This window comes from Rhodococcus sp. UNC23MFCrub1.1 (genome assembly GCF_000686025.1).
Taxonomy (GTDB): Bacteria; Actinomycetota; Actinomycetes; order Mycobacteriales; family Mycobacteriaceae; genus Rhodococcoides.
The window spans coordinates 1-57,538 of the sequence record NZ_JMLQ01000005.1; the positions used below are offsets into that span (position 1 = coordinate 1).

Below are 57,538 nucleotides of genomic sequence, written 5' to 3' on the forward strand. Positions count from 1 at the left end.
GGGCCAGATCGGTCAGATCGCCTACTCCGCGTCCAAGGGCGGCGTGCACGGCATGACCGTCCCCGCGGCGCGTGACCTCGCGCAGGTGGGCATCCGCGTCAACACCATCGCCCCCGGCATCGTCGACACCCCGATGCTCGCCGGCGTCACCCCGGAATACCGCGCCGGCCTCGAGGCGGGCGTCCCGTTCCCGTCCCGACTCGCTCAGCCCACCGAGTACGCGCAGCTCGCACAGATGATCGTCGAGCACGACTACCTCAACGGCGAGACCATCCGCATGGACGGCGCACTCCGGATGGCACCGCGGTAACTGGTCGAGAAAAAGTTTTTCGTCACCACCCATCCACACCGGGTACTGGGACGAATCACATCTCGAGACGCTCGTCGTCGCTGCCAACCCCCGACTGGTAGCGATGGCGAGCGTTTCACTTCGTTACAGAGGAAATCCCGCCGAGCTCGTCCGCAGTCGGAATCTCCCGCGCGGCCGCCCCGTCCATCCAGACCCGCAGCGCGCGGGTGGCCTGCACGTCGTCCTCGTTGTACTCGAGCAACCGCGTGCGTTGCGACGCGTCGACGTCTCCGTCGTATCCCACCGCGCGGCGGTACCAGGCCATCGACGCCTCGCCGCCCGCCTCGTCGTCCCGCCAGTGGAAGCCCGCGACCGGTGCGACCTTCTTGAGGCCCTTGCCCGACGGACACACGAAGTTCTGGGACACCGCGATGTAGATGTCGACCCAGTCCGGCCCGTCGATGAACTCCCGCACCTCGGCCTCGGTGGGGACACCGGGCATGCCGGCGAACCGCCGCGCGGATCCCAGCAGCCATTTGTCCTCGGCGGCGCGCGAGTAGCAGTAGGCCGCGAACGTCAGGCCCTCCGCGTGCGCGTCCGCACGCACGCCCTGCATCCAGGACCAGAACTCGCCGAACGAGCGCGCCTCGTCCATCGTGGGAACCGGTTCCCACGTCACGAAGGCGCGGTACTGCGGCTCGGCACCGTCCCGCCGGTCGAGGAGCGTTCCCCACATGTAGGCGCCGTGCTCCTGGTAGCTCTCCATGTCGACGTCCACCTCGACGTCCGCCCGCTGGACCGTCACGGTGTCACGGCGCCGGACGAGCGGCAGGTCGGCGATCCATGCACGGGCGATGACGACCGTCTCGTCGAAGTCGCCGTGCGGCCACTCGTCGGGCACGCCGCCCGTCCAGTCCGCCAGGTCGTCGATGGTGACGATGCCCGCGGACCGCAGGGCGTCCGCTCGCGACCCCGCCGCCACCAGCGAGACGTCCCGCGTGCGCCGCAGGGTCTCCCCGCACTCGGACCACCACGGACAGGACCGACATTCCGACACCTTCGACGGCGACGTGACGACCGAGCCCGACGCGATGGCCAGTCGGTCACCGAAGCGCGTGTCGTACTCCGCCTCGACCGCCGTCAGATCGTGCACGAGCATCACCTCGGCACCGAAGCCGATGACACCGGCTCGCGCCGACACACCGGCCTGACCGATGCGGCCCAGGAGCCGATGCACGTGCACGGCCGCCAACTGGTCCCGTAACTGCGGTCGCACCTTGCGCGTGGGATCGAGAGCGGGGGCCCACGACGTGAACGGCGTGGTCACCGCGCCGCTTCCCGGATCGGTGACCTTGTGGTTGACCACCAGTACCGGGATGTACCCGCCGTCCGGATCGCGCACCAGCATGTCGCACCGGCCACGCCGACCGGCGTCCTCGTCGTCGGCGAAGGTCGCGTTCCAGATGCGCTCGACACCGGACTCGCACGCCGCGCGGGTGGCGCGGACCTGCATCGAGCGGGACATCGACGGGGAGACCACCACCCACGACTGCGGATCCGCGGCGACCAGGGTGTCCCGGATCTCGGCTCGGTACGCGGCGGCCGCCTCCCGGCGCATCTGCACCCCCGCGTCCTCCGCGGTGTCGACGAGCAGAGAGCGGTAGGCGGTGTCGAGATACACGCGGTGGCGGCACCGGGTGAGCGACGACGCGTCGATCAGCACGGAGGGGCCGGACGCCGGAGCGGGGGGCGGCACGACGTGGGACATTCTCGCAGCGTAGATCCACGGGCCGACACCTCACGCGGATGCAGCGCACCCGGAGCGGACCGATAGGCTGGCGGCAGGCATTCAGGCGCTCGTCGGTCATCCGGTCGGAGCGTTCTGGCGACGTAGTCGGACACGATAGGGGCACGTACACCATGGCTCTGCGCAAGAAGCGTTCTCGCCGTGCGACCCGGAAGGCCGAGGCCAAGGCCCTGCGCCACAAGGCGGGCCTCGAGGCGAAGTACACCGCCCGGAACGAGCGCAAGCATCTGAAGAAGCTGGCGAAGAACGACGCCAAGGCACTGACCAGCCAACAGAAGGTGGATCAGGCGCACATCAGGACCCTGGCCGCACGGGAGAAGGCCGCGCGCGAAGGCAAGATCAACGCGGCGAAGGTGCGCAAGTACGTCGGCATCGGTCGCGTCCTGGCCCCCGTCCTCGTGCCGATCGCGTACCGCGCGGCGACCCTCCTGCGGGGTCAGCTCGACCAGTACCGGGCCGGCCGCATCGGCGTCGACGTGAAGGAGCTCGGCCAGTACACCGGACACGGCGCGAAGCTCAGCGCTCGCATCGTCGGTGCCGAGCGTTCCGTCGCCGAGGTCGCCGCGTCGCACCAGGACGCCGAGACGGGCGCCTTCGCCGATGCGATCCGGTCGCGCCTGACCGAGCTCACCACCGCGGTGCACGCCGCCGAGCAGATGCCGCCGTCGCGCCGCAAGCTGGCTCACGGCGCCATCTCCGACGAGCTCGACGGCATCGAGGCCGACATCCTCGCGCGCCTCGGCGTGCGCTGATCCCTGCCTGAGTCGACGATGGGGACCGAGCGCACGCGCGTGTGGCGTGGTGGTGCCGTGGGAGCACTCACGGCCACGCTCGCCGTCGCCGCGCACGGTGTCGGCGGTGGTGGCGTGCCCACCTCGTCCGCTCTCTCCCTGCTGCTCGCCGTCGCGATCGGTGCGGGCGTGCTCGCCGCCGGTGTCGGAACCGCCCGGACCGGCCCCCTCCCGGTCCTCCTGTGGCTCGTGGGCGGACAGGTCGTCGCGCACGAGGCACTGGCCGCCGTCGCGGAACACGCCCACCCGCTCGACGCGTCGATGCTCGCGGCGCACGCCGTCGCCGTCGGTGTCGGCGCAGTCCTGGTCGCCTCGTCGGAGCGGCTGTTCGCCGCGATCACGTCGGTGCTGCGCGCACCGCAGCTCACGTTCTCGCCGCCGCGTCGCCCCCGACCCGTCACCGCCACCGCGCCGCTCGATCGGCCCGTTCCCGTACCCGTTCTGTCCGCCGTCTCCAGGAGAGGACCACCGCAGGTGCTCGTGCAGCCACTCACACCGCGGTACTCCCTCACCTGAACGGAAGACATCTGTCATGACCAGCTTCTCCACGCGTGCCCTGGGCACGAGTGTCCTCACCGCCGCCGCCCTCCTCGCCTCCGCAGGACTGGCGTCCGCCCACGTCGTCGTGTCCGCTCCGGACGCGGCACAGGGTGGATACGGCGTTCTCACCTTCCGGGTGCCGACCGAGTCGGAGGCGGCGTCCACCACCTCCGTCACCGTCCAGCTGCCCGGCCTCACCTCGGCCCGCACGCAGCCCATGCCCGGCTGGACGGCCGTCGTCGAACGCTCGGCGGACGAACTGGCCACCTCGGTCACCTGGACGGCGGATCCCGGCAACCCCGGTGTCGGGCCCGGACAGTTCGAGCAGTTCCAGCTCTCGGCCGGCCCCCTGCCGGAGGAGGAGAGCGTGTCCTTCCCGGCCCGCCAGACCTACAGTGACGGCGAGGTCGTGAACTGGGACCAGCCGACACCGGAGGACGGTACCGAGCCGGAACTGCCGGCTCCCACACTGGAACTCGCGGCGAGCAGCGGCGATCATCACAGCAGCCCCACGGTGTCGTCAGCGTCCTCGACCACCGAGGCCGCCGCGTCGTCGTCCGACACCACGGCCCGGTGGCTCGGCGGGATCGGCCTGGTTCTCGGAGCACTCGGTGCCGCACTCGGGATCGGCGCCACGGTGCGGAGTCGACGCTCGTGAGCCGGTTCCTCGCTCTGCTGCTCGCCCTCGCCGCGGCGCTGCTGCTCGGCACCTCGACGGCGTCCGCGCACTCGGTGGTGGTGTCCAGCTCCCCCGAGAACGAGAGTTCCGTCGATCAGGGTCCGGCGGAGGCGACGGTGACGTTCAACGAGGCCGTGCAGTCGCAGTTCGCCTCGCTGACCGTCGTCGGTCCCGACGGCAACCTCTGGTCCGACGGTGACCCGCGGGTGTCGGGTTCCACCGTCGCGGTGGACCTCCGAGAGCTCGGGCCGACGGGCACGTACACCATCGCGTTCCGCGTCACGTCCGCCGACGGCCACCCCGTGAGCGGTACGCGGACATTCGAGCTGACGACGGCCGGCACCGGGACCCCCGGTCCCGCGGCCGACGCCGGCGCGTCCTCGACCGAGTCGGGGGGCGGTGTGCCGCTCTGGCCGTTCCTGATCGCCGCCGCGGTGGTGTTCCTCGGCGGTCTCGCGTTCGCTCTGCGGAAGAAGAACTGAGTCGTGGCCGGAACGACGACGGCGCGGTGGTCACCGCTCGCCGTCGTTCCGGCTGCACTGCTCGGAGTGATCGCCGCCCTCGTACTGGCGCCCTCCGACCTTCCGCTCGACTCCCTCGTGCGGACCGGTGCCGACGTCGCCGGTGCCGTGGTGCTCGGGTTCGGTCTGCTGATCCTGTGGGCCCGCGATTCCCGGCACGTCGACGACCACCTCGCGTGGCGCGGCGCCCTCGTCGCGGCCGCGTGCTGGGCAGTCTCCGAGGTCACGCTGCTGGTGCTGGGGGCGGCGCGGTCCGATGCCGTCAGCGCCACCGCGGTGTCGCTCGGCACGTTCACCGACTACGTCCAGAACATCGCGAACGGCCGGATCGGCTCCGCGGTCGTGGTCGTCGCGCTCGCGATGGCCGTGCTGGCGGCCACTGCCCTCCGCACCGATCTGGAAGTCTCCGGCATCGTCGTCGTCGTACCCACCGCCGTCGCCCTCATCGCTCGCCCGATGACCGGCCACATGGCGCAGCAAGCCGTCGGCGCGCTGCTCGTCGCCGTGCACGTCGTGGCGGCATCGGTGTGGCTCGGGCTGCTGGTCGCGATGGCGGTGACCCTGCGGTCACGGACCGCCTGGGCGGATCTGCTCCCGCGCTACTCGGCGGCCGCGCTGTGGTGTGTGGTCGCCGTCGCCGTCACCGGTGTCGTCAACGCCGCCGTGCGGCTCACCTCGGTGACCGCCCTGGTCGACACCGACTACGGGCGGCTGATCCTGCTCAAGTCGGTCCTGCTGGTCGGCCTGGTGATCGGCGGGTGGTGGCGACGGCGCACGTGGGTGAGCGTCATCGGTGCCCACACCACGCACGCCACGGTCTCGACGCGGCGTGCCGTCGTCGAGACCGCGGCGATGGCCGTGGCGTTCGGCGTGGCCGCCGCACTGGCGGCCACGGCCTGATCACGCGGGCAGCGGGTCCGCGCTGGGCAACAACCGGACGAGCACGTCCGACATGGTGATGACACCGACCACCGCACCGCCGTCGCGCACCACCGCGAGATGGTTGCGGGTCTCCCGCATCTCCGCGAGCGCGACGTACACGGGCGCGGCGGCGTCGAGCTCGAAGGCCGGTCGCACGAAGTCGTCCACCGAGCGGGAGTCCTCCGCCTGCAACGTGTCCCGCACGTGGACCAGACCGATCACGTCGGCGCCGTCCCGCACGAGGATGCGCAGATGGCCCGTGCGCAGCGACGCCGCCCGCACGTCGGCGACCGTCGCCGTCGTCGCCACCGCGGTGGGCTCGGAATCGATGCGCACGAGGTCCGCCACCGTGAGCTTCTGCAGTTCCAGCGCACTCGAGAGCTGATCCGAGTAGCCCTTGTCCAGCGATCCGACACTCACCGAGTGCGCGACCAGCTGCTCGAGATCGTCCGGGTTCTGGCCCGACATCACCTGATCGGCCGGCTCCACACCGGCCCGGCGCAGCAGTGCATTCGCCATCCCGTTGAGCGACACCAGGATCGGGCGGGTGAAGAACATGAAGACACGCATCGGGATCGCGAGCATCGTCGCCGACTTCTCGGGATGCGCGATGGCCCACGACTTCGGCGCCATCTCGCCGACGACCAGGTGCAGGAAGGTCACGATGATCAGGGCCAGGACGAAGCCGAGCACGTCGGATGCCCAGTAGGGCAGACCGAGTGACTCGAACAGCGGCCGGAGCCAGTAGTGCACGGCGGGCTTGGTGAACGCACCGAGTGCCAACGTGCACAACGTGATACCCAGCTGCGAGCCGGCGAGCAGCACCGTGAGCTCGGTGGAACTGCGGAGCGCGGCGCGCGCCGACCGCGAATCGGCCGCCGCGTCCTCGAGCCGGTGCCGCTTGGCGGCGAGGAGCGCGAACTCGACGGCGACGAAGAAGGCGCTGAGCGCGATCAGGCCGACGGTGACGACGAGGAACACCAGGGGGTTGCTCACAGCGCACTCTCCGTCTCGACCGCGGTCGAATCATTCGAGGCCGTGTCTGATTCAGGCCGGCCTCCGGCCTTCCCGCCACGCTCGACGACCTCGAGCGTGACCGACGACGGCACGTGGTTGTCGATCTCCTGAATCCTCATGACGAGGAACCGTCGGGGCGGTTCGGCGTCGGTCGCGAGGTCACCGGGGTCGATGGGCAGCTCCAGTTCGATGACGTCGCCGACCTCGGGAAGCGATCCGTGGACGCTTATGGCCAGTCCGGCGATGGTCTCGATGTCACCCTCCGGAAGTTCGCGGTCCAGAGCACGTTCCACCTCGTCGAGGTGGACGTCGCCGGCCACCGTCCACACACCGTCGTCGCCGGGCACGGGTTCCGCGCCGTCGGCGTCGTCGTGCTCGTCGGTGATCTCGCCGACGAGCTCCTCGGCCAGGTCCTCGATGGTGACGACACCGGTGAAGGAGCCGTATTCGTCGATGACGCAGGCGAGTTGGTTCTTCGACGCGCGAAGCTCCCCCATGGCGTCGGGGAGCATCTGGGTCTCGGGGAGCACCAGTGCGTCGCGGGACAGCACGGCGACCGGTGTGTCGCCGGGCAGGTCGGTGGCGAGCACGTCGCGCAGGTGCACGACGCCCTCGATCGAGTCGTCGGCATGGAGCACCGGATACCGCGAGTGCTCGACGCTCATGAGGGCGCGCACCTCGGCGATGGTGGAGTCGGAGCGCACCGTCGCCACCTTCGCGCGGGGGATCATCGCGTGACCCGTGGTCTGGGTGGGGAAGTCGAGGATGCGGTCGAGCAGTGTGGACAGCTCCTCGGGCAGGTCACCGGTGCCCCGGCTCTCGGCCACGATGTGTTCGAGGTCGCGCGGGGTCGCCGAGTGCTCGACGTCGTGGACCGGCTCGATCTTCAGCGCCTTCAGCAGCGCGTTGGACGAGGCGTCGAAGATACGGATGAGCCAGCCGAACAGCTTGAGGTAGATCGTCGTCGACAGCGAGAGCCATCGCGCGACGGGTTCGGGGCGGGCGATGGCGAAGTTCTTGGGGAACAGCTCGCCGAAGAGCATCTGCACGAACGTCGACACCACCAGCGCCGTCACCGCACCGACGGCGAGTCCGACACCGCTCGGAATGCCGACGCCGCCGAGCAGAGTCCCGAGGGACTGTCCGATGAGCGGCTCGGCGAAGTTACCGACGAGCAGGCCGGTGACGGTGATGCCCAACTGAGCGCCCGACAGCATGAAGGACGTGCGCTTCGTGACGGCCAGGGTGCGCGCGGCGACGGTGTCACCCGCCTTCGAGCGCGCTTCGAGCCTCGACCGGTCCACGGTCATGTAGGCGAATTCCTGGGCCACGAAATAGCCTGTGCCGGCGGTGATTCCGACGACGACGACGATACCGAGGAGAAGCGTCAACAACTCGCTCATGTGCCGGTCACCGCCCTGGTCGCATCGGTCGATACGAGGGGGGCCATGACCGGCCCGGGTTTGTCGCTGTCCATTCGTCCTCTAGTCGCTGCGGGTGTTTCGCCCGATTCTACGGGATGCGCGCCGCTACCGTCCCGGCACGTACTTCAGCGCCCGGATGAAGATCGGCAACGTCTTCGCCCAGAGCTTCGGAGGCAGCCGTCGTCCGCCGAGGTTGATCAGGCGCGTCGTGGAGACGGTCTGCGACTCGGTGTACTTCAGGACGCCGTCCGGTCCGTGTCGACGACCGACGCCCGAGACACCCATGCCGCCCATCGGCGCACCGGTGCTTCCCCAGGTCGGCGCGTACCCCTCGTCCACGTTCACGGTGCCGGCGTGCAGTCGCGCGGCGATGGCCTCGCCCTGCGCCTTCGTCTTCGCCCACACGCTGGCGTTCAGTCCGTACTCGGTGGCGTTGGCCCGCTCGACAGCCTCGTCGACACTGGCGACGGGGTAGATGGAGACGAGGGGACCGAACGTCTCGGCTCCCCAGCACTCCATGTCGTCGGTCACGCCGGTGAGCACGGTGGGCTCGTAGAACAGCGGGCCGATGTCGGGGCGTGCCTTGCCGCCGGCGACCACGGTCGCACCCTTCACCTTCGCATCGTCCACGTGGTTCGAGATGGCCTTGACCTGGTCCTCCGAGATGAGGCTGCCCATCTCGACCCCGAACTCGTACGTGGCGGCCAGCGTCATGCGGCGCACCCGCTCACCGAACGCGGCGGTGAACTTGTCGGCGATCGACTTCTCGACGTAGATGCGCTCGATGGAGATGCAGAGCTGACCGGAGTTGGAGAAGCAGGCACGGACGGCCGCGTCGACCACCTCGGGGATCTTGGCGCCGGCGGCGACGATCATGGCGTTCTTGCCGCCGAGCTCGGCGGAGAACCCGATGAGTCGCCGACCGGTCTGCTCGGCGAGAAGCTGGCCGGTGGCGGTGGAACCCGTGAACATCAGGTAGTCGGAGGTGTCGACGATGGCGGTGCCCACCACCGATCCGGGGCCGGGAACCACGGCGAAGAGGTCACGGGGCAGACCGGCCTGGTAGAGCAGTTCGACACATGCGAGCGCGCAGTACGGCGTCTGGCTGTCCGGCTTCAGCACGATGCCGTTGCCGGCCATCAGAGCCGGGATGGCATCGGACACCGCGAGGGTCATCGGGTAGTTCCACGGCGAGATGATGCCGACGATGCCTTTGGGCTGGTAGTTGACCTGCGTCTTGGTCAGCACGGGAAGCATGCCCTTGACGCGCTTGCTCTTCAGCAGTTCGCCGGAGACCCGCGCGTAGTGCCGCGCCGTCATCGCGATGTCGAGGACCTCCTCCTGGGCGGCGGACCGGGACTTCCCGGTCTCTGCCTGCGCCAGGTCGATGAGCGACGCCCGGTGCTTCAACACGAGGTCGCGATACTTGTGGAGGATCTTCGCTCGATCTGCGATGGACGTCGTCGCCCACCGCTTCTGGGCTGCGCGGACCTTGTCGTTCGCCGCCAGCACGTCGTCGCGGGTGCCGACGGGGATGGTCGCCATCTCGCGGCCGGTGAACACCTCGATGACGGGCTTGGTCTCCCGGCCCGGTGCGACCGAGGCGAGGGCGACGAGTCGTGTGAACGTGTCTGCGGTCGGCGCTGACATGCGTATCTCCCAGTGGCGGATGAGTGTGACGACGGTTGACGGATACACCGTCGGTATCGACACGGTACGCCAGGAGTGCGTTCGGACACAGCCCCCGACCGGACGCCTCGGCGGATCGGGCCAAGATTGTGCTTGACCCTCACGCAACGGGAGGCAGGACAGTGACCGGTGTGAACGATGCACTGACCGTGGGACAGGTCGCCGCGCTGGCAGACGTCAGCGTGCGCACCCTGCACCACTACGACGCGGTGGGGCTGGTGGTGCCCGGCGGCAGGTCTCCTGCGGGATACCGCACCTACTCCTCGCAGGACGTGGAGCGCCTGTACTCCGTGCTGACCTATCGCGAACTCGGGTTCCCGCTGACCGAGATCAAGGAGATACTCGACGATCCCGCCGCGGACGCGCTTGAGCATCTCCGACGGCAGCGCACCCTGCTCGACCGGCGCATCGCTCACCTGACAGCCATGGCTAACGCCGTGGACACCGTGATCGAGAGGAAGACGATGGGTACGAACCTGACCCCGGCCGAGCAGCGTGAGATATGGGGCGACGACTGGGCCGGCGAGAAGTACGAGGACGAGGCCCGCGAGCGCTGGGGAACCACCGACGCGTGGGCCCAGAGCACGGAGCGCACCGCCGCGATGTCGGCCGACGACTGGCGTGCGATCAAGGCCGACACCGAACAACTCGAGGCTGATCTCGCGGCAGCGATGCTCCGCGGCGTGGAGCCCGGTTCGGACGAGGCCGACGTCCTCGCGGAACGCCACCGAGCGTCGATCGACCGTTTCTACGACTGCGATCACGCGATGCATGTCTGCGTGGCCGGGATGTACACCGCCGACGAGCGGTTCCGCGCGCACTACGACGGGCGGGCCGCCGGGCTGGCGGAGTGGATCGTCGCCGTCGTCGGAGCGAACGCCCGCGAGAACGGGGCCTGACACACGGACGGAGCACGAGGCCGAGAGGCCACGTGCTCCGTCGTCAGTTCTGTCGGGCGGCTCTAGACGAGGCCCGCGATCCGGCCCACGACACCGAGGACGATCAGCACCACGACGACGCCGACCGCGACCAGGAACACGATCGCGGGTGTCCGAGTGCGCTGGGGCGGTTCATGATTGGGACCCGCGGCCGACGTGGAGTCCGGCGGCGTGTCACCCGGCACGATGCTGCCACCGGGTTCGAGTCCTGCAGTCTCTGCGGGATCGGGGTTCTGGCCGGACATGGGGTGGTCCTCTCGGGTGGCGTCGCGCGCAGTCTCGTCACCGGTGTGACCGTCGTTGCCGTCGTGACTTGTACTCATGACGTGCGGGTTCCCCCGACCTGCACCGTCCAATCGACCTCGAGGGACCGAACCGCCGACGCACCAACCGCCGCCCCGGCGGGTGTCCCCGACAGCGTGACCCGACGTGCCGTAGGACTGCCGCTAGCCTGTGACGCCATGAGCACCTTCATCGCGACCGCCGATCTCGCCGACACCATCGGGCCGGACATCCGGAGCTGCGACACGCAGTTCCGTCAGCTCGGGGCCGTGCGGGAGTTCTGCGGACCCATCACCACCATTCGCTGCTTTCAGGACAACTTGCTGGTCAAGCAGACATTGTCGGAGCCCGGCAACGGCGGAGTCCTGGTGGTCGACGGCGACGCGAGTGTCCACACCGCCCTCGTCGGCGACATCATCGCCGGGCGCGGTGTGGACAACGGGTGGGCGGGCGTCATCGTCAACGGTGCCGTGCGCGACTCGGCCATCCTGGCGACTCTCGCCATCGGGGTGAAGGCGCTGGGAACCAACCCGCGCAAGAGCACGCAGACAGGGTCGGGTGAGAAGAACGTCACAGTCGAGTTCGGCGGAGTCACCTTCATCCCCGGCGAGTTCGTCTACAGCGACGACGACGGTGTCGTCGTCGCGGCGCAACCCCTCCCGCCTCAGGGCTGACCGGCAGCTCAGGCCTGAGCGACGCGGGCGGACACCCCGCCGACGGTGACGGTGTCGCCCGCACGGAGCTGACGTCCTCGGCGCAGTTCGGTCTCACCGTTGACTTCGACGAGACCGTCCGCGATGACGGCCTTCGCCTCGGACCCCGACTCGATGAGGTCGGCCAGCTTGAGGAACTGCCCCAGCCTGATCACCTCGTCGCGGATCTCGACCGTTCGATCGCTGCAGTGATCCCGGCCGTCCTCCGGCCTTCCCGCATGACCCCGGCCGGCCTCCGGCCTTCCCGCGTGATCCCGGCCGGCCTCCGGCCTTCCCGCAGTCACAGGAAGGTCACCCCCTGGGCGAGCGGCAGCTCCGAGCTGTAGTTGACCGTGTTGGTGGTGCGTCGCATGTAGGACTTCCAGGCGTCACTGCCCGATTCGCGCCCGCCACCGGTCTCCTTCTCGCCGCCGAACGCGCCGCCGATCTCCGCGCCCGACGGGCCGATGTTCACGTTCGCGATGCCGCAGTCCGACCCTGCCGCCGACAGGAAGCGTTCCGCCTCGCGCAGGTCCGTCGTGAAGATCGACGACGACAGCCCCTGCGGTACGTCGTTGTGGAGGGCGATGGCCTCGTCCAGGTCGCTGTAGGTCATGACGTACAGAATGGGCGCGAACGTCTCACGGCGCACCACGTCGGTCTGCGCGGGCATCCGCACGATGGCCGGCTGGACGTAGACACCGTCCTCGGCGCCCGCCACTCGCACCCGCTCACCACCCGCGACGACGGTGCCGCCGTCCTTCCGCGCGAGCTCCAACGCGTCGGCGTACCCGTCGTGCGCGGCCTCGTCGATCAGCGGTCCGACCAGCGTCGACGAGTCGAGCGGCGACCCGACGGGCAACGACGAGTACGCGGTACCCAGTCGGTCGACGAGGGTGTCGGCGACGGACTCGTGCACGATGACGCGGCGCAGGGACGTGCACCGTTGACCGGCCGTGCCGGCCGCGGAGAACACCAGGCCGCGGACGGTGAGGTCGAGATCGGCGCTCGGACAGACGATCGCGGCGTTGTTGCCGCCGAGTTCGAGGAGCACGCGGCCGAACCGTGCCGCGACGCGGGGGCCCACCTCGCGACCCATGCGGGTCGATCCGGTGGCGGAGACCAGGGCGATGCGCGGATCGTCGACGAGGGTCTCACCGACGGCACGGTCACCGACGACGAGTTGCGCCACCGCCGGCGACACCCCGGCACGGCGTGCGGCTTCCTCGAACAGCGCCTGCACGGCCACCGCGGTGACGGGCGTCTTCTCCGACGGCTTCCACACCACCGTGTCGCCGGCGACGAGGGCGAGCACGGTGTTCCACGACCACACCGCGACCGGGAAGTTGAAGGCCGTGATCACGGCGACGACTCCGAGTGGGTGCCACTGCTCCATCATCCGGTGGCCGGGCCGCTCGGTGGCGATGGTGTTGCCGTAGAGCTGGCGGGACAGTCCGACGCCGAAGTCGCAGATGTCGATCATCTCCTGGACCTCGCCGAGGCCCTCGCTGACGATCTTGCCGGCCTCGATGGACACCAGCTCACCGAGTGCGTCCTTGTGTTCGCGGAGCAGTTCACCCAGCTCCCGCACCAGACCGCCGCGTACCGGCGCGGGAACGAGAGACCACGACCGGTAGGCGTCCGCGGCTGCGGCGATCACCGAGTCCACGTCGCTCGTGAGCGGCACGTGGCCCAGCACCGCACCGGTGATCGGGCTGGTCGCGGCCAGGCCGGAGTCGTGGTCGAGCGGCGCGGCCCCGACTGCGGCGAGCAGCTCGGACGTACGGGCGGACAGGTCGACGGTCGATGTCATGGATTCATTGTCTCCGATGGTCGTGACAGGATTTATTCCGGCCCAGATGTTGTTTGACAGTATTTTATCGCGTACTTTCGCGTTCATGACGCAGGTACTGCCATCGCGGCCCACCACCCCCGTTCCCGCCGGTGCGCCGGAGTCGGTCCACGACGTGCTGTCGCGCCACATCCTGGCCGACGGCTTCGACATGGTTCTCGACCTCGAGCGGTCGCACGGCTCCACACTCGTCGATGCGCGGACCGGTGCGTCCTATCTCGACATGTTCACGTTCTTCGCCTCGAACGCGCTCGGGATGAACCATCCGTCTCTCGCCCGCGATGACGAGTTCCGGGCGGATCTGCTGACGGCCGCGCTGCACAAGCCGAGCAACTCCGACCTCTACTCCGAGCCGATGGCCCGCTTCGTCGCGACCTTCGCGCGCGTGCTCGGCATCCCCGAACTACCCCACCTCTTCTTCGTCGAGGGCGGTGCGCTCGCCGTCGAGAACGCCCTGAAGGTGGCCTTCGACTGGAAGAGCAGGTTGAACGAGTCCCGCGGTCTCGACCCGGCACTGGGCGGACGGATCCTGCACCTCGAGCACGCCTTCCACGGCCGGTCGGGCTACACCATGTCGCTCACCAACACGGATCCGATCAAGGTCGCGCGTTTCCCGAAGTTCGACTGGCCCCGCATCCCGTCGCCGTACCTGCGCGAGGGCGCGGACATGGACGCTCTCGAGGCGCGCTCACTGGCCGCTGCGCGGGCCGCGTTCGAGTCGTTCCCCGACGACATCGCCGCCGCCATCGTCGAGCCGATCCAGGGCGAGGGCGGCGACCATCACTTCCGACCGTCGTTCCTCCTCGGGCTGCAGGCTCTGTGCCACGAGTTCGACGCATTGTTCGTCGTCGACGAGGTCCAGTCCGGGGCGGGCATCACCGGCACCGCGTGGGCGCACCAGCAGCTGGGCATCGAACCCGATGTACTCGCCTTCGGCAAGAAGACCCAGGTGTGCGGCATCATGGCGGGCCGCCGCGTGGACATGGTGCGCGACAACGTCTTCGAGGTCGGATCCCGGATCAACTCGACGTGGGGCGGCGGCCTGGCCGACATGGTGCGGGCACGGCGGATCCTCGAGGTGATCGAACGCGACGGCCTCATCGCCCGCGCCGCGGAGAGGGGCGCGATCCTCGGCGCCGCTCTCGACGCACTCGCGGTGCGTCACCCGTCGATCTCCGACGTGCGGGGACTCGGCCTGTTCCGGGCGTTCTCACTGCCGGACACCGCGACTCGCGATCGACTGATCACGCGGCTCCTCGTCGACGAGCGCGTGATCATGCTGGGGTGCGGCTCGCGCAGCGTCCGGTTCCGTCCCGCGCTGACCGTGACCGAGGAGGCGCTGGCCGACGCCGTCGCGGCGATCGACCGGGTTCTCAGCTCGTGACCGGATTGTCTGTGTACGCCGAGTGACAGGCACTGCGCCGGGCTCCGCTACCATCCGCCCATGACACTGCGCTACGACGTCGACGGTCACGGTCCCACCCTCGTACTGGTGCACGGAGTCGTTCACCGCCGCCAGGCGTGGGACGCGGTGCTGGACCTGCTCACGCCCTATCGGCGGGTCGTGACCGTGGACCTGCCCGGGCACGGGGAGTCTGAGCCGCTGCACGAGTCCGGTGAGAACGTGCTGCTCACGCTCCAGAACGAGGTCACCGAGTTCGTCCGCGAGATCGAGGAGCCGGACCACCAGGTGCACATCGCCGGCAACTCGCTCGGCGGCTACGTCGCGCTGTGTCTCGCCGCGCAGGGTGAGGTGGCGTCGGCCACCGCGCTGTCCCCCGCCGGCTTCTTCCTCAACCACACCGACCAGGCTCGAACCATGGTGACGTTCCGCGCGATGCGGACCGTCGCGCGCACGTTCGGCAAGGCCACACCGACTGCGCTCAAGATGCGGGCGGTGCGGTACCCCACGCTGCTGCCGTTCTTCGCGCATCCGAGCAGGGTGTCGTACGAGGCCGCCGTCGTCGACGCCTCGTCACTCACCACCAACGCGATGATCGACGCGGGCATCGACGCGCCGTTCGAGTTCCCGCCACTCACCGAACCGCTGGTGCCGGTGACGGTGGCGTGGGGCACGCGAGACCTGATCCTGCCGCACTACCAGGTGCGGGGCGTCCGTCGCCGCTTCCCGCACGCCCGCGTCATCTCGGTCCCCGGGGTCGGCCACGTGCCGATGACGGACAACCCCGAGCTGATCGCGTCGATCCTCCTCGCGGGAAGTCAGGACCGGTCCCCGACCGCAGACCCGTCCTGAGGTTCTAGGCGGTCTCCATCTCGGCGACGATCCGCGCGACGATGTCCGCGGCCGGCGCGGCGATCACCGAACGCCACCCGGTACCGGCCCACAGGTTGGGCACGTCCGCTCGGCCGGCAGCCGTCGCCGCGGTGCGGATCGGGCCCGTGATCGCGTTGACATCGGGATAGCCGGCCGGTGCGGAGGCCGTGAACTGCGCCGCGAACTCGTTCTCGAGTCCCCGAGCCGGTCGTCCCGAGAACGCACGCGTCACCACGGTGCGCCGGTAGCGACGGTCCAGCAGTGCGGCGCGGTGCACCGCCGAGGTACCGGCCTCGTCGGAGCACAGGAACGCGGTGCCCATCTGCGCAGCGACGGCGCCGAGTCCGAGAGCGGCCACCACGCCGGACCCGTCCATGATCCCGCCGGCCGCGATCAAGGGCACGTCGACCGACAGTCCGACGGCGAGCAGCAGGGACGGCAGCGACATCGCGTCACCGCCTCGAGGAGACGACGCGTCGTCCGTGAAGACGCCCCGGTGTCCACCGGCCTCGCTGCCCTGGACGACGAGCATGTCGGCCCCGTCCTCGACGGCCTCGCGGGCCTCGTCGACCGAGGTGACCGTCCCGATCATCAGGGCGCCGATCTCGTGCACGCGGGCGGTGAGCTCGGCGCCGGGTCGACCGAACGTGACCGACACGGCCGCCGGGCGGTGGGCGAGCACCACGTCGATCACCGCGTCGATGTCGTCGGGGCCGGGTGTCGCCGGGCCGGGTACGACCCCGAACTCAGCGGCGATCGGGGCCAGCGCGGCGCGGTACGACTCCATCTCGTCGGCGACCGCGATGTGCGCTGACGGGAGGAAGAGATTGACGCCGTACGGCGCCGACGTGAGGGACTCGATCTCGGAGAGCCGGCCGTCGAGCGCCTCCGGGCTCAGCAGCGCTCCGGCCAGGTACCCCAGGCCACCGGCATCGCTCACGGCGGCGGTCAGGGCGGGGGTGGACGGGCCTCCGGCCATCGGCGCGCACACGACGGGAAGCCTGGCAGGGAACACAGCGGTCATGCGGCCGATCGTACGTCGAGGGGTGATCTCGACTACCTATCACGAATACCCGATGTTTCACCGGTTTCGGGCCGACCAAACCGACTACACGTACACTTCACTGGTCACCAGCAGGGACACACGCCGCGTCGGGGGTCGCATCGAGTTCGAAGGGATTCTCCACGCATGCCGCACCCGACCCGTCCGCCGGTCACGCAGCGCGTCCGCGCGTCCCGCGATCGCGCTCGCCCGGGTCGACACAGCGGATCCCGGCGCATCCGCAACGCGCAACGCAGACCCCTCACCCACCGGCCTCGGGACAACGCACTCGACGTCGTGCGTCGGTGGCTGACCACGCCGCACGATTTCGACTGGATCTTCGTCCACCACTCCACCCGGTCCATCCACGGCATCATCCGGCTGGTCTTCGCCGGCGCGGTGCTGCTCAACGCGACCGTGTCCATGTTGATGCTCGCCTCGCCCAACGGCCCCTCCGGCACGCCGGCGATCGTCTACGTCTTCCTCGTGCTGGCACTGCAGATCGCCGCGATGATCTGGGTGCTCACGGGACCGACGCCGGACACGAAGGCGCAGTTCCTCGGGTTCCTGATCTTCGGCGACGTCGGCATCACGTCGGTGATCCTGCTGGACACCCCGACGTCGGCACTGATCGGCACCTTCCTGTTCGCGATCAACGGCGCTCTCTGCACGTTCTTCCTCAGCCCACGAGTGCTGCTCGCCCATCTCGCGTTCACCAATGCCGTCATCGTCCTCATCGGCACCCTGGCGTACGTCCAGAACCTGTGGGGGCCGTGGGACGCGATCGCCGCGGTGCTGGTGGCCAGCGGCGCGAGCAGTGGGGTGCCGGTCTTCGCGTCCATCGCGTGGTCACTCGTCTCGACGGACGCGAAAGCCTCGGACCTCGATTCGCTGACCGGCGTCAGGAACCGCCGCGGTCTGCAGAACTCGGTCGAGGATCTGTGGGAGACGGCACTCGCGACCACATCGCCCGTGGTGGTCGTGATGATCGACATCGATCGTTTCAAGAGCGTCAACGACCGCTTCGGACACGATCAGGGCGACACCGTGATCGTCCTGGTCGCGACCCGGCTCGCCGAGCTCTTCGACGGCCACGGGGTGCTCGCGCGAACCGGCGGCGAGGAGTTCGTGGCGGTCCTCACCGATGTGGACGGTGACGTCGAGTCGGTGGTCGCCCGTGTCACCGAGACGGTCCACGATCGACAGGACACCATTCCCGTGACCGCCAGCGTCGGCGTCGCCGTGTTGACTCCCGACTCGTCGCTGTGGAGTTCCGGACCCGGGGCGATCGACCGCGCGACGCGGGGTGCGGACTCGATGATGTACCGAGCCAAGGCCGCCGGCGGGCATCGGCTGCTCTCGACCTTCCTGTGACACCCGCCCTGCATCGGACCCAGACGAGGAAACCCACCCCGTGATCGACATCTTCCACGCACTCGTGGTCATGAACTCGCTGTTCGCCGCGTCGGCGTGGTGCCTGGCGCGGCCGAACGCCTGGTCGATCTCCGCGGTGGTGCTCGCGTCGATCGGCTGGCTGCTCTTCAACGCGCCGCTCGAGGGCCGTGTGCTGGTGGTGTTCTCACTCCAGCACGGATTCACCGAGTCGGACGTGCTGTCCATCGTGGGCATGATCATCGGGGCGGTCGGCATCGTGCGCGCGAGGCGACGAGCCGACCGCCCCGAGGTCAGGCGTCGAGACTGATCAGACGCTGATGCCGAAGTCGCGGGCGATGCCGGCGAGTCCGGAGGCGTAGCCCTGGCCGACGGCGCGGAACTTCCACTCCGCACCGTTGCGGTACAGCTCGCCGAAGACCATGGCGGTCTCCGTCGAGGCGTCCTCGGTGAGGTCGTAACGGGCGAGCTCGGTGCCGTTCGACTTGTCGATCACGCGGATGTAGGCGCCGCGGACCTGGCCGAACGACTGCGAGCGCGCGTCGGCCTCGTAGATCGAGACGGGGAACGTGACGATGTCGACGGTGGACGGGACCGCTGCGAGATCGACGTCGATGACCTCGTCGTCACCGTCGCCCTCACCGGTCTTGTTGTCACCCGTGTGCTGGATCGAGCCGTCCGGAGTCTTCAGATTGTTGAAGAAGACGAAGTACTCGTTGCCGGGCGCCTTCTTGTCCGGGCCGAGCGCGATGGCGCTGGCGTCGAGATCGAAATCCGTTCCGGTCGTCGTGCGCAGATCCCATCCGAGTCCGACGGACACCGCGGTCAGATTCGGTGCGGCCTTCGTGAGAGACACGTTGCCACCCTTGGTCAGGCTGACGCCCATGTGAGAGATCCCTTCTCGTTTCGCCCGATTCATCCGTATTCGGATCGGTGCTGCCCGGCCAACGAACCCGACGTCGTTCCGGTTCCCGGCCCTTCGTGACGACCCGCCGCGCAGCACAGGGCGCGCGGCGGCATCGAACGCTGCATAGTTGTCTGTCACAGCCTGTGTCCTGCGGAGCACGGGCTCGTCCCGTCATCCACGGTCCCGGCAGGAGGCGCTCGATCATGGCCACACAGGCGACCCCGGCGGCATCCGCCGCGGGCACTGCATCACCGTCCCCGTCAGGCCTGTCCGACGCGTCCCGCGTCGCCCGCGCCGATCGCCGGTCGCGCCACAAGGGGCGCCTGCGGCAGGTGCCGCACCACGTCGGCCTCGTGCTCGGTGTCTACGCGACGCTGGTCCTCCTGTGGAGCCTGTCACCCGCGCTCCGAGCCCTCGTCCACGTACCCCGCGAGTGGCTCGACTCGTTCGTCATCGACGCTCCCGACACGAGCCTGTCCTACGGCTTCGTGGTCGCGCTGGTCGCCGCGGCGCTGTCGACGCGCAAACGCGTCGCGTGGTGGATCGCTCTTCTCTACACGGCCGGATCCGCGGTGGTGAACGTATCGACCCTGGTGGACGATCCCGGCAGCGTCGGGTCCTGGATCGGCCTCGTCCTGCAGGTCGCGGTGCTCGCACTGCTGCTCGCCTCCCGCACCGAGTTCGACACCAAGGTCCGACGCGGCGCCGGATGGAAGGCACTCGGTGTACTCGTCACCGGTCTGATCGTCGGCATCCTCGCCGGGTGGGCGCTGCTCGAGGCCTTCCCGGGTTCGCTGCCGCGGAACGAGACCTTCCTGTGGTCACTCAACCGAGTGGCCGGCCTGGCACTGGTGGACAACGAGCAGTTCAGCGGCCGACCACACGGATTCCTCAACTTTCTTCTGGGACTGCTCGCCTTCGTCGCCCTCGCCGCGGCGGTGGTGACACTGTTCCGCTCGCAGCGTGCGAGCAACGCCCTCACCGGCACGGACGAGTCGGCGCTACGCGGACTCATCGCCCGCTCCGGCCACGACGACTCGTTGGCCTACTTCGCCACCCGCCGCGACAAGGCGGTGGTCTTCGCACCGAACGGCAAGGCCGCCATCACCTATCGCGTCGAGGTCGGAGTGTGCCTCGCCAGCGGCGATCCCATCGGCCTCGAGGAGTCCTGGCCTCACGCGATCGAGGCGTGGCTCGAGATGTCGTCTCGGTACGGGTGGGCCCCGGCGGTGATGGGAGCGAGCGAGACCGGTGCCGCCGCGTTCCGGCGGGCGGGACTCGCCGTGCTCGAACTCGGCGACGAGGCGATCCTGCAGACCCGCTCGTTCAGCCTGAACGGACCCGACATGCGCCCGGTGCGCCAAGCGGTCAATCGGGCGCGCGGCAAGGGCGTGACGGTGCGCATCCGACGGCATCGCGACATCCCCGAGGACGAGTGGCCGGGCATCGTCGAGCGTGCCGACCGCTGGCGTGACACCGAGACCGAACGAGGGTTCTCCATGGCACTCGGGCGCCTCGGCGACCCTCTCGACGGCGACTGCCTGCTCGTCGAGGCCGTGCTCGATGCGGACGACCGCGTCGTCGGCACCCTCTCCCTCGTGCCCTGGGGCGCGAGCGGAGCATCGCTCGACCTCATGCGCCGTGATCCCGCCTCACCCAACGGCACCGTCGAGCTCATGGTCTCCGAGCTCGCGTCCCGCTCGGACACCGTGGGCATCACCAAGGTGTCCCTGAACTTCGCCGTCTTCCGCTCCGTGTTCGAGGAGGGCGGCCGCATCGGTGCGGGACCTGTTCTGCGCCTGTGGCGTTCGACGCTCGTGTTCTTCTCGCGATGGTGGCAGCTCGAGGCGCTGTACCGATCGAACCTCAAGTACCAGCCCGAGTGGGTACCGCGGTATCTGTGCTTCGAGGACAACCGCGATCTGCCGAAGGTGGGTACCGCATCGGCCATCGCGGAGGGCTTCCTCACGCTGCCGGGCCTCGGTGCACGTACTCACACCGGCACCCGACAGGCTGTTCCCGCCGCACTGCTGGCCGACGGCACGCTGCACGCCGACGGGAGCGAGCCCGACGACACACCCGTCGACACGCTGCCCGGCCGGCGACGGCCGGAACAGGTCCGGGTTCGGATGTCCAAGCTGGACAGGCTCTCCGCGGACGGCGTCGACGCCTACCCCGTCGCGCATCCGCCCACCCACACCGTGGACGCCGCGGCGAACGCCCCGGAGGGCACCACCGTGCGCGTGTCCGGTCGCCTGCTGCGCATCCGCGACTACGGCGGCGTCGTCTTCGGCCTCGTACGCGACTGGAGCGGGGACCTGCAGATCCTCCTCGACAGCGAGCGCATCGATCGAGATCGGTTGCGACGCTTCACCTCCGATTTCGACCTGGGCGACCTGATCTCCTGCACGGGAGTGGTCGGTCGCAGTCGCACCGGAGCGCTCGCGCTGCTGGTGAGCGACTGGCGCATGAACGCGAAATCGCTGCACCCGCTGCCCGACAAGTTCCGCGGGCTCACCGATCCGGAGGCGCGGGTGCGTCAGCGCTACGTCGACATGGAGATCAATCCGCAGGCGCGCGCCCTCATGCGTGCTCGCAGCGCGGTGGTGAAGTCGCTGCGCGACACGTTGGGCGACCGCGGATACATGGAGGTGGAAACGCCGATCCTGCAACAGATTCACGGCGGCGCGAACGCGGCACCCTTCCTCACGCACATCAATGCCTACAACCTCGATCTCTACCTCCGTATCGCGCCGGAGCTGTACCTCAAGCGGCTGTGCGTCGGCGGCATGGAGCGGGTCTTCGAGATCGGTCGCGTGTTCCGCAACGAGGGCGCCGACTTCAAGCACAATCCGGAGTTCACGATCCTCGAGGCCTACGAGGCGCACAGCGACTACGAGCGCGCGATGGTGTTGTGCCGGGAGCTGATCCAGCGCGCCGCCGTGGCCGCGCACGGCCGCGAGGTGATCTACCGGCCGGCCGAGGACGGCACCATGACGGAGATCGACATCTCCGGCGAGTGGCCGGTGAAGACCATGCACGGCGCCGTCGCGGAGAAGATCGGTGCCGACGTCCGGCCCGACACACCGCTCGCGGAGCTGCAGCGTCTGTGCGATCTGCACGACGTCCCGTATCAGTCGACCTGGGACGAGGGCGCCGTGGCGCAGGAGATGTACGAGCACCTCGTCGAGGACTTCACCGAGTTCCCGACGTTTTACACCAACTTCCCCACGTCGATGTCCCCGCTGACTCGGCCCCACCGCAGCATCGCGGGCGTCGCCGAGAAGTGGGATCTGGTGGCGTGGGGGGTCGAGTTGGGCACCGCGTACAGCGAGTTGACCGACCCCGTCGACCAACGCGCTCGTCTCACCGCGCAGTCGATGCTCGCCGCGGGCGGCGACCCCGAGGCGATGGAACTGGACGAGGACTTCCTCCAGGCGCTCGAGCACGGCATGCCGCCGACCGGTGGCCTCGGAATGGGTGTCGACCGGGTGGTCATGCTCATCACGGGCGGGTCGATCCGCGAGACCCTCGCGTTCCCGTTGGCCAAGCCGCGGAGCTGAATGTTTCACATGAAACCGAACGGCGAGGTGGTCGTCGACGTACTGGGGACCGCCGTGCACGTGGTGGTCTCCCGTCCCGACGCGGCGGCGGCGCCCGCCCCGGTCGTCGTGCTGTGCGGGGGGCTCGCCTCGACGTGGCACGACTGGATCGACGTGTCCGCGCTGCTGGTGGCGGCCGGCCACACGACGGTGGCCATCGATCGACCGGGCTTCGGCGACAGCGAACCGCTGCCTCCGGACCGGGTGCCGACGGTGCACGAGGAGGCCGATCGCATCCTCGCCGTCCTGGACGCCCTCGCGATGACGGACCCCGTGGTCCTGGTGGGGCACTCGATGGCCGGCTTCTACGTCGAGGGCTTCGCGCGGTCGTACCCCGCGCGCACGGCGGCGCTCGTGCTGCTCGACTCGAGCGTCGAGAAGTCGCCGTCGGCCCTGGTGCCGCCGCGCATCCGCATTCCGGTGACCCGCGTGATCGCCCGCATCGTCTCGGCCGCCGGTCTGCAACGGTTGTTCGCCGATACGGTGCGCCACGTCCTGACGCAGGCCATTCCCCCGGACGGGTACGCGCCCGACCGGGTCGACGATCTCCGCCGCATCTACCGCGATCCCTCCTATCTGGAGGCCGCCGCGATCGAGTACGCGGTGTACGCCGACATGGCCCTCGAATTGAACCGCCTGCGCCGCGCGACGCCCGTTCCGTCCGTCCCCGTCATCGTGGCCGCCGCGCACACGGGACGACGGACCCCGTGGGGAGCGCAGTGGTTGCGGCGCCAGCAGCGTCTGGCCCGCTACCTCGGCGGCCGCTTCGCCGTGGTGTCCCCGTCGCACCACCACGCCATGATCGATCAGCCCCGGCGAGTCGCGGCGCTGGTGAGAACTGTCTCCACCGGCTGAACGCCGCGCGAGCGCACACTGGAGAGATGAACCCTCTGCGCACGGTCCAGACCCGTGTGGGCGAGACCATCTTCGCGCGGGTCGCGGGCGACGAGGGCCCCGCTCGACGCGACCGGATCCACCTGGCCGAGGGGCCGCGTCGGTACGGCCCCGATTCGGCGATCCAGCGCGTCCACGCCGATGCGTCGATGTTCGTCGGCGGAATGCGCGCCCTGCTCCTGCAGTCGTTGCACCCGCTGGCGATGGCTGCCGTGGACGAGCACTCCGGCTACCGCGGCGACCCGTGGGGCCGTCTGCAACGCACCAGCACGTTCCTCGCCGAGACCACGTTCGGCACCATCGAGGACGCGGAGCGCGCCGTGCGGATCGTGCGCGCCGTGCACAAGCGCATCACGGGTGTCGCGCCGGACGGGCGGCCGTACGCCGCGTCGGATCCGCACCTGCTGCGGTGGGTCCACGTCGCGGAGATCGACAGCTTCCTGCGCGCGCACGATCGTTACGGTGCCCGACCTCTCGATGCCGGCGGCCGCGACGCCTACGTCCGGGAGTCGGCCTGGGTCGCTCGCGGGCTCGGCGCCGAGGACGTGCCCGAGACGGTCGACGAGCTGAACGAGATGCTGGCGATGTACCGGCCCGAACTGCGCGGCACTCCCGCAGCACGTCGCACCGCCCGCTTCATCCTGCTCAACCCACCGATCCCGTTGGCAGTACGCCCCGCCTACGGTCTGCTGTCGTCGGTGGCGGTGTCGATGATGCCGCGGTGGACCCGCTTCCCCCTCCGGTTGCCCTACCTTCCGATCACCGAGGCCACCGCCGTGCGCGCGAGCGGCATCGCCGTCACCACCGCCATCCGGTGGGCTCTGGGTGCGGGCCCGACGGTGCAGGATGGGCGCGAAGCGGGCTGAGGAGGGCGGCGGGCCTCCCGGGCATCGGATCACAGGTGCGGCCGTGCCGGAGTCGGGGGCCGATCTGTCACGCTCCACGATGATCGTGCACGGTCGCCCGGCCGGTGAGGATCAGGACAACCGCTTTCGCCGGCAAGATCAAGGTGTCGCCGTCTCCGATGCGGAAGTCGATGTCGGACGCCTGAAGTGCACACCCGTCGAGGTCGGCGCCGAAATAGGCCATCCGATTCCTGGACTCGATCGTGCGAAGCACCACCTCCAGTTGCGGCGTCGTGGCGGTCGCGGGCAGTCCCAGTCCCTCCGTCAGATCGAGTCCGTGAACGACGTCGTGGCACAACGAATCGACGAGGTCACCTCCCGGTGGACTCCACTCGGTGGTGATGTTGTCTCGGAGCGCGGCAATCAGTTCGACTCGGCCCATCGTCGCGGCGTCACGGCGGGCAAGACGGTCGGCCGCGCGGTCGAAGCTGCCGCGTTCTCGAATCATCGTCACCAACAACTTGGGCAAGCTCACCCGAAAAGACATCGACAGATGCGCCGCCAGGTCGGCAACGGTCCAACCCTCGCACAGAGTCGGTTGTTGCCACTCGGTGTTCGACAGTCCTTCGAGTACCGCGACCGTTGCTTGCCTCTGCGTCGCGGTCAGTGCCGCGACGCGCTCTCTGTCCAACTCGTTCGACATGCGACTCCACATCCTCCGTCGTGTTCGAGACCTGCCACTGGACAGGCCTGCCACTGGACAGACATGGCGGCGGATCGAAAGTCATCGAAGCGCGGGGCTTCCGGACCACACGCGGTCCGGGCGATCTTCCGGCCGTGACCGGTGGCATCATGCGGGAGTGACGCGTGACGTATCTGCCCACCTCGACGTGACCGTCGTCGACCCCAGCAACCTCGAGTTCCAGATCGCGGTCGCCGAACTACCGGGGACGACGGTCACCGAGTCGCTGTCGTTCCGGCTCGACGGCGAGGAGATCACGCCCACGGTGATCCGCGCGGAGACCGGCGGGCGCATCCACCGATTCGATTGTGGGCGTGGTCAACTCGTCGTCGACTACCGCGCCCGCGTGGAGGGCGAGGCGGATCCCGCCCCGGTGGTCGAGCGAGACCTGTCGGTCTACCTGCGGCCGAGCCGCTACAGCGAGTCGGACAAGTTCCTGGGCTTCGCCGAGACCGAGTTCGGGCGCTACACCTCCGACGCCGACGTGCTCGAGCGCGTCTCAGCCTGGGTCGGCCGCCGTCTGCGCTACGTCCCCGGCAGCAGTGACCCCATCGACGGCGCCACCGACACCCTCCTCGCGGGTAGCGGAGTCTGCCGCGACTACACGCATCTCGTCGTCGCGTTGCTGCGGGCGATGACGGTGCCGGCCCGCCTCGTCGCGGTCTACGCGCCCGGCTGCGACCCGATGGACTTCCACGCGGTCGCGGAGGCCTACGTCGACGGCGTCTGGCGCGTCGTCGACGCGACGCGGCTGGCCCCACGGCAGAGCCTCGTGCGCATCGCCACCGGGCGGGACGCGTCCGACACCGCGTTCCTCGACAACCACGACGGGTACATCGTTCTGGACCGCATGCAGGTCATGGCCACGGTGGACGGGATGCTCCCCTACGACGACGTCCACGAACTCGTGTCCATGCGCTGATCGTGATCACCTTCCGGCGGGTCACCGAGGACGACTTCCCGCTGCTCGCGCGCTGGTTGTCTCACCCGCACGTGGCGCGGTGGTGGAACCACGAGGTCACCGCCGAGGCCGTCGCCCGCGACTTCGGAGCGTCCGCCCGCGGCGAGGAGCCGTCCGAGGACGTGCTGGCTCTCGACGACGGAACCCCCGTCGGCCTGCTCCAGCGCGCCCGGTGGCACGACTACCCGGAGTACGTCGACGAGCTGGAGCCGTTCTGGGCGGTACCCGCGGAGGCCGTCACCATCGACTACCTCATCGGCGAGGCGCACCTCGTCGGGCACGGCCTCGGCACCCGCGTGCTGATCGAGTTCACGGCCGACACGTGGCGGCGGTACCCGAGCGCGACGTGCGTCGTCGTGCCGGTGGCCACGGGCAACGTGGCGTCGTGGCGGGCGCTCGAGAAGGCCGGGTACCGACGTGTCGCCGAGGCCCACCTCACCCCGGACAATCCGATCGACCCCACCGACCACGTGGTGATGGCGATCGACCGCCCGGCTCGATGACGAGGGCCTAGTCTCCTCGGTCATGGAGCATCCCGTGCGATTCCGCGACGACGATCCGTTCTTGGCCACGGTGCGTGAGCGAGCCCTGCGCCTGCCGGGCGCCACCGAGAAGGTCTCCCACGGCCGCCCCAACTTCCGCACCACGAAGGTCTTCGCGATCTACGGAGCCACGGTGAAGGGGGATCACCCGTCCACCCGCTGGGATCGGTCGCTGCAGGTCCTGCCCGACACCGACGAGCGAGCGGCGCTGCTGGACGACGAGCGATTCTTCGAGCCCGCGTACACCGCGGGGAGCGGCTGGGTGAGACTCGACCTGACGATCGGGACCCCCGACTGGGCCGAGGTCGACGAACTGCTCGACATGTCGTTCCGGCGGACGGCGCCCGCCCGGCTGGTCGCGGAACTCCGAACGCTCTCATGACCGCGAGACAGTGGCCGTGAGACAGTGGCCGCTGTGCAACTGCTGCTGATCCGCCATGCTCTGCCACTGCGTTCCGACGCGGATGCCGATCCCGCCCTCGCACCGCTGGGACTCGAGCAGGCCGCGCGCGTGCCCGACGGGCTGCGCGCCCATCGGCTCGCGCGCATCGTCAGCAGTCCACAACTGCGCGCCCGGCAGACCGCGGAACCGCTCGCCGCGGACACCGGACTCCCGGTGGACGTGCTCGACGGTCTGGCGGAGTACGACCGCGACTTCCCGGGTTACCTCCCCATCGAGGAGGCGCGCGAGAAGTTCCCCGCCGAGTTCGAGCGCATCAAGGCCGGGCATCTGCCGAGCGCGGTGGACGCCGACGCCTTCCGCCGACGGGTGTTCGACGACATCGCCTCGGTGGTGCGGGACGCGGAGCCGGAGGACACGGTCGCGATCTTCGCCCACGGCGGGGTGATCAACGTCCACCTGCAGGATCTGCTCGGCACCGCCATGCCTCTGACCTTCCCGATCGACTACGTCTCGGTCACGCGAATACTGTTCTCGCGCAGCGGCAGACGTACGGTAGCGTCGGTGAACGAGACGCAGCACGTGTGGGATCTGCTCCCCCGGAACCGCGCACGATCCTCACCGACTTCTTAATCGCGCAGGTCACCGGGCATTACGGGCACGATCGGTGCTCGGCACGGTCCGTCGAGCGCGTCGGCACCGGTTAGCCTGAGCAGTATCATGACTTCTCCCTCAGCACACGGTGCCCCGCGTTCGGGTCTCGTCGCCACGTTGTCGCGGCCCGTGATCGTCGTTCTCGTGATCGCCCTCCCCCTGCTCCTGGCCGGCCTCTACGCGTCGTTCAGCGGAAACGACGTCATTCCCCTGGCCTCGCAGAGCAGTTCCGAGACCACCACCTCGGCAGACGGTTCCGAGGGCACGGACGGCAGCACCCCCGCCGCGGGAGACCCGCTGGCGAAGACGCGCTCGGCTCTCACCCAGACGCAGTTGCCCCTGAGCCTGCTCAGCGGTGGACTCACTCAGCTGACCGACGCGGCGCCGCAGCTCACCGACGGCGTCACCCAGCTCTCCGACGGCCTCGGGCAGGCGCGCTCCGGGTCGCAGCAGCTCGCGGACGGCAACTCCCAGCTGGCAGGCGGACTCGTGCAGCTGCAGGGCGGAGTGGGCCAGCTCGGTGACGGCGCCGTGCAGATCAGCGGCGGCGTGAACCAGCTGACGACACCCCTGCTGGCGCTCGGCGAGAAGCAGGCTCAGGTCACCTCGTCCATCGCGGACGTCGCGAACCGCATCGAGGTGCTGAACAACCCGATCACCACCGACGCGGCACGGCAGCTGCGTGAGCTCATCGACACGCTGAACGCGCAGGGCATCGGCCCCGACACCGTCTCCCAGATCAACCAGCTGCGCGACGGCGCCGCCCTGCTCGCGTTCCAGCTCGACGATCCTTCCAGTGAGTTCGTCACCGGCGTGAACACCGCCGTCGACGGCAGCGCGCTGCTCTCCACGGGCGCCGGCCAGCTGAACGACGGCATCATCCAGCTCGACGACGGTGGCAAGCAGCTGAAGGCGGGCACCGACCAGATCACGACCGGCATCGAGCCGATCGGCGGCGTCGTCAGCAGCCTGCAGACCAACGTGAAGACCGCGCAGACCTCGCTGCCCGCGGCCAACGCAGTAGCGGCGACCACGACAACCGACGAGAACGGTCAGACGCAGACCACCCTCGTCGTGCAGGGAAGCACCCCGTCGAACTACTACCTGATCGCGGCACTGGTGGCCGTGGCCGCGGCTGCCGCCGTGAGCCTGATGCGCCTGCTGACGCGTCGGGACCGCGTGGCGCGCATCGCACCCGTCCTCGGGGCCCTCGCGGTCACCGCAGCTGCGGGTATCGCCTACTGGTTCGTCGGCGACGGTCTCAGCTTCGGCTCGCTCCTCGGCGGCATCGTCTTCCTGTTCCTGGGTTCCGCGGCGTTCCTCGCCGCGGCGGGCGCCGTGCAGATGGCGTTCGGCCGTGCCGTCGGCCAGTCGATCAACCTGGTGCTGCTGCTCGTCCAGCTCGTCCTGGCAGGCGGAGCCCTGGTGGGGTCGCCCGACAGCTCCGTCTTCGGCAAGGCCGCGGCCTTCACGCCCGTCGGGTGGCTCGCCGCCGGACTCGAGCGCATCGCGGCGGACGCCATGGACTCGACCGGCTGGCTCGCCGTCCTCGTGATGGTCGCCCTGCTCGCGGTGTCCGGTCTCGTCTACTCGCTCGTCGCCCGGTCCGACCCGGAGGACGACCGCGCGGCCTACCGGGACGAACCGCGCCTCGCCTGACTCAGGCGGGCGTCAACGGATGGATCGCCAGGGCGCCCAGCTTGGCGCCGTGGCGACCCATGACGTCGGCCATGTGCGGTGACGCCATGTGCCCGTCGAGGGCCGCCTGGTCCCGCCACACCTCGACGGTGACGATGGTGTCGGGCGCCGCGTTCGAGGTGTAGACGTCGTACTCCAGGCAGCCGTCCTCCTCGCGCGTGAGAACGGCGAACTGCCGCATCGCCTCCAGCACCTCGTCGAAGCCGTCCGTCACCGGAATGGTGGCCACCACGTGCAGATCACTCATCGTCGTTCTCGTCTCGCTCGTTCGTCATCGGTCCACCCGAACGTACGGCGAGGAGCGGCGGCGGGCGTCGGTTATCGCCCGACTGCCCCCTGACGACTCAGCCCTGGAACCCCTCGTCGTTCTCGAAGGCCGTGACGACGGCCGCCAGATCGTCGGCGCCGTGCCCCGCGACGCTCGCGTCCACGTACGCACTGCGCACGGCCTGCAGCAGGCGGGAGGTGCGCGGATCCACCGCATCGATCATGAGGTCGACGTCCTTGACCACGCCGTCGATCCCGAACGACGGGGTGAAGTCGCGCTCGATCATCGAGCGGCCCTTCATCTGTGTGTACGGCGCGTTGATCGGACCACCGTCGAGCGCCTCGAGGACGAGCGAGGGCTCCAGGCCCAGTTCCGACGCCATCGCGAGGGACTGCGCCGTGGCCGCCGTGAGCGTGGACACCATCGCGTTGCACGCCAGTTTGAGCGCACTCGCCCGGCCGGGTTCCGTCCCCGCGTTCACGATCTTCACCGTCATCGACTCGAGCACCGGGCGCACCGACTCGAGCCCCCCGGCGGGTCCGGAGGCCAGCGCCGTGAGCTTTCCCGACTCCGCCGGCTCCTTGGTCCCCAGCATCGGGCAGTCGAGAAAGGCGACCCCGTGGTGCTGCGCCAGATCGGCCAGCCGTCGGGCGCCGGCCGGACCGACGGTCGCGGACTGGACCCACACGGCGCCGTCCTTCACCGCTGACAGGAAGGTGGTGGCCGTGTCCGCGGTGGCCGACTCGTCGTAGAGCATCGTGACGATCACGTCGGCGTCGGCGACGCAGGCCGCCGGATCGTCCGCGACGGTCGCCCCCTGGTCCTTCAGCGGCGCCGCGCGATCGGCGTTGCGGTTCCACACCGTCACCTCGTGGTCGCCGCGGAGCAGAGACCCCGCCATGCCCGCGCCCATCGTTCCGGTTCCCAGTACTGCCACCCGCATGTTCGTTCCCTCTCACCGGCTGGAGCGGATTCTTTTCCGACCCGCTCCGTGTGTTGCAATGCAGGGTGTTCCCCTCACGGAGCACCACCACACGCACTCTCGAACGGATCACGCATGACCAGCACCGACACGCCCGCCACCGAACGGGCGGGGCGTCGCGAGTGGTGGGGTCTCGCCGTCCTCGTCGTCCCCATCGTCCTCGTCTCGATGGACATGTCGGTCCTGTACCTCGCCCTGCCCTCGCTGACCGAGGACCTCCAGCCGAGCAGCTCGCAGCAGCTGTGGATCCTCGACATCTACAGCTTCATGCTCGCCGGCCTACTGGTCACGATGGGCTCCCTCGGCGACCGCATCGGCACCCGTCGGCTGCTCATGATCGGGTCGCTCGTCTTCGGCATCGCGTCCGTCGCCGCCGCCTTCTCGCACACCCCGGAGGCCCTCATCGCCTCGCGGGTTCTTCTCGGGATCGGCGGCGCCACCCTCGCGCCGTCGACACTGTCGTTGCTGCGCAAGCTCTTCGTCGACCCCGTGCAGCGCGGTGTCGCCATCGGAATCTGGACGGCCGGATTCGCCGGCGGTGGCTCGTTCGGCCCGGTCATCGCGGGCGCGCTGCTCGAGTACTTCTGGTGGGGCTCGGTGTTCCTCATCAACATCCCGATCATGGTGGTCCTGCTGATCGCCGCGCCGGTGATGCTGCCCGAGGCGAAGAACCCGAACCCCGGCCGCTTCGACCTGCCCGCCGTCGGCGCCTCGATCGTCGCGATGCTCGGTATCGTCTACGCGCTCAAGCACGCCGCGCAGAACGGCCTCGACTGGCAGGTGGCCGCCGCGCTCGCGGTGGGGCTCCTCGTCGGCTGGTGGTTCGTGCGACGTCAACGCGCGAGCACGCACCCCGTCATCGAGTTCGATCTGTTCCGCACCCCGGCGTTCTCCGTCGCGGTGATCGTCATCCTCGTGTCGGTCTTCATCATCACGGGCTTCAATCTGATGCTGTCGCAGTATCTTCAGCTCGTCATGGGGCTCGGAACCCTCGAGGCGGGACTGTGGTCGCTGATCCCGGCGATCGCGACGGCCACCGCCTCACTGACGGCCCCCCTGATCATGAAGCGCCGCCCGCCGGCCGTCATCCTCGTCGGCGCCATCTCCGTCATGTTCGTCGGTGCCGTCGTCATCGGTGCGGTGGCCCTCCCCTCGGACGTCGGGTCGGGCGCCACGCTCGCGATCCTGCTGTGCGGCATGGTGATCGCTGCGTTCGGTGTGGGTACCGGCACGACGTTCGGCTCGGATCGGGTGCTCGCCACCGCGGCACCGGAGAAGGCGGGCGCGGCCGGTGCCGTGTCGGAGACGGGCGCGGAACTCGGTGGGGCACTGGGCATCGCCGTGCTCGGCTCCATCAGCGTGGCAACATACCGCCTGGTGCTGGGTCCCGCCGACACGTCCGGAGACGGCACGCTCGCCGGCACCCTGGCCGAAGCCGGCCGGATGTCACCCGACGTCGGGCCCGACCTCGCGTCCCGCGCCCGCGAGGCGTACGTGGACGGCATCGTCGCCGCGTCCGGGGCAACGCTCGTCACGCTGCTGATCGCCGGCAGCGCGGCCGCCGTCCTGTTCCGTCGAGCGCGCTGACGCACCGACTCCCGACACAGAACACCCCCTGCAGCAGGCTGCAGGGGGTGTTCTGTTCGTACCGGGGGTGTGGGCTCGCTACCGCTGGGGCGCCTGGGTGGGCACGATCGGCGCGGGCAGCGCCGTCTTTCCCATGAGGAACGAATCGACCGCGGACGCGCAGGAGCGGCCCTCGGCGATGGCCCACACGATGAGCGACTGACCGCGGCCCATGTCGCCGGCCACGAAGACGCCATCGACGTTGGTGTTCCACTTGTCGGTCCGCGACACGTTGCCGCGCTCGTTGAGGTTCACCCCGAGATCGGTGAGCAGGCCCGGCTTCTCGGGTCCGGTGAAGCCCATCGCGAGGAACACGATGTCGGCCTCGAGGTGGAAGTCCGACCCCTCGACCTTGGCGAAGCGACCGTCCTTGAACTCGACCTCGTGCGCGTCGAGTCCGGTGACCATGCCGTTCTCGCCCGTGAAGCGCTCCGTGTTGACGGAGAAGACGCGCTCGCCGCCCTCCTCGTGAGCCGAGGACACGCGGTAGACCAGCGGGTACGTCGGCCACGGGGTGGATCCGGCGCGCTCCTCCGGCGGGCGGGGCATGATCTCGAACTGGTGGACGCTGGCCGCGCCCTGACGGTGCGACGTGCCGAGGCAGTCCGCGCCGGTGTCGCCGCCGCCGATGATGACGACCTTCTTGCCCTTCGCCGTGATGGGCGGCTGGCCGTACTGGTCGACGACGTCGTCGCCGAGCTGAACACGATTGGCCCAGGGCAGGAACTCCATCGCCTGATGGATGCCGCCGTACTCGCGGCCGGGGACCTCGAGGTCGCGGGCCTTGGTGGCACCGCCCGACAGGACGACCGAGTCGAACTCCTCGCGGAGCTCGTCCGCGGTGATGTCGACACCGACGTTGACACCGGTGCGGAAGATGGTGCCCTCGGCCTCCATCTGCGCCAACCGGCGATCGATGTGGCGCTTCTCCATCTTGAACTCGGGGATGCCGTAGCGCAGGAGTCCGCCGATGCGATCAGCTCGCTCGAACACGGTGACGGTGTGGCCGGCACGCGTGAGCTGCTGCGCTGCAGCGAGACCCGCGGGACCGGAACCGACGACGGCCACCTTCTTGCCGGTGAGGTACGTCGGGTAGACGGGCTGGACCCATCCCTCGTCGAAGGCGCGATCGATGATCTCGACCTCGACCTGCTTGATGGTCACCGGGTCCTGGTTGATGCCCAGGACGCACGACGCCTCACACGGAGCCGGGCACAACCGGCCCGTGAACTCCGGGAAGTTGTTGGTGGCGTGCAACCGGTCGATGCTCTCGCGCCACCGGTCCTTGTACACCAGGTCGTTCCACTCGGGAATCAGATTCCCGAGCGGGCACCCGTTGTGGCAGAACGGAATGCCACAGTCCATGCACCGGCTGGCCTGGGTGCGGAGGGTGTCCGTGGAGAAGTCCTCGTACACCTCCTTCCAGTCCATCAGGCGCAGGTCGACGGGACGCCGCGACGGGAGCTCCCGCGACGTGTTCTTCAGAAATCCTTGTGGATCACCCACGAGCTGCCTCCATGATCGCCTCGTCCACGTCCGCGCCGTTCTTCTCGGCCTCGGAGATCGCGAGCAGTACCTTCTTGTAGTCGCGGGGCATCACCTTCACGAAGTGATTGACCTGCTGCGACCAGTCCGCGAGGATGCGCTCGGCGACCTCGGACCCGGTCTCGTCACGATGCCGCGTGATCGCATCCTTGAGCCACGCGAACTCGTCACCCTGGAGCTCCTCGATGTCGACGAGCTCGGTGTTGAGGTTGTCCTCGAACGTCGAGTTCGGGTCGAAGACGAACGCCACACCGCCGGACATGCCGGCACCGAAGTTGCGGCCGGTCTCGCCGAGAATGACGACCTTGCCACCGGTCATGTACTCGCACCCGTGGTCACCGACACCCTCGACCACCGCGACGGCGCCCGAGTTACGGACGGCGAACCGCTCACCGACGACACCGCGGATGAGCGCCTCACCCTCGGTGGCACCGAAGAGGATCACGTTGCCGGCGATGATGTTGTTCTCGGCGACGAAGCTCGAGTTGGCCTGGAGCGACGGGCGTACGACGATCCGCCCACCGGACAGACCCTTGCCGACGAAGTCGTTGGCGTCGCCCTGCAGTCGCAGCGTCATGCCCTTGGGCACGAACGCTCCGAAGCTGTTACCGGCCGATCCGGTGAAGGTGATGTCGATCGTGCCTTCCGGCAGACCGTCCTCGCCGTACGCCTTGGTGACCTCGTGGCCGAGCATCGTGCCCACGGTGCGGTTCACGTTGGTGATCCGCGTCGAGAACTCGACCTTCTCGCCCTTGTCCAGTGCCTCGCGGCTCTGCGCGATGAGTTGCTGGTCGAGAGCCTTGTCCAGTGCGTGGTCCTGCGTGCCGGTGCAGTAGAGATCCTGGTTCATGAACGCCGACTCCGCGACGTCCAGGATCGGCGACAGATCGAGCTTCGACGCCTTCCAGTGATCCTTCGCCGCGGTGGTGTCCAGCAGCGCGACCTGGCCGATGGCCTCGTCGAGCGTGCGGAAACCGAACTCCGCGAGGTACTCGCGGACCTCCTCGGCGATGTACAGGAAGAAGTTCTCGACGAACTCCGGCTGACCGGCGAACCGCTTGCGCAGCAGTGGGTTCTGCGTCGCCACGCCCACCGGGCAGGTGTCGAGGTGGCAGACGCGCATCATGATGCAGCCCGAGACCACCAGCGGCGCGGTGGCGAAGCCGAACTCCTCACCACCGAGCAGCGCGGCGACCATGACGTCGCGACCGGTCTTGAGCTGACCGTCGACCTGCACGACGATGCGATCGCGAAGACCGTTGAGCAGCAACGTCTGCTGGGTCTCGGCCAGGCCGAGCTCCCACGGTGCGCCGGCGTGCTTGACCGACGTCAACGGGGTGGCGCCCGTGCCGCCGTCGTGGCCCGAGATGAGCACCACGTCCGCGTGCGCCTTGGAGACACCGGCGGCGACCGTACCGACACCGACCTCGGAGACGAGCTTCACGTGGATGCGCGCCGACGGGTTGGCGTTCTTCAGGTCGTGGATCAGCTGAGCCAGATCCTCGATCGAGTAGATGTCGTGGTGCGGGGGCGGCGAGATGAGGCCGACACCCGGCGTCGAGTGACGCACCTCGGCCACCCACGGGTACACCTTGTGCGCCGGAAGCTGGCCGCCCTCACCGGGCTTGGCGCCCTGCGCCATCTTGATCTGGATGTCGGTGCAGTTGGTCAGGTAGTTCGACGTGACACCGAAACGACCCGACGCGACCTGCTTGATGGCCGACCGACGCCAGTCACCGTTCTCGTCGGGGAGGAAGCGTGCGGTGTCCTCGCCGCCCTCACCCGAGTTCGAGCGACCACCGAGGCGGTTCATCGCGATGGCCAGCGTCTCGTGCGCCTCTGCCGAGATGGAGCCGTAGCTCATCGCACCCGTGGAGAAACGCTTGACGATGTCGCGTGCCGACTCGACCTCGTCGATCGGGATCGGGGTGCGACCCTCGGTCTTGAAGCGGAACAGTCCGCGCAGCGACGCGAGCCGCTCGGACTGGTCGTCCACCATGCGGGTGTACTCCTTGAACACGGAGTACTGACCGGTGCGGGTGGCGTGCTGGAGCTTGAACACCGTGTCCGGGTTGAACAGGTGGTACTCGCCCTCGCGGCGCCACTGGTACTCGCCGCCCGTCTCGAGCTCGCGGTGCGCGCGCTCGAACTTGTTGTCCAGGTACGCGACTCCGTGACGCACCGCGACGTCGGCCGCGATCTGGTCGAGGTCGATGCCGCCGAGCGGCGACTGCACGCCGTAGAAGTACTCGTCGACCAGGGCCTGCGACAGGCCGATGACCTGGAACAGCTGGGCGCCGGTGTACGAGGCGAGCGTCGAGATGCCCATCTTCGACATCACCTTCAGCACGCCCTTGCCGGCGGCCTTGATGTAGTTCTTGACGGCACTGTCGTAGTCGATGCCCTGCAGGGTGTCGCGGTCGATCATGTCCTCGATCGACTCGAACGCCAGGTAGGGGTTGACCGCTGCGGCACCGAAGCCGACGAGGGTGGCCATGTGGTGGACCTCGCGGGCGTCACCGGCCTCGACGATCAGCCCCACCTTGGTGCGGGTCTTCTCCCGGACGAGGTGGTGATGCACGGCCGAGGTCAGCAGCAGCGACGGGATCGGTGCCAGCCGTTCGCTCGACTCGCGGTCGGACAGGATGACGATGCGCGCGCCGCCGTCGATCGCCGCGGAGACCTGCGAACGAATGATCTCGAGCGAACGACGTAGTCCCTCACCGCCTTCGGCGACCGGGTAGAGGCCGCGGACCACCACGGAGCGCAGTCCGTCCTGGGTGCCGTCGTCGTTGATGTGGACCAGCTTGGCCAGCTCGTCGTTGTGCAGGATCGGCGACTTCAGCACGATCTGCCGGCATGCTTCGGCACTGGGCTGCAGGAGATCTCGCTCGGGACCGATGGTGCCGCCGAGGCTGGTGACCACCTCTTCCCGGATGGCGTCCAGGGGCGGATTCGTCACCTGGGCGAACAGCTGGGAGAAGTAGTCGAACAGCATGCGCGGGCGGTTCGAGAGCACGGCGACGGGCGTGTCGGTGCCCATGGACCCGATGGCCTCGGCGCCCGCCTTGGCCATGGGAGCGACCAGCATGGTCAGTTCCTCGGTGGTGTACCCGAAGATCTGCTGACGGATCAGCACGCGGTCGTGCGTCATGTGGACGTGCGGGCGCTCGGGCAGGTCGTCGATCTCGACGAGACCCTCGTCGAGCCACTCCTGGTAGGGGTGCTCGGCGGCGAGCTCGTCCTTGATCTCGTCGTCGCTGACGATGCGGCCCTGCGCGGTGTCCACCAGGAACATGCGACCGGGCTGCAGGCGGACCTTGCGCACGATCTTCGACGGCTCGATGTCGAGGACGCCGACCTCGGACGCCATGATGACCAGGCCGTCCTCGGTGACCCAGAGACGGCTCGGACGCAGGCCGTTGCGGTCGAGGACCGCGCCGATGACGGTGCCGTCGGTGAAGCACACCGACGCCGGTCCGTCCCACGGCTCCATCAGAGTCGAGTGGTACTGGTAGAACGCCCGGCGAGCCGGATCCATCTTGTCGTGGTGCTCCCACGCCTCGGGGATCATCATCAGCACGGCGTGCGGCAGGCTGCGACCGCCGAGGTGCAGGAACTCCAGCACCTCGTCGAAACGCGCGGTGTCCGACGCTCCGTGCGTGTTCACCGGGAAGATCTTCTCGAGCTTCTCCGGGCCCCCGAAGACGTCCGACTCGATGAGGGCCTCGCGGGCACGCATCCAGTTCTCGTTGCCGGTGACGGTGTTGATCTCACCGTTGTGCGCGACACGGCGGAACGGGTGTGCCAGCGGCCAGGAGGGGAACGTGTTGGTGGAGAAGCGCGAGTGCACCAGACCGAGGGCACTGACGACGCGCTCGTCCTGCAGATCGAGGTAGAAGCCTCGCAGCTGCGGCGTCGTGAGCATGCCCTTGTAGACGATGGTCGACGGCGACAGCGACGGGAAGTACACGGACTCGCGTCCAGGACCGTCCTTGCCGGGGCCTTCGAGGCCGAGTTCGTGCTCGACGCGCTTGCGCACGACGAACGCGCGGCGCTCGAGATCGATGCCGGACAGTGCACGGTCGGGAGCGGCGACGAACAGCTGGCGGAACGTCGGCATGGCGTCGCGCGCCAGCGCGCCCAGGGAGGCGTCGTCCGTCTCGATGTCGCGCCAGCCGAGAACCTCGAGGCCCTCCTCGGTCACGACACGCTCGACACCTGCGACAGCCTCGGCGGACGCGGCGCGCGCCTGCGGGAGGAACGCGATACCGGTGGCATAGGAACCCTCGGGCGGCAGATCGAAGTCGACCACGGCGCGGTAGAACGCGTCGGGGACCTGGATCAGGATGCCGGCACCGTCACCCGTGTTGGGCTCGGCACCCGCAGCGCCGCGGTGTTCGAGATTGATCAGCGCCGTGATCGCCTTGTCGACGATGTCGCGGCTCCGTCGGCCGTGCATGTCGACCACGAACGCGACACCGCAGGAGTCGTGTTCGTTGGCGGGATCGTAGAGGCCGCGCGCTGATGGGTACCGGTGTCCGGGAAGCTGCATGTGTCTTGCCTAACTGACGAGTCGAGCCAAGATCCGCGAGAGCGCGGCCACGTCCGAGATTCGACGCGAGCCACCGCGGGGCGATGCGAGAGCGGGTTCACCGTTGAACACGCACTCCGATGGGGCTCCGGCCACTCTCGGACAACGATCCGTTCCGAGGTGGTGACCGAGTGTTTTCGGGCAGGGGCGATCCTTGTGGGTCGACCCCGCAGCTGAACGATAAGTCAGGAACCGGTCGAATTCACAAATCAGGGCATCCTCATTCGGGCCTGACCTGGTCGTTCCCCCGGCGGTGTGGGTGTGTGCGCGACGTTGCGCGGTACCTCGGCGTTCGTTCACGAGAATACTCCGGGAGCGCACGAGCTCGACGTCGGAGATCTCACACCGAGACGTACGTCCGATGAAAGACTACTGGCCGTAGCGATTTCTCGGCTACGGCCAGTGTGGTGGGCGAAGGGGGACTTGAACCCCCACGTCCCGAAGGACACTGGCACCTGAAGCCAGCGCGTCTGCCATTCCGCCACTCGCCCGAGCGACGGGACGAGATTAACACGACCCGTCACTCGGGCAGAAATCCATACCGTCGGTCCGGGTTTCCGGTCCCGAGGCGGGGCCGGGAACCGGTTCCGGGCGTATAGCATGGATCGGTAGTCGCACGACGGAAGGACACGCGAGGCCGCACGGCCTGCGCGGACGTCGGCGGCGTGGACGCCTCGGGGACGGTTCCAGCATCATGAGTCTCCGACGCACGGACGCAGTACCGATGTGAGACGCAGTACCGACGAAGACGGAGAAGGAGGGTGTCGTGGGAGTGGTTCAGCGATTCGAGAGAAAGCTGCAGAGTGCTGTCGGTGACGCCTTCGCTCGCGTCTTCGGTGGCGGTGTGGTGCCGCAGGAGGTCGAGGCGGCCCTCCAGCAGGAGGCCACCATGTCGGTCCGCACGCTGGACGGCGGACATCTGCTGGCACCCAACGCCTACGTCATCACCATCAGCCCGTCGGATCACGACAGGCTCGCGTCCGACCACGACCTCACCACTCGCGCCTTCTCACGCCATCTCCAGGACTTCATCACCGACCAGGGATGGCAGACGTACGGGCGCGTGGTGGTCCGCTTCGAACCGTCCACCACACTGCACACGGGACAGTTCCGCGCGTCGGGAACAGTCGATCCCGACGCGTCACCCCAGCAGAGCGCTCCACCTCACCAGTCCACTGCACAAGACCGACCGTCGTCGACATCAGGAGCCGGCCCCATGACCCAGAACTCAGGGACTCAGAACCAGGGCGACGAGCCCGACCGCGACAACGATCGGCCCGCATCGGGCGTCGCCGCCCGTGCCCCCCGCAACGGCAGCGCGTACCCGTCCGAGGCGTACGACCCCGAGGCGTCGGGCCGCGTCGACCCGGCGGCGGAGAATCGGGTGCGCCCGCCCCGCGCGTACGGCGACTCCGAGCAGGACGCCCGCGGCTACGGCCGCCCGCCCGCCGGTCAGGAGCAGGGCGGATACGGACGCGCACCGTACGGACAGGGTCACGATCAGCAGGGCTACGGCCAGGCCGGGTACGACCAGCAGGGGTACGGCCAGGCCGGGTACGACCAGCAGGGTCACGAGCAGGGCGGCTACGACCAGGGTTACGGACGCCAGCCGCAGAACCGCGCCCCCTACGACTCGCGTGCCTACGGCCAGCAGCCTCCCGCTCAGCAGCCGTACGACCGCCAGGCCTACGGACAGCCGGCGGCGGATCCGCGCGGTCACGGCCGTCCTCAGTACGACCAGGGTGGACCCGATCCCCGCGCCTACGGCCAGCAGGGCTACGACCAGGGCGGGTACGACCAGCGCGGCTACGACCAGGGCGGCTATGACCAGCGCGGTTACGACCAGGGTGGTTACGACCAGCGCGGGTACGACCAGGGCGGGTACGACCAGCGCGGCTACGACCAGGGCGGCTACGACCGATCGGGCTACGACCAGCACGGTCAGGACCAGCACGGTCAGGACCGTCAGCAGGCGTACGGCGACTACGACCAGCGCGGTTACGCCGACGGTGGCCAGGCCGCACAGCCGCGGGCGTACGGCGCTGCGGCGGCGTACGACCAGCCGGCCACACAGGGCTACCAGCAGGTCGCGGACGGGGACGACTACGACCGCCCGGCCGCGTCTCGCGGGCTCGCCGCCACCCTGCAGCTCGAGGACGGCAGCGGCCGTCACTACCAGTTGCGCGAGGGCGGCAACGTCGTCGGTCGCGGCCAGGAGGCCCAGTTCCGGCTCCCCGACACCGGCGTCTCGCGTCGGCACTTCGAGATCCGCTGGGACGGCCGGGTGGCCATGCTGTCCGACCTGGGTTCCACCAACGGCACGACCGTGAACGGTGCACCGGTCCAGGACTGGCAGCTGGCCGACGGCGACATCGTCCGCGCCGGACATTCGGAGATCCTCGTCCGCATCGTCTGACACGACCGGACCGGCGACGGGTGCGGCGGCCGACACCGGCCGTCGGCGCCTGCCCTTATGATGCTCCGAGACGGGACGTCCCCGGGCGACCGAGAAAGCCGTGACCCGGCTTCTGGTGACACGAGGAGGTGACACGCTGTGCAGGGATTGATTCTGCAGCTCACTCGAGCTGGCTTCCTCCTGATCCTGTGGTTGTTCGTCTGGGCAGTGCTGCGCACCCTGCGGTCGGACATCTATGCGGCCTCCGGGCTGCGCGTGGCACCGCGCTCGCGCACGTCACCGGTGTCGCTGCAGGGCCGCAAGGCGAAGGTGGCCAAGCAGCTGGTGGTCACGCAGGGTTCGCTGGCCGGTACCCGCATCACGCTCGGGTCGCAGCCGGTCCTCATGGGTCGGGCGGACGACTCGACGTTGGTCCTCACCGACGACTACGCGTCCACGCGCCACGCACGGCTGTCTCCTCGCGGGGGTGACTGGTACGTCGAGGATCTCGGTTCGACCAACGGCACCTACCTCGACCGGGCCAAGGTCACGACGGCGGTGCGCGTCCCGCTGGGCACGCCCGTCCGCGTCGGCAAGACCGTGATCGAGCTGCGCCCGTGACACTGGTTCTCCGCTACGCCGCGCGCAGCGATCGCGGTCTCGTGCGATCCAACAACGAGGACTCGGTCTACGCCGGTGCGCGCCTGCTCGCTCTCGCCGACGGCATGGGAGGGCACGCCGCCGGTGAGGTCGCGTCCCAGCTCATGATCGCGGCGCTCGCCCACCTCGACGACGACGAGCCGGGAGACGATCTCCTGGGCAAGCTCGAACGGGCGACGCGCGAGGGCAACTCCACCATCGCCGAGCAGGTCGAGGAGGATCCCGAGCTCGACGGCATGGGCACGACCCTGACGGCGATCCTGTTCGGCGGCAGAAAGATCGGGCTCGTCCACATCGGCGACTCGCGTGCCTACCTGCTGCGCGACGACGAGCTGACGCAGATCACGCGAGACGACACGTTCGTCCAGTCCCTGGTCGACGAGGGCCGGATCACGGCCGAGCAGGCGCACTCGCACCCGCAGCGGTCGCTCATCATGCGCGCGCTCACCGGTAACGAGATCGAGCCGACGCTCACGGTGCGTGAGGCCCGCGCCGGGGATCGGTATCTCCTGTGCTCGGACGGCCTGTCCGACGTCGTCAGCAGCGAGACCATCGCCGACACGCTCCGCGAGGGCGAGAACGACGAGTGCGCCGATCGGCTCATCGAGCTGGCGCTGCGCAGCGGTGGCCCCGACAACGTCACCGTCGTCGTCGCCGACGTCATCGATCTGGACTACGGCCAGTCGCACCCCATTCTCGCCGGAGCCGCGTCGATGTCCGACGAGGAGGACGCGCCGCCGCCGAACACGGCAGCCGGCCGCGCCGCCGCCATGCGGCCGCCCCGCACCACCCCGAAACGTGTCGTGACACCACCGCCCGTGCCGGAGAAGAAGTCGCACAAGCTCCGGTGGTCACTCGCCGGCCTCGGCGTGGTCGCCCTTCTCGTCGTCGGTCTCGTCGTGGGATGGCAACTGCTGCAACGTAACTACTACGTCGGAACCGACGACGGTCGCGTGGTGGTGATGCGCGGTGTCTCCGGTTCGGTGCTCGGCTTCTCGCTGCAGGAGGTCGATCTGGTCGGCTGCGTACGCGACGGGGCCACGGCCACCGAGGACGCGACGGTCGAGCTGCGCGCTCCCGGCGACGCCGACTGCACGATCCTGGGTGTCGACGATCTCCAGCCCTCGGCACGCGAACAGGTGCGCTCGGGTCTGCCGTCGGGCACCCTCGACGACGCGCGCACCCAGGTGGCGCGGCTTGCGTCCGGTGACCTGCTGCCCCCGTGCACGCCGCCGGCGAGCGCCACCACCACGCCGAGCGCCACTCCCGAGGCCACGCCTGCTCCCACGGCCGCACCGCCCGCTCCGGACCCGGCGGTGCCCGTCGATCCGGCGGCTCCCGTGACCACCACGATCGAGCCCACCCCGGCACCGACGCCGACACTGGTGGCGGGCCAGACCTGCAGGACGGGTTCGTGATGTCCGCTCCCAACCTGCCGACCCCGAACCGGCCCACCCCCAGCCAGTCGTCCGCCTCGTTCCCCAGCCCGCCCGGTGGGTTCGCCCCCGCCCCGCCGCAGTCGACGAGACGCGGTGTCGAGGGGGCACTGCTCGGCGCGGCCGCGGTCATCACCACGGTGTCGCTGGTGCTCGTCGAGGCGAGCCAGGAGCAGGCCATCACCTGGGACCTGGCGAAGTACGGCCTCGCCTACCTCGCGATGTTCGCGGTCGCCCACGCCGCGGTCCGTCGTTTCGCCACCCACGCGGATCCGCTGCTGCTCCCGGTCGTCGCCATGCTGAACGGGCTCGGACTGGTGCTCATCCACCGGCTCGACCTCGCGGCGCAGCAGTCGGCGGTGTACCTCGGCATCGAGGAGCCGTCGGCCGACGCCACGCAGCAGGTGCTGTGGACGGCCCTGGGCATCGCCGGGTTCATCGCTGTCCTCGTGCTGGTCCGCGACTACCGCACCCTCGCGCGGTACGGCTACACCCTGGGCCTCGGCGGTCTGGTGTTCCTGGCCCTGCCGGCGGTCCTGCCCTCCTCGTTGTCCGAGGTCAACGGCTCGAAGATCTGGATCCGGTTGCCCGGCTTCAGCATCCAACCCGGTGAGTTCTCGAAGATCCTGCTGCTCATCTTCTTCGCCTCGGTGCTCGTGGCAAAGCGCGAGCTCTTCACCACCGCGGGCAAGCACGTGCTCGGCATGGACTTCCCGCGCGCCCGCGATCTCGGCCCCATCGTCGTCGCGTGGATCGTGTCCATCGGCGTCCTGGTGTTCGAGAAGGATCTCGGCACGTCGCTGCTGATCTACTGCACGGTCCTGGTGATGATCTACGTCGCCACCGAGCGCGTCGGCTGGATCGTCGTGGGTGTGGCGCTGCTCCTGCTCGGCTTCCTGCTCGCGTACCAGTTCTTCGGGCACGTGAAGATCCGCACCGACACGTGGCTGGATCCGTTCGCGGACTACAACGACACCGGCTATCAGATCTCGCAGTCGCTCTTCGGTCTGGCGACCGGCGGCATGGGCGGTACCGGGCTCGGCAGTGGCCGGCCGTCGCAGGTGCCGTTCGCGAGCACCGACTTCATCATCGCGACCATCGGCGAGGAGCTCGGCCTCATTGGCCTGGCAGCCGTGTTGATGCTCTATCTGGTCTTCGTGCTGCGCGGGCTGCGCACCGCCCTCGCTGTGCGCGACAGCTTCGGCAAGCTGCTCGCCGCCGGACTGTCCGTCACCATCGCGGTGCAGCTGTTCGTCGTCGTCGGCGGCGTCACCAAGCTCATCCCGCTCACCGGTCTCACCACACCGTTCATGTCCTACGGAGGATCCTCGCTGCTCGCGAACTACGCTCTGGTCGCCCTGCTCATCAAGATCTCGGACGCCGCACGGGCGCCCGTCGTGCCGCAGAAACGCGGACCGGCGGCTCCGATCGGTGACGCTCCCACCGAGGTGGTGAAGCGACCGTGAACACACCTCTGCGCAGAGTCGCCATCGGCGTCATGGCGATGATCGTCGTCCTGCTCGCGAACGCGACGTACGTCCAGGTCATCAAGGCGGACGACCTCCGAACGGATCCGCGGAACTCGCGGGTGCTGCTCGACGAGTACGCACGCCAGCGTGGGCAGATCTCGAGCGGCGGCCAGGTGCTCGCGGCCTCCGTCGCGACCGACGATCGCTACAAGTACCTGCGGACGTACCCCGCCAACCCCGCGGCACCGTCCAGCCCGGCCGCCAACGCACCGGTCACCGGCTTCTACTCGATGCTGTACTCGAGCACCGCTCTCGAACGGTCCGAGGACGCAGTGTTGAACGGCTCGGACAACCGACTGTTCGGCAAGCGGTTCTTCGACCTGCTCTCCGGTCGCGACCCCCGCGGCGGCAACGTCGTCACCACGATCGATCCGGTGATGCAGCAGGTCGCCTACGACCAGTTGACGTCGAAGGGCTACACCGGCTCCGTCGTGGCCATCGAGCCGTCCACCGGCAAGATCCTGACGATGGTGAGCACGCCGAGCTACGACCCCAACGAGCTCGCGACGCACGACGGCGAGACGTCGACGCAGGCGTGGGAGCGACTGAGCAGCGATCCGGGCGAGCCCCTGGTCAACCGCGCGGTCTCCCAGACCTACCCGCCCGGTTCGACGTTCAAGGTGGTCGTCACCGCGGCCGCGCTGGCGGCCGGCTCCACCCCGGACACCCAGCTCACGGCGGCGCCGACCATCACGCTGCCCGACACGTCGACGACGCTCGAGAACTACAACGGCTCCACGTGCGGCGGCGGCGCCACCGCGTCGTTGCGCGAGGCGTTCGCGCGCTCGTGCAACACCGCCTTCGTGGAACTCGGTATCGACGCCGGCACCCAGAACGTCAAGGACGCCGCGTCCGCGTTCGGCATCGGCGAGGCGAACCAGGCCGTGCCGATCCCGGTCGCCGACAGCACCGTCGGGGAGATCCCGGACGACGCCGCCCTCGGTCAGAGCAGCATCGGCCAGCGCGACGTCGCACTGACACCGCTGCAGAACGCCGAGATCGCGGCCACCATCGCGAACGGTGGCGTGCGCATGGCGCCGCACATGGTGGCCCAGCTGCAGGGTCCGGATCTGTCGACCCTCGACACCACCGAGCCCACGTCACTGGGCCAGTCGATCTCTCCCGAGGTCGCGTCCACGCTCACCGATCTGATGGTCGGCTCGGAGAACAACTCCGGCGGCGAGGGCAAGATCGCGGGGGTGCAGATCGCATCCAAGACCGGCACCGCCGAGCACGGCAGCGATCCGCGCAACACCCCTCCGCACGCCTGGTACATCGCGTTCGCGCCGGCACAGGACCCGAAGATCGCCATCGCGGTCATCGTCGAGAACGGTGGTGACCGCGCACTCGCCGCCACCGGTGGGTCCGTCGCGGCACCAGTGGCGAGAGCAGTGCTCGGCGCCGGATTGCAGGGGAGGTGAGCCCCGCATGAGTGGAGGCCTGGGTAACGGAGCAGTGGTCGCCGACCGCTATCGACTGCTCCGACTGATCGCGACCGGTGGAATGGGACAGGTCTGGGAAGCGACGGACAACCGGCTCGATCGCCGCGTCGCCGTCAAGATCCTCAAGCCGGAGTTCTCGGACGACCCCGAGTTCGTCGAACGGTTCCGTGTCGAGGCGCGCACGACCGCGCTGTTGAACCATCCCGGCATCGCCAACATCTACGACTACGGCGAGGTGCGGGACGCCAACGGGCAGTCGCTCGCGTATCTCGTCATGGAGCTCGTCATCGGCGAGCCCCTCAACACGGTGCTCACGCGCATGGGTCGGCTTCCGCTGGTCCACGCACTGGACATGCTCGAGCAGACCGGCCGCGCCCTGCAGGCCGCGCACCGCGCAGGCATCGTCCACCGTGACGTGAAGCCGGGCAACATCATGATCACGCCCGACGGGACGGTGAAGATCACCGACTTCGGCATCGCGAAGGCCGTGGACGCCTCGCCCGTCACGCGGACCGGCATGGTCATGGGCACCGCGCAGTACATCGCCCCCGAACAGGCGCTGGGTCAGGACGCGACGTCCGCGTCCGACGTGTACTCGCTCGGCGTCGTGGGCTACGAGGCCATCAGCGGGACCCGTCCGTTCGTCGGCGACGGCGCGCTGACGGTCGCGATGAAGCACGTGCGGGACGCCGCGCCGCCGCTTCCCGGCGATCTGCCGCAGCCGGTGCGGGAGCTCATCGAGATCACCATGACCAAGGACCCGGCCGCACGGTACGAGAACGGCGGGGAGTTCGCCGACGCGGTCGCTGCCGTGCGCGCCGGCCGGCGCCCGCCCGCCCCGGGCACGGCGTCCGGTACCGGTCGGGTCGCCCCGCCCGTCGGCGCCGTCGGTGGGCCGTCCAGCACCCGCATGATGACCACGTCCGCCACCGGCTACGCCGCCGCGGCAGCGGCCACACCACGATCACCGGAACCTGATCGTGACCGCGAATCGGGCATGACCCCCGGGCAGAAGGCCCTTGCCTGGGCTGCCGGTGGACTGCTCCTGCTCGCCGCCGTCGTCGCGTTCGGGCTGTTCGTCTTCACCGAGAGCAACGGTTCGACGCCCGTCGTCACCTCGACCACCACGGCGGCGCCCACCACGGAGCCGACAACCACCACGACGCGGCCGACGACCACCACCACCACCGAGCCCACGACGACGACCACCACCACCACGACCACCACGACGACGGAACCGACGACGACCACCACCGAGCCCACGACCACCGAGCCGACGACCACCACCACGACCACGACCGACGGGGGACTGTTCACCATCCCCGGTCTCGGCGGCGGGAACGGCAACGGCAACGGGGACGGCAACCCCTTCAACTACGCACCGGGAGGATCGCGATGACCACACCGCGCAAGCTCTCGTCCCGGTACGACCTCGGGGAGATCCTCGGTTTCGGTGGCATGTCGGAGGTCCACCTCGCGAAGGACGGCCGTCTCGATCGCGACGTGGCCATCAAGGTGCTGCGTCAGGATTTGGCACGCGATCCCACGTTCTACCTGCGGTTCCGCCGCGAGGCACAGAACGCTGCGGCACTGAACCATCCGGCGATCGTGGCGGTGTACGACACGGGTGAGGCGGAGACCGAGACGGGTCCGCTGCCCTACATCGTCATGGAGTACGTCGACGGCGACACGCTGCGCGACATCGTCCGCGCCGAGGGGCCGATGGCTCCCAAGCGTGCGATGGAGGTCATCGCCGACGTCTGCGCCGCCCTCGACTTCAGCCACCGCAACGGCATCGTGCACCGCGACGTCAAACCGGCCAACGTGATGATCAACCGCGCCGGTGCGGTCAAGGTCATGGACTTCGGCATCGCGCGGGCCATCGCCGACAGTTCGTCTCCGATGACGCAGACCGCTGCCGTCATCGGTACCGCCCAGTACCTGTCGCCAGAGCAGGCTCGCGGCGAACAGGTCGATGCGCGATCCGACGTCTACTCGCTGGGCTGCGTGCTGTTCGAGATCCTGACGGGCGAGCCGCCGTTCACGGGTGACTCCCCGGTCGCGGTCGCGTACCAGCACGTCCGGGAAGATCCGCGACTGCCGTCGTCGGTGAATCCGGACATCCCGCGGGAGCTGGACTCGATCATTCTCAAGGCGATGAGCAAGAACCCGGCCAATCGGTACCAGAGCGCCGCGGACATGCGCACCGATCTCATCCGCGTCCTCGGTGGCCAGCGGCCCAGTGCGCCGATGGTGATGAACGACGAGGATCGCACCACCATCCTCGGCTCGATGGATGCGCCGCGGTCCGGCGCTCGGCCGGCGTCCGACAACTCCGGCGAGCCTCGCCGGATCGCCCGCCACGCGCATCCCGACGCGGACGACGACGGAGAACGACCGCGCCGCAAGGGCGTGCGCGTCGCCGTCATGGCGCTCGCCGCCCTCGTGGTCGTCGGCATCGTCGGCGTCTTCCTGTGGAATCTCGGCCCCGGTGCGGAGGCCCGTTCGGTGACCGTCCCGGACGTGTCCGCGCAGACCGCCGACGCCGCCCGCACCACCCTCGAGAACGCGGGCTTCCGCGTCGACGTCCAGCAACGCTCCGACGCGACGGTGCCCGAGGGGTCCGTCATCGGCACGCGACCCGTGTCCGGCACGACGGTCGACGAGAACAGCACCCTCGTTCTCGAGGTGTCCACCGGTCCGGAGCAGATCCAGGTCCCCCAGCTGGCAGGACTGACGCAGAGCGCTGCGGAACAGGCACTGGTGCAGGCCGGTCTCGCTCTCGACCCGTCTATCGGCCGGGCCGCGTCGTCTCGCGCGGACGTCGACAAGGTCATCGGTCAGGAGCCGGCTCGCGGATCGTCGATGGCTCAGGGCTCGTCGGTACGCATCACGCTCGGATCGGGACCGCGTCAGGTGCGGGTCCCCGACGTGGTCGGTCAGAACATCGAGGTCGCTCAGCCCAACATCGCGGGTGCCGGTTTCCTCGTCGACCGCCAGAACGTCGACTCGACGCTCCCGGCCGGTCAGGTGGTCGCCACGACGCCCGCGGGCGGCAGCAACGCCACCGACGGCGACACCGTGGTGGTGCGGGTGTCCAACGGATCGCAGTTCGAGATCCCGGACCTGGCAGGCCAGACCCCGGTCCAGGCCGTCGACCTCCTCCGCGCCGCCGGCTGGGAGGGCACCATCGCCGAGATCGACCAGGTCGACGTCCAGACGTCGGACCTCACGCAGGTCAACCGCGTTCAGCAGCAGGCGGTCGCGCCGGGGACGGCCATCGCCAAGACGGCGCGCGTCAACGTGACCGTCGGCAAGTTCGGGCTCTGACCCGACGCGGCGCCGTGCTCAGACGCGGGCGGCGCTCTCGAGCTCGGCCACCAGGCCCGGTTCGGGAGCCTCGCCGCACACGGCGAGCCAGTTCGCCAGCATGCGGTGACCACCCTGCGTCATGACCGACTCGGGGTGGAACTGCACGCCGTGGATCGGCAGCTCCCGGTGGCGCATCGCCATGACGATGCCGCTCTCGGTGCGCGCGGTCACCTCGAGGTCGTCCGGGATCGTGTCCTCCCGCACCGTCAGCGAGTGGTAGCGCGTCGCGGTGAACGGATCCGGCAACCCTGCCAGCACGCCGTCTCCGGAGTGGTGGACGACGCTGGTCTTGCCGTGCAGCAGTTCCGGCGCGCGTTCGACCACACCGCCGAAGGAGGCACCGATGGCCTGGTGTCCGAGGCACACGCCGAGCAGGGGCGTTGCCGACGAGGCGCAGGCCTGCACCATGTCCATAGTGACGCCGGCACGCTGCGGCGTGCCGGGTCCGGGACTGAGCAGCACTCCGTCCACCTCCGCCACGGCGGCCTCGACATCGAGCACCCCGGGGTCGTCGTTCCGCAGCACTCGGGCCCGTGTCCCCAGCTGGCCGAGGTACTGGACCAGGTTGAACACGAAGCTGTCGTAGTTGTCGACGACGAGGATGCGCATGTCACAAGACTAATGCCGCACGGGTGGGAGCTCGGCTGCAGGTTATCGTGGACGTGAGCAGTGAGCGTCCCCACCGTGGCTCACACCCGCCCGCCTGCAGTCCGGTACGAGAGTTCGAGGTCATCCATGCCCAAGTCGAAGGTCCGCAAGAAGCCCGACTACACGATCGATCCGGCGTCGCGGACGCCCGTCAAGGTCAAGGCCGCGCCGTCGAGCACGCTGTATCTGTCGGTCATGTTCGGTTTCATGGTGCTCGGTCTGGTGTATCTCATCGTGTACTACCTCGCCCAGGACAGCATCGGCTGGATGTCGGATCTGGGGGCCTACAACCTGCTGATCGGCTTCGGTTTCTGGATCGTCGGTCTCGTCATGACGATGAAATGGCGCTGACCGGGGCTTCCTCCGCCGTGCGCGCCGAAATTACACGCGTGTTGTTCATCCACACTGTGGATAACTTCTGTGGATAACTTGTCCACAGGTGGCCGCGAGGCACCGCAGTCCTGGTCCACACCCCTCGCCGCCGTGGCCGCGCTGGGGGTGGGAGCCGCTGCACTCGCCGCCGCTGCCGTCGCCACGACGGGTGATCCGGCCGGCCGCGCGCTCATCGGACTCGCCGCACTGGCAGCCCTGGCGCTGGCTGTGCTGGCCGCGGTCCAACGTCCGAAGTTGAGTGTCGACGGCGACGTCCTGCGCATCAGAACTCTGCGCGGAACCCGCGACTACGGGCGCGACGACGTGCTCTCACTGCGTCTGGTCCCGTACCCGCGGCTCGGTCGACGGGTTCCGATGCTGGAGATGGACGTGACCGACGGCGACGACGAGCGACTCGTCATCTTCGGTCGCTGGGACCTCGGGGCCGATCCGCGCGCCGTGTTCGACACCCTCGAGCTGCACGGGTGGGTCGACGCGGGCTGGTCGCAGCGGGACTAGCCCGCCACGAGAGTCGGAGCGAGCGTCGCGGCACGCAGACCGATCAGCGCCAGTGCGAGCAGCCCGACGCCGGCGATGCCGAACCATCCCAGTCGGCGTGACCGACGAGCGTCCGAACCGGTGACGAACAGCACCGCGGCCGTGGCGGCGGCACCGGCGGCGAGCCCGCCGAGGTGTCCCCACAGGGAGATACCGGGGATCGCGATGCTCAGCACCACGTTGAGCCCGATCACGACGAGCACCGGGGTGGGGCTGCGGCGCAGTCGGACGAGGATCACGGCCTGTGCACCGAGGAGGCCGAACACGGCGCCGGATGCTCCGACCGTCGCCACCAGGGGGCTGGACAGCCACATCACCGCCGCGGCGCCGCCCAGCAGCGCGACGACGTACACGGCGAGGTATCGCGAGCGTCCGAGCACCAGCTCGCAATCGCGCCCGATGACGTACAGGGCGAACATGTTCACGGCGAGGTGCACGATGCCGGAGTGCAGGAAACCACTGCCCAGGATGCGGACGACATCGCCGTCGGCCACCAGGAGCGGGACGAGCTGCCAGCTGCGGAACAGCGAGCTCGACTGGTTCGCCAGGCCGCCGGACTGAGCGGCCGTGAGGGCGAACACGAGGATGTTCAGTGCCATCAGCGCGTAGGTGACGACGGGGGTGGAGACGGTCCTGCTGACACCGCCGGCCATCGTGCGGGCACGCGGGATCGACCCCGCAGCCTGTGCCACGCACTCGACACAGTGCTGACCCACCGCGGCCGGCCGCAGGCATTCCGGGCAGGCCGGTCGGTCGCACCGGGTGCAGGACAGGCCGGTGGGCCGATCGGGGTGGCGCACGCAGGTAGGGAGGGGCGGCACCGGAGCGCCGCCCCATCCTGGTCCTGTCATGTCACACCGATCTCGCGACGGGGGACCGTGTCGGTCGAATCAGGCAATGGTGACGGATTCGATGACGACGTCGTTCACGGGGCGATCGCCGCGGCCGGTCGCGGTCGAGCCGATCTCGTCGACGACCTTCTGCGACGCGGGATCGATGACCTCGCCGAAGATGGTGTGACGACGGTTGAGATGCGGCGTCGGGCCGACGGTGATGAAGAACTGCGAACCGTTGGTGCCGGGGCCCGCGTTCGCCATGGCGAGCAGGTACGGACGGTCGAACGACAGCTCGGGGTGGAACTCGTCACCGAACTTGTATCCGGGACCACCCGTGCCGGTGCCGGTGGGGTCACCACCCTGGAGCATGAAGCCCGCGATGACGCGGTGGAAGATCGCGCCGTCGTAGAAAGGTCCCTCGGAGGAGCCCGACGCGTTCTTCGTGCTGTAGTCCTTGGTGCCCTGCGCGAGACCGACGAAGTTCTCGACCGTCTTCGGCGCGTGGTTGCCGAAGAGGGCGATCACGATGTCGCCGTGATTCGTGTGCAGGGTCGCGGTCTGAGTCTGTAGAGGTGAGGTCACAACACCATCGTGCCACCCGGGGAATGTGCAAGGGTGAACGGATGACGTCAACACCCGACAGTGCCACCGCCAAGAAGGCGCTCGGCATCGCCCGTGACACCGCCCTCACGCTCGCGAAGGGCCCCGCAGCAACAGGTTTCGTCGTCACTCGCAAGGGGGTGTCGGTCCTCCGGTCACGACGCGCCCAGCAGCGTGCCGCTCGTCCCGCACCCGTGCGTGCGGCGGCGCCCGTTCGACGCGGTCGGTTCGTGCCCGGCCGCCGCGCCGGCGTGATCGGACTGCTCGTCCTCCTCGGCGCCGGCGCTGTCGCGTTCTCCCGCTCGCGCCGCACCGAGCTGCCCCCTCCCGCCGCCGAGCCGCCGAGCCTGGGCACGCCGACGACCAACGGTCACCAGGCGCCCTGACACTGCTCCGCCGGTCAGAGCATCCCGAGCACGAACCGCGCCACGTCGGCCAAGTCCATGGTTCGTGGGGCGGGTGGGCTCGGCACTCCGGCCACCACCTCGGCCACGGCCCGTGCCGACACGCTGCCCGGTTCCAGGTAGTCGGCATGGCCCACGGTGCCCGCCGTGTCCAGCGCCTCGGTCTCGGGTCGCTCGCTGGGATCGGGCCCGAACCGTCCCAGGTCGGCGACGGGGTCCCACGCCGCCTCGGCGACGTGCACCGGGCCCGGCGCGGCTGCGGCGGCGCGGTCGCTCCATCCGGGCGAGCCCATCACCACCACGGCGTCGACGGGGGCACCGGCCTCGATGGCCTGCGCCGCGACGACGGTGCCGTAGGAGTGCGCCACCAGCGTCACCTCCGGAGCGTCACCACCGTGTCGACGATCGCCGAGCGCCTCGAGAACGCCGACGAGTGCCGGCGCACCGGCCGCGGCCGGTGCGGTCGAGGCCACGCTGCGCCCGGGCTCGACGAGCTCCGTGTTCCATTGCGGCGCTTCGTATCCGAGCCACGACACACCTGCGGTGACGGAGCCGGGTGACAGCGCACCCGCCTCGGTGACGAGTGCCGCCGTCTCGCCGTCGTGTCGCGCGATCGACCCCGCCACCGTGGTCCCGGCGCCCGGAACCACCACCGCCACCCGATCCGCACCGTCGAGGTCGCCGACGGACACCGCCGCCAGGGTGCGGCGCGCACCCGCCTCGTAGTGCACGAGACGGCGCTCGGGTCGCGCGAGCACCTCGATCAGCGCGTCGATGGCCGCCAGGCGCTGCCGCGTCTCGGCGAGTCCCGCGTCCACGTTCGAGAACGCGCCCCCGAACGCGGCGTCGTCGAGTCGCGCGGACAGGTCCCGTTCGGCGACGACGAGGCGCTCATGGTCCTCAACCATCCGCGCCCGATTGGCGGTGTCGAGCACCGCCGCGGCCCTCGTGGGCGCCGACTCCGGCGTCGCGTCTCCGCCTGCCCTGGTCAGGTCCTCGGCGACCGTGCGATCCAGTTCGGCGAGGGCGCCCGTCCGATCCGCGGGATCCCATCGCGACAAGGCTGCACGGTCGTCACCCGCGCGGGCGAGGACGTCCGCGATCCGACCCAACACCTCCGCTCGCGTCGACAGCTCCGCCGCCGTACCCACGACGGCCGACCGAGCGGCGTCGGCCGCCGCTCCCTCCCACCCGGGCAGCCGCCCGATCGCGGTCGTGCGATCGACCAGCACGCGCAGGCGAGTCCCCGCGGACACCACCCTCGTGTGCATGCTCCACAGGTCCGGTGCTGTCCAGACCACCGACTCGCTCACGCCGACCCCCGTCGTTCCCGGACGGCACGTGACGGCCGCCTCGAGCGGACAGTGGACCAGATGGAGCCGGCGGGCCTCGCTGCGTCGTCCACAGCCCGGGGAACGAGCCGTCAGCGCCGCTCGGCAGGCACTCCGGTGTCCTCGATGACGGCCCTGGGCACCGGCGTGGACATCTGTTGGGCACCTCGGCTGCGCTTGGCCTTGTAGAGCTCGGCGTCGGCGGCCCGGTAGATTTCCGACCACTTGCGCACGGTGGGCATGCAGACCAGTCCGACGCTCCACTCGGCCGAGTGCGCTGCCCGCAGCCGCTCCAGAAGGGTCGCCGCCTCGCCCTCACCGGTTCCCGGCATGAACAGCACGAACTCGTCGCCGCCGAGACGGCCCAGGACGTCGCCCTTGCGCAGCTGGCCGCGCCACGCTGCCGAGACCCGCTCGAGCAGTACGTCGCCGGCGATGTGCCCGTAGATGTCGTTCACGGTCTTGAAGTTGTCGAGATCGAGAACCGCCATGCTCACCGGCAGACCACGAGAGGCGAAGACCGGGAGCAGTTTCTCGACGCGGTCCTCGAGGCCCTGACGGTTGAGGAGTCCGGTCAGGGCGTCCCGCGACGCCGAGTGCCGCATGCGCCGCGAGTGGGAGCCGAAGAACTCGGCGGCGGCCACGATGCCCAGCGCGGTGAGGACGTAACCCACCATCGGCATGGTCGACGGCGACAGCGCGGCCGCCACGACCGATCCCACCGTCAGCACGCTCACCCACACCCAGCCGCCGCGCTCACTCCAGTACCCCGCGAGCTGCATGCCCAGGAACATCGCCGCCTGACTCAGCAGCAGGTACGCCACCGGTCCGTCCGACGTGAGGAACATCGCGCACAGCGACGCGACGGCGCCGCCCGTCACGATGCCCAGCGTGCGAGGCGAGGTCGGACGCGGGCCGAAGTGCAGGACGGCCGCACCGAGGAGTTGGAGACCTGCAGCGAGGACCATGACCACGGTTCCGGTGGTCGTGCCCGAGAACGCGACGGCACCGGCGATGAAGAGAACCGCGGTGGGACACAGATAGACCACCATCGCGGTGCTCGCTTCTGTTCCTCGTCCGGGGTTCACGCGTCAAGTATCGACGATGAGGCGCGCAGTGGTGGACGAAGCATCGCCGGTGGGCATGGTGACATGTCCAGAGACGAGAACACCCTGCTCCGGCATGCGGAACAGGGTGTGGTCGTGACTGTGGAGCCTAGGAGATTCGAACTCCTGACATCTGCCTTGCAAAGGCAGCGCTCTACCAACTGAGCTAAGGCCCCGGATCGACATCCGGCAGTCGATGCCACCGCGTACTCTCCACGCGAATCGCGCGAACAGTGACGGCAACGACGACCGACGTCACGAGGGCGGGGAGAAGAATCCTCACGGACATCCTTTCTCGCTCTCGTTCGTGGGCCTAGGAGGACTTGAACCTCCGACCTCTTCCTTATCAGGGAAGCGCTCTAACCGCCTGAGCTATAGGCCCGCACTCGGCTCGCAGAGCACGGTGGAACGTGCTGTGCTGACCGAGGAACGAGATTACCGCACACACGGCGCGAGACCAAAACGCCGGTGTGCGGTGGGTCAGTCCCGGTCCGCCAGCGTCACTTCCAGGCCGCCGACGAGGTCGGAGCACAGGTTGTAGATGAACGTGCCGATGGTCGTCAGTGCTGTGAACAGCACCACGTTGATGAGACCGATGACGGCGGCGTAGCCGAAGATCTGGCCGGCCGACACCAACCCGGACTCGCCGGACGTGGCGACGATGTCGGAGAACGCATTGTTCAGTCGATCCCACACGCCCATGCCGTCGAGCACCATGTACAGCAGCCCGACGGCCACCATCCAGACGAAGAACAGCGACACGGAGATCACGAGCGACAGCTTCAACATCGACCACGGATCGATCTTGCGCACCTGGACGGTCGCGCGCAGCGGCTCACCGGACTCCGACGATCGCGCCGTCATCATCGGGGTGGCGCGCTCGGTGCGCTGCTCCTCCTGCTGCGGGTGACGGACCGTCGAGAGGTCCGGCATGTCGGTGGGCAGGTCGTTCCGCGCGATGTTGCGCGTCGGCCCGTCGATCACCGCAGCCTTGGCCGTCGCCTCGGCGGGACGCCCCTGGCGGGGACGGTCCTGACCGTCCGTCGGACGTGCAGCGGGCTGCACGGTCGTCCGGGCCTGACCCTGGTCCGGACGAGCCTGCTCGGGAGCGCGGCCCGTCGGAGCGGGACGGCTCTGCAGGTTCGTCTGCGGCTGCCGCTGGGGTGGCTGCTGCTCCCGCACGGGAGCCTGCTGGGAGTCCGGTGTCCGAGCCGGACGGGGACCCTGATGGCCGGGGTCCTGCCGAGCAGGGTCCTGTCGAGCGGAGTCCTGCTGCACCCCGTCCTGGCGTGCGCCGTCCTGCTGGGCAGGCGGCCACGCCGCGGGCGGGCGAGGTGCCGGGGGTCCGCCGGCAGGCCGTGGGGCCTGACGGTCGGACGTGGTGCTCGGCGCGGGGCGTCCGTTTCCGGTGGACCCGGGCTGTTCGGGAGTACTCACTGCGCTCATGACTCCTTGGATCCGTCGGCCTCGGCGATCGCGAGGTCCTCCGGCTCGTCCGCGTTGCGTGCGATGGCCAGCAGGTTGTCGCCGTCGCCGAGGTTCATCAGCCGAACGCCCTTGGTCTGGCGTCCTGCCTTGCGAACCTGACGAGCCGCGGTGCGGATGACACCGCCGCTCGAGGTGATGGCGTAGAGCTCGTCGTCGTCCTCGACGATGAGCGCTCCCACCAGGGTGCCACGACGCGGGTCGTACTGAATGGTCAGCACGCCCTTGCCACCGCGGCCCTGCGGGGGGTAGTCCTCCATCGCGGTGCGCTTCGCGTAGCCACCGGACGTGGCGACCAGCAGGTACGTGCCGTCCTTCACCACGTTCAGGGAGAGCAGTGCGTCCTCGCCGTTGAAGCGCATTCCCTGGACACCCGAAGTGGCGCGGCCCATCGGGCGCAGCACCTCGTCGGTGGCCGAGAAGCGGATCGACTGGCCCTGAGCGGACACGAGCAGCAGGTCGTCCGAATTGGTGCACAGCACGGCTCCGACCAGCTCGTCGTCGCCACGCAGGTTGACGGCCACGATGCCACCGGAACGGTTGGAGTCGAAGTCGGCCAACTTGGACTTCTTCACCAGACCGGCCTTCGTCGCGAGCACCAGGTACGGCGCGTCGTCGTAGGTCTTGATCTGGATGATCTGCGCGATGCGCTCGTCGGGCTGGAACGCCAACAGGTTGGCGACGTGCTGTCCGCGGGCCGTGCGGTTGGCCTCGGGGAGCTCGTACGCCTTGGCCCGGTAGACCCGGCCCTTCGTGGTGAAGAACAGGATCCAGTCGTGCGTCGAGCAGACGAAGAACTTGCTGACGATGTCGTCCTGCTTGAGACCCGCGCCCTGCACACCCTTGCCGCCGCGCTTCTGCGATCGGTAGAGGTCGGTCCGCGTGCGCTTGGCATACCCCGTCTCCGTGATGGTGACCACGACGTTCTCACGCGCGATCAGGTCCTCGTCGCT

Annotated in this window: 52 protein-coding genes and 3 tRNA genes (1 of these 55 cut by a window edge); 31 read left to right on the top strand and 24 right to left on the bottom strand. The window is 69.2% G+C overall.

The window, feature by feature from the left end; all coding sequences use genetic code 11:
• A partial coding sequence (locus BR07_RS0113460) for an SDR family oxidoreductase (RefSeq protein WP_027505890.1) occupies positions 1 to 310 on the top strand: 310 nt, incomplete at its 5' end.
• Between the two features lie 115 nt (positions 311 to 425).
• Here the strand turns inward: BR07_RS0113460 and BR07_RS0113465 are convergent.
• Entirely contained in the window at positions 426 to 2,057 is a 1,632-nt protein-coding gene (locus BR07_RS0113465; RefSeq protein ID WP_197027802.1) for a TM0106 family RecB-like putative nuclease, read from the bottom strand.
• Between the two features lie 152 nt (positions 2,058 to 2,209).
• Between BR07_RS0113465 and BR07_RS0113470 the strand changes: the two genes are divergently transcribed.
• Genes BR07_RS0113470 through BR07_RS0113490 form a run of 5 tightly spaced genes read left to right on the top strand, consistent with a single transcriptional unit; the run spans position 2,210 to position 5,527 of the window.
• On the top strand, positions 2,210 to 2,848 hold the full coding sequence (locus BR07_RS0113470) for a DUF6474 family protein (protein WP_027505892.1): 639 nt from the start codon (positions 2,210 to 2,212) through the stop codon (positions 2,846 to 2,848).
• A gap of 57 nt (positions 2,849 to 2,905) precedes the next feature.
• Entirely contained in the window at positions 2,906 to 3,403 is a 498-nt protein-coding gene (locus BR07_RS24550; RefSeq protein WP_155957037.1) for a hypothetical protein, read from the top strand.
• A 16-nt stretch (positions 3,404 to 3,419) separates the two neighbouring features.
• Positions 3,420 to 4,085 carry a YcnI family copper-binding membrane protein gene (locus BR07_RS0113480; RefSeq protein ID WP_027505893.1) on the top strand — a complete coding sequence of 222 codons (666 nt, stop codon included), beginning with the start codon at positions 3,420 to 3,422 and terminating at the stop codon, positions 4,083 to 4,085.
• Positions 4,082 to 4,588, top strand: coding sequence for a copper resistance CopC family protein (locus BR07_RS0113485; RefSeq protein ID WP_027505894.1), 507 nt, complete (start codon positions 4,082 to 4,084; stop codon positions 4,586 to 4,588). The genes BR07_RS0113480 and BR07_RS0113485 overlap by 4 nt, the downstream gene beginning before the upstream one ends.
• Before the next feature lie 3 nt (positions 4,589 to 4,591).
• The gene (locus tag BR07_RS0113490; protein WP_027505895.1) at positions 4,592 to 5,527 is read left to right on the top strand and encodes a CopD family protein; all 936 of its coding nucleotides are present in this window, start codon (positions 4,592 to 4,594) and stop codon (positions 5,525 to 5,527) included.
• Here the strand turns inward: BR07_RS0113490 and BR07_RS0113495 are convergent, their stop codons facing one another.
• The 3 genes from BR07_RS0113495 to BR07_RS0113505 form a co-directional block, all read right to left on the bottom strand.
• Complete coding sequence (locus BR07_RS0113495; protein ID WP_027505896.1) at positions 5,528 to 6,544, bottom strand: CNNM domain-containing protein; 1,017 nt, start codon at positions 6,542 to 6,544, stop codon at positions 5,528 to 5,530.
• Positions 6,541 to 7,968 carry a hemolysin family protein gene (locus BR07_RS0113500; RefSeq protein ID WP_027505897.1) on the bottom strand — a complete coding sequence of 476 codons (1,428 nt, stop codon included), beginning with the start codon at positions 7,966 to 7,968 and terminating at the stop codon, positions 6,541 to 6,543. The genes BR07_RS0113495 and BR07_RS0113500 overlap by 4 nt, the downstream gene beginning before the upstream one ends.
• Before the next feature lie 126 nt (positions 7,969 to 8,094).
• Positions 8,095 to 9,639, bottom strand: coding sequence for a succinic semialdehyde dehydrogenase (locus BR07_RS0113505; RefSeq protein WP_027505898.1), 1,545 nt, complete (start codon positions 9,637 to 9,639; stop codon positions 8,095 to 8,097).
• Positions 9,640 to 9,809: 170 nt separating this feature from the next.
• Between BR07_RS0113505 and BR07_RS0113510 the strand changes: the two genes are divergently transcribed.
• A complete protein-coding gene (locus BR07_RS0113510) occupies positions 9,810 to 10,577 on the top strand; it encodes a MerR family transcriptional regulator (protein WP_027505899.1) in 768 nt (255 codons plus the stop codon).
• 62 nt (positions 10,578 to 10,639) lie between these two features.
• Here BR07_RS0113510 and BR07_RS0113515 read toward each other — a convergent pair whose 3' ends face one another.
• Positions 10,640 to 10,939, bottom strand: a complete 300-nt coding sequence (locus BR07_RS0113515; protein WP_231476342.1) for a DUF6480 family protein — start codon at positions 10,937 to 10,939, stop codon at positions 10,640 to 10,642.
• A 138-nt stretch (positions 10,940 to 11,077) separates the two neighbouring features.
• Between BR07_RS0113515 and rraA the strand changes: the two genes are divergently transcribed.
• Positions 11,078 to 11,572: a ribonuclease E activity regulator RraA gene (rraA, locus tag BR07_RS0113520; protein WP_027505901.1), complete on the top strand. Its 495-nt coding sequence runs from the start codon at positions 11,078 to 11,080 to the stop codon at positions 11,570 to 11,572.
• A gap of 8 nt (positions 11,573 to 11,580) precedes the next feature.
• Here rraA and BR07_RS27010 read toward each other — a convergent pair whose 3' ends face one another.
• Together BR07_RS27010 and amaB are read right to left on the bottom strand one after the other, a co-directional pair.
• Entirely contained in the window at positions 11,581 to 11,778 is a 198-nt protein-coding gene (locus tag BR07_RS27010) for an RNA-binding S4 domain-containing protein (protein ID WP_027505902.1), read from the bottom strand.
• Between the two features lie 113 nt (positions 11,779 to 11,891).
• Positions 11,892 to 13,403, bottom strand: a complete 1,512-nt coding sequence (gene amaB, locus BR07_RS0113530; protein ID WP_027505903.1) for an L-piperidine-6-carboxylate dehydrogenase — start codon at positions 13,401 to 13,403, stop codon at positions 11,892 to 11,894.
• 85 nt (positions 13,404 to 13,488) lie between these two features.
• On the opposite strand from amaB, the gene lat reads away from it, so the two are divergent.
• Positions 13,489 to 14,826 (top strand): L-lysine 6-transaminase, encoded by a 1,338-nt coding sequence (gene lat, locus BR07_RS0113535; RefSeq protein WP_037185941.1) that lies wholly within the window; start codon positions 13,489 to 13,491, stop codon positions 14,824 to 14,826.
• A gap of 60 nt (positions 14,827 to 14,886) precedes the next feature.
• Positions 14,887 to 15,696: an alpha/beta fold hydrolase gene (locus tag BR07_RS0113540; RefSeq protein ID WP_027505905.1), complete on the top strand. Its 810-nt coding sequence runs from the start codon at positions 14,887 to 14,889 to the stop codon at positions 15,694 to 15,696.
• Between the two features lie 4 nt (positions 15,697 to 15,700).
• Here the strand turns inward: BR07_RS0113540 and BR07_RS0113545 are convergent, their stop codons facing one another.
• A complete protein-coding gene (locus BR07_RS0113545; protein WP_027505906.1) occupies positions 15,701 to 16,741 on the bottom strand; it encodes an NAD(P)H-dependent flavin oxidoreductase in 1,041 nt (346 codons plus the stop codon).
• A 165-nt stretch (positions 16,742 to 16,906) separates the two neighbouring features.
• Here BR07_RS0113545 and BR07_RS0113550 point away from each other — a divergent pair, with 165 nt between their 5' ends.
• On the top strand, positions 16,907 to 18,133 hold the full coding sequence (locus BR07_RS0113550; RefSeq protein ID WP_051613395.1) for a GGDEF domain-containing protein: 1,227 nt from the start codon (positions 16,907 to 16,909) through the stop codon (positions 18,131 to 18,133).
• Between the two features lie 40 nt (positions 18,134 to 18,173).
• Positions 18,174 to 18,461, top strand: a complete 288-nt coding sequence (locus BR07_RS24555) for a hypothetical protein (protein WP_231476344.1) — start codon at positions 18,174 to 18,176, stop codon at positions 18,459 to 18,461.
• Here the strand turns inward: BR07_RS24555 and BR07_RS0113560 are convergent, their stop codons facing one another.
• Positions 18,462 to 19,037: a TerD family protein gene (locus BR07_RS0113560; RefSeq protein ID WP_027505908.1), complete on the bottom strand. Its 576-nt coding sequence runs from the start codon at positions 19,035 to 19,037 to the stop codon at positions 18,462 to 18,464.
• 224 nt (positions 19,038 to 19,261) lie between these two features.
• Here BR07_RS0113560 and lysX point away from each other — a divergent pair, with 224 nt between their 5' ends.
• Genes lysX through BR07_RS0113575 form a run of 3 tightly spaced genes read left to right on the top strand, consistent with a single transcriptional unit; the run spans position 19,262 to position 24,420 of the window.
• Positions 19,262 to 22,621, top strand: a complete 3,360-nt coding sequence (gene lysX, locus BR07_RS0113565; RefSeq protein ID WP_081821295.1) for a bifunctional lysylphosphatidylglycerol synthetase/lysine--tRNA ligase LysX — start codon at positions 19,262 to 19,264, stop codon at positions 22,619 to 22,621.
• Between the two features lie 9 nt (positions 22,622 to 22,630).
• Positions 22,631 to 23,515 (top strand): alpha/beta fold hydrolase, encoded by an 885-nt coding sequence (locus BR07_RS0113570; RefSeq protein WP_231476345.1) that lies wholly within the window; start codon positions 22,631 to 22,633, stop codon positions 23,513 to 23,515.
• Positions 23,516 to 23,541: 26 nt separating this feature from the next.
• Positions 23,542 to 24,420, top strand: a complete 879-nt coding sequence (locus BR07_RS0113575; RefSeq protein WP_027505911.1) for an oxygenase MpaB family protein — start codon at positions 23,542 to 23,544, stop codon at positions 24,418 to 24,420.
• 67 nt (positions 24,421 to 24,487) lie between these two features.
• Here the strand turns inward: BR07_RS0113575 and BR07_RS0113580 are convergent, their stop codons facing one another.
• Positions 24,488 to 25,102 carry a maleylpyruvate isomerase family mycothiol-dependent enzyme gene (locus tag BR07_RS0113580; protein ID WP_051613396.1) on the bottom strand — a complete coding sequence of 205 codons (615 nt, stop codon included), beginning with the start codon at positions 25,100 to 25,102 and terminating at the stop codon, positions 24,488 to 24,490.
• A 157-nt stretch (positions 25,103 to 25,259) separates the two neighbouring features.
• On the opposite strand from BR07_RS0113580, the gene BR07_RS0113585 reads away from it, so the two are divergent.
• The 5 genes from BR07_RS0113585 (at position 25,260) to BR07_RS0113605 (ending at position 29,357) form a co-directional block, all read left to right on the top strand.
• Complete coding sequence (locus tag BR07_RS0113585; RefSeq protein WP_027505913.1) at positions 25,260 to 26,063, top strand: transglutaminase-like domain-containing protein; 804 nt, start codon at positions 25,260 to 25,262, stop codon at positions 26,061 to 26,063.
• A gap of 2 nt (positions 26,064 to 26,065) precedes the next feature.
• Positions 26,066 to 26,605 carry a GNAT family N-acetyltransferase gene (locus BR07_RS0113590; RefSeq protein ID WP_027505914.1) on the top strand — a complete coding sequence of 180 codons (540 nt, stop codon included), beginning with the start codon at positions 26,066 to 26,068 and terminating at the stop codon, positions 26,603 to 26,605.
• Between the two features lie 22 nt (positions 26,606 to 26,627).
• The gene (locus BR07_RS0113595; RefSeq protein ID WP_027505915.1) at positions 26,628 to 27,026 is read left to right on the top strand and encodes an MmcQ/YjbR family DNA-binding protein; all 399 of its coding nucleotides are present in this window, start codon (positions 26,628 to 26,630) and stop codon (positions 27,024 to 27,026) included.
• A 33-nt stretch (positions 27,027 to 27,059) separates the two neighbouring features.
• Positions 27,060 to 27,677, top strand: coding sequence for a histidine phosphatase family protein (locus BR07_RS0113600; RefSeq protein WP_027505916.1), 618 nt, complete (start codon positions 27,060 to 27,062; stop codon positions 27,675 to 27,677).
• 87 nt (positions 27,678 to 27,764) lie between these two features.
• Entirely contained in the window at positions 27,765 to 29,357 is a 1,593-nt protein-coding gene (locus BR07_RS0113605; protein WP_081821297.1) for a hypothetical protein, read from the top strand.
• Position 29,358: 1 nt separating this feature from the next.
• Here BR07_RS0113605 and BR07_RS0113610 read toward each other — a convergent pair whose 3' ends face one another.
• Together BR07_RS0113610 and BR07_RS0113615 are read right to left on the bottom strand one after the other, a co-directional pair.
• Entirely contained in the window at positions 29,359 to 29,643 is a 285-nt protein-coding gene (locus tag BR07_RS0113610; protein WP_027505918.1) for a putative quinol monooxygenase, read from the bottom strand.
• A gap of 97 nt (positions 29,644 to 29,740) precedes the next feature.
• Positions 29,741 to 30,607: an NAD(P)-dependent oxidoreductase gene (locus BR07_RS0113615; RefSeq protein WP_027505919.1), complete on the bottom strand. Its 867-nt coding sequence runs from the start codon at positions 30,605 to 30,607 to the stop codon at positions 29,741 to 29,743.
• Positions 30,608 to 30,721: 114 nt separating this feature from the next.
• On the opposite strand from BR07_RS0113615, the gene BR07_RS0113620 reads away from it, so the two are divergent.
• Entirely contained in the window at positions 30,722 to 32,233 is a 1,512-nt protein-coding gene (locus tag BR07_RS0113620; protein WP_027505920.1) for an MFS transporter, read from the top strand.
• Between the two features lie 78 nt (positions 32,234 to 32,311).
• On the opposite strand, the gene BR07_RS0113625 is transcribed toward BR07_RS0113620, so the two are convergent.
• The 3 genes from BR07_RS0113625 to BR07_RS0113635 form a co-directional block, all read right to left on the bottom strand.
• Entirely contained in the window at positions 32,312 to 33,778 is a 1,467-nt protein-coding gene (locus BR07_RS0113625; protein ID WP_027505921.1) for a glutamate synthase subunit beta, read from the bottom strand.
• Positions 33,771 to 38,372, bottom strand: coding sequence for a glutamate synthase large subunit (gltB, locus tag BR07_RS0113630; RefSeq protein WP_027505922.1), 4,602 nt, complete (start codon positions 38,370 to 38,372; stop codon positions 33,771 to 33,773). The genes BR07_RS0113625 and gltB overlap by 8 nt, the downstream gene beginning before the upstream one ends.
• 444 nt (positions 38,373 to 38,816) lie before the next feature.
• Positions 38,817 to 38,902: transfer RNA gene (locus tag BR07_RS0113635), tRNA-Leu, on the bottom strand.
• 275 nt (positions 38,903 to 39,177) lie between these two features.
• On the opposite strand from BR07_RS0113635, the gene BR07_RS0113640 reads away from it, so the two are divergent.
• The 7 genes from BR07_RS0113640 (at position 39,178) to pknB (ending at position 49,203) form a co-directional block, all read left to right on the top strand.
• Positions 39,178 to 40,827 carry a DUF3662 and FHA domain-containing protein gene (locus tag BR07_RS0113640; RefSeq protein WP_027505923.1) on the top strand — a complete coding sequence of 550 codons (1,650 nt, stop codon included), beginning with the start codon at positions 39,178 to 39,180 and terminating at the stop codon, positions 40,825 to 40,827.
• A 138-nt stretch (positions 40,828 to 40,965) separates the two neighbouring features.
• Positions 40,966 to 41,427 (top strand): FHA domain-containing protein FhaB/FipA, encoded by a 462-nt coding sequence (locus BR07_RS0113645; protein ID WP_027505924.1) that lies wholly within the window; start codon positions 40,966 to 40,968, stop codon positions 41,425 to 41,427.
• Positions 41,424 to 42,884 (top strand): PP2C family protein-serine/threonine phosphatase, encoded by a 1,461-nt coding sequence (locus BR07_RS0113650; RefSeq protein ID WP_027505925.1) that lies wholly within the window; start codon positions 41,424 to 41,426, stop codon positions 42,882 to 42,884. Before BR07_RS0113645 ends, BR07_RS0113650 begins: the two co-directional genes overlap by 4 nt.
• Positions 42,884 to 44,368: an FtsW/RodA/SpoVE family cell cycle protein gene (locus BR07_RS0113655; RefSeq protein ID WP_051613422.1), complete on the top strand. Its 1,485-nt coding sequence runs from the start codon at positions 42,884 to 42,886 to the stop codon at positions 44,366 to 44,368. The genes BR07_RS0113650 and BR07_RS0113655 overlap by 1 nt, the downstream gene beginning before the upstream one ends.
• Positions 44,365 to 45,852, top strand: a complete 1,488-nt coding sequence (locus BR07_RS0113660) for a penicillin-binding transpeptidase domain-containing protein (protein ID WP_027505927.1) — start codon at positions 44,365 to 44,367, stop codon at positions 45,850 to 45,852. Before BR07_RS0113655 ends, BR07_RS0113660 begins: the two co-directional genes overlap by 4 nt.
• A gap of 7 nt (positions 45,853 to 45,859) precedes the next feature.
• Positions 45,860 to 47,272, top strand: coding sequence for a serine/threonine-protein kinase (locus tag BR07_RS24560; RefSeq protein ID WP_081821298.1), 1,413 nt, complete (start codon positions 45,860 to 45,862; stop codon positions 47,270 to 47,272).
• On the top strand, positions 47,269 to 49,203 hold the full coding sequence (gene pknB / locus BR07_RS0113670) for a Stk1 family PASTA domain-containing Ser/Thr kinase (protein WP_027505928.1): 1,935 nt from the start codon (positions 47,269 to 47,271) through the stop codon (positions 49,201 to 49,203). Before BR07_RS24560 ends, pknB begins: the two co-directional genes overlap by 4 nt.
• 18 nt (positions 49,204 to 49,221) lie before the next feature.
• Here pknB and BR07_RS0113675 read toward each other — a convergent pair whose 3' ends face one another.
• Positions 49,222 to 49,854, bottom strand: a complete 633-nt coding sequence (locus BR07_RS0113675; protein WP_027505929.1) for an aminodeoxychorismate/anthranilate synthase component II — start codon at positions 49,852 to 49,854, stop codon at positions 49,222 to 49,224.
• A 126-nt stretch (positions 49,855 to 49,980) separates the two neighbouring features.
• Between BR07_RS0113675 and crgA the strand changes: the two genes are divergently transcribed.
• On the top strand, positions 49,981 to 50,244 hold the full coding sequence (gene crgA / locus BR07_RS0113680) for a cell division protein CrgA (protein ID WP_027505930.1): 264 nt from the start codon (positions 49,981 to 49,983) through the stop codon (positions 50,242 to 50,244).
• A gap of 78 nt (positions 50,245 to 50,322) precedes the next feature.
• Positions 50,323 to 50,784: a PH domain-containing protein gene (locus tag BR07_RS0113685; RefSeq protein WP_027505931.1), complete on the top strand. Its 462-nt coding sequence runs from the start codon at positions 50,323 to 50,325 to the stop codon at positions 50,782 to 50,784.
• On the opposite strand, the gene BR07_RS0113690 is transcribed toward BR07_RS0113685, so the two are convergent.
• Together BR07_RS0113690 and BR07_RS0113695 are read right to left on the bottom strand one after the other, a co-directional pair.
• Positions 50,781 to 51,674, bottom strand: a complete 894-nt coding sequence (locus BR07_RS0113690; protein ID WP_027505932.1) for a rhomboid family intramembrane serine protease — start codon at positions 51,672 to 51,674, stop codon at positions 50,781 to 50,783. The genes BR07_RS0113685 and BR07_RS0113690 overlap by 4 nt on opposite strands.
• Before the next feature lie 39 nt (positions 51,675 to 51,713).
• On the bottom strand, positions 51,714 to 52,241 hold the full coding sequence (locus BR07_RS0113695) for a peptidylprolyl isomerase (protein ID WP_027505933.1): 528 nt from the start codon (positions 52,239 to 52,241) through the stop codon (positions 51,714 to 51,716).
• Between the two features lie 41 nt (positions 52,242 to 52,282).
• Between BR07_RS0113695 and BR07_RS24565 the strand changes: the two genes are divergently transcribed.
• Positions 52,283 to 52,645, top strand: coding sequence for a hypothetical protein (locus BR07_RS24565; protein WP_056695686.1), 363 nt, complete (start codon positions 52,283 to 52,285; stop codon positions 52,643 to 52,645).
• Between the two features lie 14 nt (positions 52,646 to 52,659).
• Here BR07_RS24565 and BR07_RS24570 read toward each other — a convergent pair whose 3' ends face one another.
• From BR07_RS24570 to gyrA, 6 genes are all read right to left on the bottom strand, one after another.
• Positions 52,660 to 53,976, bottom strand: coding sequence for an alpha/beta hydrolase (locus BR07_RS24570; protein ID WP_027505934.1), 1,317 nt, complete (start codon positions 53,974 to 53,976; stop codon positions 52,660 to 52,662).
• A gap of 110 nt (positions 53,977 to 54,086) precedes the next feature.
• On the bottom strand, positions 54,087 to 55,082 hold the full coding sequence (locus BR07_RS26285) for a GGDEF domain-containing protein (RefSeq protein WP_231476347.1): 996 nt from the start codon (positions 55,080 to 55,082) through the stop codon (positions 54,087 to 54,089).
• 121 nt (positions 55,083 to 55,203) lie between these two features.
• Positions 55,204 to 55,276: transfer RNA gene (locus BR07_RS0113715), tRNA-Ala, on the bottom strand.
• A 132-nt stretch (positions 55,277 to 55,408) separates the two neighbouring features.
• Positions 55,409 to 55,482 (bottom strand) — tRNA-Ile (locus BR07_RS0113720).
• Positions 55,483 to 55,580: 98 nt separating this feature from the next.
• Positions 55,581 to 56,546, bottom strand: coding sequence for a DUF3566 domain-containing protein (locus BR07_RS26635; protein ID WP_081821300.1), 966 nt, complete (start codon positions 56,544 to 56,546; stop codon positions 55,581 to 55,583).
• A protein-coding gene (gyrA, locus tag BR07_RS0113730) for a DNA gyrase subunit A (RefSeq protein ID WP_027505935.1) crosses the window boundary here: on the bottom strand, positions 56,543 to 57,538 show its 3' end. It continues 1,527 nt past the right edge of the window; 996 of the gene's 2,523 nt are visible here — the last part of the coding sequence; its start codon lies off the right edge, out of view; it ends in the stop codon at positions 56,543 to 56,545. The genes BR07_RS26635 and gyrA overlap by 4 nt, the downstream gene beginning before the upstream one ends.

Excerpts from the sequence above, each read along its gene's own strand:
- crgA (WP_027505930.1), top strand. The coding sequence starts at position 49,981 with ATGCCCAAGTCGAAGGTCCGCAAGAAGCCCGACTACACGATCGATCCG.
- BR07_RS0113620 (WP_027505920.1), top strand. The coding sequence starts at position 30,722 with ATGACCAGCACCGACACGCCCGCCACCGAACGGGCGGGGCGTCGCGAG.
- BR07_RS0113605 (WP_081821297.1), top strand. The coding sequence starts at position 27,765 with ATGACTTCTCCCTCAGCACACGGTGCCCCGCGTTCGGGTCTCGTCGCC.
- amaB (WP_027505903.1), bottom strand. The coding sequence starts at position 13,403 with ATGACATCGACCGTCGACCTGTCCGCCCGTACGTCCGAGCTGCTCGCC.
- BR07_RS0113580 (WP_051613396.1), bottom strand. The coding sequence starts at position 25,102 with ATGTCGAACGAGTTGGACAGAGAGCGCGTCGCGGCACTGACCGCGACG.
- BR07_RS0113500 (WP_027505897.1), bottom strand. The coding sequence starts at position 7,968 with ATGAGCGAGTTGTTGACGCTTCTCCTCGGTATCGTCGTCGTCGTCGGA.
- lysX (WP_081821295.1), top strand. The coding sequence starts at position 19,262 with ATGGCCACACAGGCGACCCCGGCGGCATCCGCCGCGGGCACTGCATCA.
- BR07_RS0113570 (WP_231476345.1), top strand. The coding sequence starts at position 22,631 with ATGAAACCGAACGGCGAGGTGGTCGTCGACGTACTGGGGACCGCCGTG.
- BR07_RS0113655 (WP_051613422.1), top strand. The coding sequence starts at position 42,884 with ATGTCCGCTCCCAACCTGCCGACCCCGAACCGGCCCACCCCCAGCCAG.
- pknB (WP_027505928.1), top strand. The coding sequence starts at position 47,269 with ATGACCACACCGCGCAAGCTCTCGTCCCGGTACGACCTCGGGGAGATC.
- BR07_RS0113610 (WP_027505918.1), bottom strand. The coding sequence starts at position 29,643 with ATGAGTGATCTGCACGTGGTGGCCACCATTCCGGTGACGGACGGCTTC.
- BR07_RS24560 (WP_081821298.1), top strand. The coding sequence starts at position 45,860 with ATGAGTGGAGGCCTGGGTAACGGAGCAGTGGTCGCCGACCGCTATCGA.
- BR07_RS24565 (WP_056695686.1), top strand. The coding sequence starts at position 52,283 with ATGACGTCAACACCCGACAGTGCCACCGCCAAGAAGGCGCTCGGCATC.
- BR07_RS0113550 (WP_051613395.1), top strand. The coding sequence starts at position 16,907 with ATGCCGCACCCGACCCGTCCGCCGGTCACGCAGCGCGTCCGCGCGTCC.
- BR07_RS0113595 (WP_027505915.1), top strand. The coding sequence starts at position 26,628 with ATGGAGCATCCCGTGCGATTCCGCGACGACGATCCGTTCTTGGCCACG.
- lat (WP_037185941.1), top strand. The coding sequence starts at position 13,489 with ATGACGCAGGTACTGCCATCGCGGCCCACCACCCCCGTTCCCGCCGGT.
- BR07_RS0113690 (WP_027505932.1), bottom strand. The coding sequence starts at position 51,674 with ATGACAGGACCAGGATGGGGCGGCGCTCCGGTGCCGCCCCTCCCTACC.
- BR07_RS0113615 (WP_027505919.1), bottom strand. The coding sequence starts at position 30,607 with ATGCGGGTGGCAGTACTGGGAACCGGAACGATGGGCGCGGGCATGGCG.
- BR07_RS0113540 (WP_027505905.1), top strand. The coding sequence starts at position 14,887 with ATGACACTGCGCTACGACGTCGACGGTCACGGTCCCACCCTCGTACTG.
- rraA (WP_027505901.1), top strand. The coding sequence starts at position 11,078 with ATGAGCACCTTCATCGCGACCGCCGATCTCGCCGACACCATCGGGCCG.
- BR07_RS0113505 (WP_027505898.1), bottom strand. The coding sequence starts at position 9,639 with ATGTCAGCGCCGACCGCAGACACGTTCACACGACTCGTCGCCCTCGCC.
- BR07_RS0113545 (WP_027505906.1), bottom strand. The coding sequence starts at position 16,741 with ATGACCGCTGTGTTCCCTGCCAGGCTTCCCGTCGTGTGCGCGCCGATG.
- BR07_RS0113470 (WP_027505892.1), top strand. The coding sequence starts at position 2,210 with ATGGCTCTGCGCAAGAAGCGTTCTCGCCGTGCGACCCGGAAGGCCGAG.
- BR07_RS0113560 (WP_027505908.1), bottom strand. The coding sequence starts at position 19,037 with ATGGGCGTCAGCCTGACCAAGGGTGGCAACGTGTCTCTCACGAAGGCC.
- BR07_RS0113480 (WP_027505893.1), top strand. The coding sequence starts at position 3,420 with ATGACCAGCTTCTCCACGCGTGCCCTGGGCACGAGTGTCCTCACCGCC.
- BR07_RS0113515 (WP_231476342.1), bottom strand. The coding sequence starts at position 10,939 with ATGAGTACAAGTCACGACGGCAACGACGGTCACACCGGTGACGAGACT.
- gltB (WP_027505922.1), bottom strand. The coding sequence starts at position 38,372 with ATGCAGCTTCCCGGACACCGGTACCCATCAGCGCGCGGCCTCTACGAT.
- BR07_RS0113675 (WP_027505929.1), bottom strand. The coding sequence starts at position 49,854 with ATGCGCATCCTCGTCGTCGACAACTACGACAGCTTCGTGTTCAACCTG.
- BR07_RS26635 (WP_081821300.1), bottom strand. The coding sequence starts at position 56,546 with ATGAGCGCAGTGAGTACTCCCGAACAGCCCGGGTCCACCGGAAACGGA.
- BR07_RS0113465 (WP_197027802.1), bottom strand. The coding sequence starts at position 2,057 with ATGTCCCACGTCGTGCCGCCCCCCGCTCCGGCGTCCGGCCCCTCCGTG.
- BR07_RS0113575 (WP_027505911.1), top strand. The coding sequence starts at position 23,542 with ATGAACCCTCTGCGCACGGTCCAGACCCGTGTGGGCGAGACCATCTTC.